Consider the following 57,671-nt stretch of genomic DNA (forward strand, 5'->3'; position numbering starts at 1 on the left):
ATAACTAAGACTGTTGAAGGTTGCGGGTTTTCTACATACGAAACTAATTTTTCAATGGTCCTCGATAAATCTTGTGCTTCTTTAACAATAACAACTTGCTTTTCAGCCATCATTGGAAATCGTTTTGCATTATCAGAAATTTCTTCAACAGCAACATCTCTTCCATACAATACCATTTGATTGAAGCCTTTTTCTTCTTCAGAAAGTACATTTTTTTCAATAAATTCTGAAATTTTATCAATATAGTACGGCTCTTCCCCCATTAAAAAATAAATAGGTTTCACATTTCCGTTTTTAATATCAGAAACTATTTTAGCAACGTCACTCATTTATAAAAAAAAATTAGCATTTTTGTTGTATGCATCCATTGAATTTACCAACATATAAATTCAAAATCAAAAGTAACGAAAATAAGTATGTTATTTTTGATATTGTTCGAAAAAAATACGTGAGCCTTACTCCTGAAGAATGGGTACGCCAACATATAATTCATTTTTTAATAGAAGAAAAAAACTATCCAATTTCGTTAATTGCTGTTGAAAAACAACTAACTATTAACAACTTAACTAAACGTACCGATATTTTAATTTTTAATACCAAAGGATTGCCATATATTATTGTGGAATGTAAAGCAGCTACAATACCAATAACACAAAGTACTTTTGATCAAATTGCTAGATATAATTTAAAATTAAATGCCAATATTTTAATGGTTACCAATGGATTAGAGCATTTTTTATGCAAAATGGATTTTAAAAATGAAGCATATGTCTTTTTAGAAACTATCCCAAAATACAATCCACATTTATGAAAATTTTAATTTTAATTCTATCATATTTAAAGTAAGTTTGCATTTGTGAAAATAGCCATTGTCATATTAAATTGGAACGGAAAAATATTATTAGAAAAATTTATTCCTTCAATTGTAACATATAGTACCCTTCCAAATATTGAAATTGTTGTTGCGGATAATGCTTCTACAGATGATTCTGTACCATTTATTAAACAAAATTATCCCAAAATAACCATTATTAAAAATGATAAAAATGGTGGATATGCAAAAGGATATAACGAAGCATTACAGCATGTAGTTGCTGATGTTTATTGCCTAATTAACTCTGATATAGAAGTAACTGACGGATGGTTAAACCCAATAATTTCAATATTTGAAAAAGAACGTAAAACAAGTATTGTTCAGCCTAAAATATTAGACTACAAAAATAAATCGTTGTTTGAATATGCAGGTGCTGGAGGTGGTTTTATTGATAAATATGGCTATCCTTATTGCAGAGGAAGAATTTTTAATACTATTGAAACAAATTTAGATCAATTTAATGATGTTTCTGAAATTTTTTGGGCATCTGGTGCTTGTTTTTTTATTAGGTCTTCTGTTTTTCATGAATTAAATGGTTTTGATGAAGATTATTTTGCACATCAAGAAGAAATAGATTTATGTTGGAGAGCAAAAAATAACAATAATACAATTAAATATGTTGGTACTTCAACAGTTTATCATATTGGTGGTGCAACATTAAAAGAAAAAAACCCTAAAAAAACTTTTCTAAATTTTAGAAATAGTCTGTTTTCTTTAACTAAAAATTTACCTAAACATAAATTATTAACTATACTATTTATTCGATTAGTTTTAGATGGTATTGCAGGTGTAAAGTTCTTATTTGAACTAAAACCAATTCATACTTTGGCTATTATAAAAGCTCATTTTAATTTTTATTTTTATGTACCAAAAATGCTAAAAAAGAGAAAAGTAAATCAGCAAAAAAATAATTATTTTACTGTTAAAAGTATAGTTTGGAAATATTTTATTTCAGGGAAAAAGACTTTTAATAAACTATAAAAAATCTACACTTCCCTTTCCTTCTCGAATAATTAATATTTCATCATCAGATAGATCAACAATTGTTGATGGAATATTTCCTCCAAAACCTCCATTAATAACAATATCAACTTTATTTTCCCATTTTTCGAAAATCAGTTCTGGATCTGTAGTATATTCAATCAAATCATCTTCATCATAAATTGAAGTTGAAACAATTGGGTTACCTAGTTGTTTTACTAATTCTCTAATTATATTATTATCCGGTATTCTAATGCCAACTGTTTTTTTATTTTTAAATGCCTTAGGTAATTTATTATTACCTGGTAAAACAAAAGTATATGGTCCTGGTAACGCTTTTTTTAATATTTTGTAAGTTGGTGTATTAATTTGTTTTACATAATCTGATAAATTACTCAAATCATAACAAATAAATGAAAAATTAGCTTTGTCTAATTTTACACCTTTAATTTTTGCGATTTTTTCCATTGCTTTCGTATTAGTAATATCGCAACCAATGCCGTAAACTGTGTCTGTAGGGTAAATAATAAGTCCTCCCTTTTTTAAAATTGATACTACTTTCTCAATTTCAATTTCATTTGGGTTTTCCTCATATATTCTAACTGACTTTGCCATTACATTAGTTTTTATCAAAAGTAGTTTATTTACAAATTAAAAAACCTGCTTAAAGCAGGTTTTTTATAAGTTCTTATTTTTCTAAAAGCCTAAACCCTTCTCCATGAATGTTTAAAATCTCTACATTTTCATCCAATTTCAAATATTTACGAAGTTTTGCAATATATACGTCCATACTACGTGAGGTAAAATAATTATCATCGCGCCAAATTTTTGTTAAAGCTAACTCTCTAGGCATTAGGTCATTTTTATAAACTGCTAACATTTTTAACAACTTACTTTCTTTTGGAGATAGTTTTTGAGATTCACCTCCTTCAAAAGATAAGTGACGAAGTTTAGAATTAAAATCAAATTTTCCAATTTTAAATTCAAATAGCTCTTCTTCAACATTTTGATCACCGGCTTTACGTTGTATAATAGCTTTAATTTTGTACAATAAAACTTCTGAATCAAACGGTTTATTCAAATAATCATCTGCGCCAGCTTGGTATCCTTTTAAAACATCTTCTTTCATTGTTTTAGCGGTTAAAAATATAATTGGCACCTCAGAATTTGTACCTCTTATATCTTTCGCCAAAGAAAAACCATCTTTTCTAGGCATCATTACATCTAAGATACAAAGATCAAAATCATCATTTTTAAACATAATTAGGCCTTCTAAACCATCTTTTGCTAGAGTAACATTGTAATCGTTTATTGCCAAATAATCTTTTAAAACTGTTCCAAAATTTGGATCATCTTCAACTAATAAAATTTTTTTATTTTCCATATTTTATTTATTTATATCAAGGGCAATTCAATTGTAAAAGTACTTCCTTTACCTTTTTCACTTTCTACATAAATCTCTCCTTGATGAATTTCAATTATTTTTTTAACGTATGAAAGTCCTAATCCATGTCCTTTCACATTATGAATATTTCCACTTTCTTCTCTATAAAACTTTTTGAAGATATTTTTTTGAACACTTTTACTCATTCCAATACCTTTATCCTTTACTCTTATAATAATATTTTTACTCGTACTCTCAGTTGAAATATCAATTTTAGGACCACCTTCCGAATATTTAATTGCGTTGTCTAACATATTAACAATTACACTATTTAAATGAAATTGATTTCCTAAAATTTCGGTTAAACCAGCTTTTAAATTTACGTTAATATAGCCACCTCTATCTTTCACTAACAATTCAACATGTGTAATTGCCTCTTCTATTATGTCGTGAACATCGGCTTTTTCCTTACTAACATCAAGCTGATTTTTTTCTAATTTAGAAATTCTTAATACATTTTCAACTTGGGCATGCATTCTTTTATTTTCATCACGAATCATTTTAACATACTTCAATACTTTCTCTTTATCATCAATTATTTTTGGGTTTTTAATAGCATCTAATGCTAAGTTTATAGTTGCTATTGGCGTTTTAAACTCGTGCGTCATATTATTTATAAAATCTGTCTTAATTTCAGATATTTGTTTCTGCCTAACTAATTGATACAACGCACTTACAAATGCTAAAATTATAATAAACACAAAAAAAGCTGACAATACTAATATTTTAGATATTGAGGCTAAAATAAAATTTTTCTTCTCAGGAAACGTAACATACAATTGAAAATTACTATTTCCTTCTGCATCCACAAACATTGGTACTTTATAACTTTTACCGGCTTCTTTTCTAAAATAACCTGATTTTACTTGAGTTGCTAAACCATTACTATAAATTCCATATTTAAAACCTGTAGCAATACCTCTAACTGCTAATTCATTATTTAATCTAAACGTAATTTCTTCATTACTTACTCTTTTATGAATTGGTAATTTAGATGTTATTGCATCAAAGACTGGCTCAAATTTGGCTTTTTGAGCCTTATCAAACCTACCAACTTTTATATATCTTTCTTTTGGAGCATCAATTAAGCCTCCTTTTGAATCTAAAATTTTACCTTTTTCAATTATAATTTCTTCTTTACTAAAAATTTCTTTAAAGTTTATAGAATCATTTTCAAAGAACTCCGTTGGCACTTTATAATTGGCTTCAATAATACTTTGAGAATAAGTAAACTTTTCATTATTAGTAGTGTCTATTTTTTCGTAAATAAATTTACTAATATCTGAATAACTTAATCTATTTCCTGCGCTTACTTTTTCAGAAATATCATCATAAAAATCTCTAAATTCCCTTTCTTTAATATCTTCTGAAACTTTTGCTAATGCAAATCTCACATTGGAAGTAAATTGTTCCTCAGTGATTTGTACCGTGTTTTTAATCCAAAATACTTGAACCGAAATAATACCTATCAAGGCAATACTCATTAAAATAATGATGAGCACAAATATCCTTTTTCTCATTATTCAAAACTAAACTTTTAATAGTAATTATGTTAATTTTTAACGTAAGTTAACAAAAAATATAATAATTTAACAATATATTAAGATATATAATAATATTTTAACTCCTACTAATTAAATCATAAATAGTTAAAACTTGCAACTTTGTATCATTAATTGTACAATTATTAATTACAAAATTTGAATTAATAATTTTTATATCATCTGGAAGTTGGTTTTTTATTCTATTAAAAATTTGTTGTTTCGTTACGCCATCTCGCTTCATTACTCGCTTCAATTTATCTTCAAAATTTGCTGTTACTGTTATTATAAAATCACACCTTTTATTATTATCACTTTCAAATAAAATAGCTGACTCATAAATTACAATTTTGGCAGTAGTTTTTTTAAGAAATTTATTAAAATGGTCACGTACCTTTGGGTGAACTAATTCATTTAATTCGGCCAATTTTTGTTGATCATTAAAAACAATTGAAGCAATATATTTTTTGTTTAATTCATTATATAAGTATGCTTTTTTTCCAAACAGTTGAGAAATTTTATCTATTAATTCCTCATTTGTATTCATTAGTTTTTTAGCCTCAATATCAGCAATATAAGTTACTGCTCCAAGCTTTTGGAACATACTTAAAACGGTACTTTTACCGCTCCCAATACCACCTGTTAAACCAATTACTTTCATCTTTGAATTAAAAATTCTATTTGAGCTGGGTGTATTTTTAATGAAGATATAAATTCACTTTTTTGTTGAATTACAGGAGTTAAATACTTTATTAAAGTATCGTTTTTATATTCTTCATAATCATAAACAATTAAAAAACTATTTGTTGTAATTTTATTGAAATTTGAAAGCCCAGCTTGATAAATAACTTCAATTTCTCTTGGGAATGTATTCATAACAACCTTTTCCGGTTTATTTATTATAGTAACAGGTATTTTAAACTTTCCTTCTGTAAACTTTTCTACTTCACCAACTATTTTCACTTTAGTTGTTGAAACTAGTAAATTATACTTTTCATCGGGTAGTTTTAAATCTAAATCAACATTAATATTTTTATAAACATCGTGCAGTTTAATAACTGAAGTAGATATTTCCTGTATTGAATCTATAAATTTTTCAGAACCAGAAACCAACACTGAATCTGGTATAATTTTGATAGTATCAGTTAAATTGTAGCCTAACTTAAATTTAATATCAAGTGAAGGATTTACAGGTACTTTTTTAATCTTATTAATTCCTAATTCTAAAAAAACGGTATCTATTAAAACACTTATAACCTCTGTTTCTCCTGAGAATTGTTGATTTAAATATGCTAATTGTTGATTAGGTAGCAAGTAATAATTATAACCACTTTTAACACTGTTTTTTAAATTAAACACAATTTTTTGCCTATTCAACTTATATTCTAAAAGCGAAAATCCTGGTGCTTTTAATGCTATTTCAATTTTAGAAATTGGAGCTCTTTGCAATAATTTATTTACCGGAATATTAGTATACTCAACATTAAATTCAGCAGTACTTGTTGAAATTTTTGAAAGTTCTATTAACAGCCAAATTATTGAAGTTAACACCAAAATAAATAAAAAAACTTTAGCTTTTCTTTTCGTAGTTATGGATAAGTTTGTTTGTTTTTCGACAACATTCATTTTAAAAAAATTATACTCTAAATATACAAAAAAAGTGAGCTTAATAGCTCACTTTTTATATATCTAAATACAATAAGGTTATTTAGTAGCTTTAGGCACCTGTAATTTTTTACTTAGCTCCATTGAAATTGAAGAACGTTCAAATTTAATTTTTCCAGCACCTGTTTCAATAATTACAGTATTATCACTATCAACAATATCTAAAATTTTTCCGTGAATACCACTAGTTGTAATTACTTTATTTCCTTTAGCTATAGATGCTTGAAATAGTTTTTCATTTTTTTGACGCTTCATTTGTGGTCGTATCATAAATAAATAGATAACCAAAAACATTAATAAAAAAGGTAACATACCTTGTAAAGAACTCATATCCATTTCCAAAAAAATTGTTGTATACATTTATATTATTTTAAATTTAATTATTCTTTCATTTCTTTAGCACCTTTTCTAAGTGTTTTTGAAATTTTATTTTTAGCAATAACGGTTCCTTTAACTCTTAAAACTTCAGTACCTTTTTCAGTATTAGTTTTAAGCGTAATAGATTTATTATTTTTACCTCTTTTACCTCTTGAATTAAATGTAAATTTAACTTCTGATGTTTCTCCAGGTTTAATAGCTTCTTTAGGCCAAACAGGAACAGTACAACCGCATGATGCTCTTGCACTAAATATTAATAAATCTGCTTTTCCAACATTTGTAATTTTAAATACTCCATTAATAATTTCACCTTCTTTAATAGTCCCAAACTCAAACTCAGTCTTATCAAATTCAGCAATTGGTGAACCCAAGTTGATTTTTGCATCTCTTTTTTTTGCAGTCTCTAAATTTGTTGCTTTAATTTTAGCAGTTGCATTGTCTTTACAAGATACAATGGTTAAACTTAATATAGCAATAAAAATAATCGTGATTTTTTTCATTTTTAAAAGTTTTTTTTTGTAAAAATATAAAATTATAATAACCCTCTTCCTATTTTATTAATTTTTTTTGTAGCTGTAAAATCTTTTAAAATTTTATCTAAAACTCCATTAATAAAAAAACTACTTTTTTCAGTAGAATAATCTTTAGATATTTCAATATATTCATTTATTGTAACACGTGTTGGTACTGATGGAAATTTTAAAAATTCACAAATTGCCATTTTAATTAAAATCATATCAATATCTGCAATACGGTCCGAATCCCAGTTAGGTGTTTTATCCTTCACATCCTTTTCAAACTCTGTATGATTTAAGATAACTTTTCTAAATAAGTCTACAACAAATTTTTTGTCATCAATATCTTTATATAAATTCCCCAAATGAAATGCTTGAGAAGGGTTCATTTTATTTAATGTTTTAACTATCCATGTGTTTACAAAAGGAATATCATCAACCCAACTAATACTTTTATCCTCAAAGTATTCAGCTAATTTTTCGTTTGGTGCAATAATTTCTTTAAATAAGGCAACGATAAACTCTTTCTCTTCTTGAAATGAAGATTTTGTAGTTTTCATAAATGAAATATATAAATCGCTCTTTTTGGTCAATTTTAATACTTCATGAATATATTCATTATCTAAACTCCAATAGTTTAAATTATTATTTTCTAGATGTGTATTTAATGAAACACTTTCGGCTAAAAGTTTAAATATTTCTAGGTCGATAAATTTATTATTTGGCTTTAATTCTTCAGCAGTAGCTAAATATTTTTTTTGTGAAATTTCAATATGCCTTTTCTCTAAATTTCTAACTTCAACTAATAATCGAAGTACTAATGCATATAAATCATACATTTTATCTATGCTTGCATATAGAAATTTTTCTTCTTTATTAAGGTTATCACTTTTAGACTGTAGCAATGCGTATACTGATTGCATTACTTTAACTCTAATATGTCTTCTATTTATCATTTAAAGAACTTTGAAATTTTTTGTTTTTTTAACAGCGCAAAAATACTACTATTTTTGAAAATAAATACTTTTTTTCTTTATTTAAAACAAAGTTAATTCTATCCTAAAATATTACGATTAAATTTTTAATGATGTATATTCGTGTTTTTAAAATCTGCCTTTTAGTTTCTTTATGAAAGCATTACAATATTTAAATAAATACTTTATAAAATACAAATATCGCCTCATTATTGGTGTTATTATTACAATTTTTTCTAAATCTTTAGCGTTACAAGTCCCTCACCTAATTAAAGAGTCTGTAGATATTGCTCAAGATTATAAGAATGGTTTAGTAACTGATTTATCATTTGTAAAGTCTGAATTATTAAATAACATTCTTCTAATAATTGGCGTAGCGCTACTTTCTGGCTTTTTTACATTTCTAATGCGACAAACTATTATTGTAATGTCTCGATTAATTGAATTTGATTTAAAAAATGAAATTTATCACCAATATCAACTTTTATCACTTAATTTTTATAAAAAAAATAAAACAGGTGATTTAATGAATCGTATAAGTGAAGATGTTAGCAAAGTACGTATGTATTTTGGGCCTGCAATTATGTATACTATTAATATGTTAGTATTGTTTGTGGTTGCAATTATTAAAATGTACCATATAGATCCCGTATTAACAAATTATACTTTATTACCACTACCCTTTTTATCAGCTTCTATTTACTTTTTAAGTAAAATAATTAATAAACGAAGTACAACAGTTCAACAATATTTATCAAAATTAACTGCAAGTGCACAAGAAACTTTTTCGGGAATTAGTATTTTAAAATCTTATGGAATTGAATATAAAACAACTACTGAATTTAAAAACTTAGCAGAAACATCTAAAGAAAAAAATATTAACTTATTCAAAGCTCAGGCTCTTTTCTTTCCTTTAATGATTTTATTAATTGGCTTAAGTAATATTTTGGTAATTTATGTAGGAGGTTTACGATATATTGAAGGTTCAATTTCTTTAGGTGTTGTTGCTGAATTTATTATGTACGTAAACATGTTAACTTGGCCAGTTGCAGTAGTTGGTTGGGTTACATCAATGGTACAACAAGCTGAAGCATCTCAAAAACGTATAAACGAGTTTTTAAAACATATACCAGAAATAAAAAATAATAACCTTACTCCTTCAACTATTGAAGGAGAAATTGAGTTTAAAAATGTTTCATTTACTTATGACGATACAAATATAACCGCTCTAAAAAATGTAAATTTCAAGCTTAAAAAAGGTAAAACATTAGCAATTTTAGGAAATACCGGTTCAGGAAAATCAACTATTATTAATTTAATTGCTCGTTTATATGATGTTGATTCTGGTAAAATTTTAATTGATAATAATATAATTGAACAACTTAATCTAGATTCATTACGCCAAAGTATTGGTTTTGTACCTCAAGAAGCTTTTTTGTTTTCTGACACTATAAAAAACAACATAAAATTTGGAGATGAAACTGCTACTGATAGCAAAATTGAACAAGCAGCAAAAGATGCATACATTCATCTTAATATTATAGATTTTAATGAAGGTTACAACACTTATGTTGGTGAAAGGGGGGTAACACTATCCGGTGGCCAAAAGCAACGAATATCTATTGCTAGAGCCATCATAAAAGAACCTAAGATTTTAATTTTTGACGATTGTTTATCTGCAGTTGATACAGAAACTGAAGAAATAATTTTGAATAATTTACATCATATTAGTAAAAACAAAACTACAATTATTGTTAGCCATAGAATTTCATCAATAAAAAATGCGGATACCATTATTGTGCTAGAAAAAGGTAAAATAATACAACAAGGTTCACACAACGAGCTAGTTAATATAAACGGATATTATAAAGAGCTTTATGAACAACAACTTTTGGAAAAAGAAATTTAAAAAAAGTGAAATAAGTCAAATAATTTTATAGATTTGTGTAGAAATCTAATTATAAGATTAATTAAAAATAGAGAGTTAATTATGGAAAAAGAACATTTAGAACAAGAGGAAATATTTTCACAAGTTCTGAGAGCAGGAAGAAGAACTTACTTTTTTGATGTAAGAGCTACAAAAGCTGAAGATTATTATTTAACAGTTACGGAAAGTAAAAAATTCACACATGATGATGGGTCTTTCCACTACAAAAAACACAAAATTTACTTATACAAAGAAGATTTTTCAGAATTTAATGAAATGCTAAAAGCAGCAACTGATTATATTTTAAATGAAAAAGGAGAAGAAGTAATTTCTGAACGTCATCAAAAAGATTTTAAAAGACCTTCTGAATTAACTACTGAAACTGAAGAACCTAAAAGTGCTGAGAGTTTTACAGATGTAAATTTTGAAGATATTTAATACATATCTTTTATCTGAATAATTAAAAATACTTCAATTGAAGTATTTTTTTCACAAAAAAACCGACTTAAAGTCGGTTTTTTTATTTTATAAAATTAGGTTTATCCTAAAACTTCTGCTACTTTATCTGCAGCTTCTTGGAATTCTGTAACTGAAATTACATCCAAACCACTAGCTTCAATAAGTTGTTTTGCCTCTAAAGCATTTGTTCCTTGTAAGCGAACAATAATTGGCACGTTAATATCATCTCCCATATTAACAAAAGCATCTATAATACCTTGTGCTACTCTATCGCAACGTACAATACCACCAAATATATTTACTAAAATGGCTTTCACGTTAGGATCCTTTAAAATAATTCTAAAAGCAACCTCAACACGTTTTGCATCAGCTGTACCACCTACATCTAAAAAGTTTGCTGGCTCACCACCAGATTGTTTAATTAAATCCATAGTACTCATTGCTAATCCAGCACCGTTTACCATACATCCAACATTACCATCTAAATCAACATAATTTAAACCTGCAGCATTTGCTTCAACTTCTATTTCATTTTCCTCACGTAAATCACGCAATTCAGCTAAATCTTTATGACGATATAATGCATTATCATCTATAGTTACTTTAGAATCTACTGCCAATATTTTATCATCTGAAGTTTTTAATACTGGGTTAATTTCAAATAATGAAGCATCTGATTTTACAAAAGCAGTATATAAAGAAGTAACAAATTTTATCATTTCTTTAAGTGCTAAACCTGATAATCCTAAATTAAAAGCAACTTTACGTGCTTGAAATGGCTGTAAACCAATTAAAGGATCAATTTCTTCAGTAAAAATTAAATGTGGTGTTTTTTCAGCCACTCCTTCAATATCCATACCTCCTTCTGTAGAATACATAATCATATTTTTACCAGTTGCTCTGTTTAACAACACAGACATATAGTACTCATCTGGTTCATTTTCACCAGGATAATATACATCTTCTGCAACTAAAACTTGGTTTACTTTTTTACCTTGAGCTGATGTTTGCGGCGTTTTAAGCATCATTCCAATAATACTTTCAGAAATAGACTCAACTTCTGCTAAACTTTTTGCCAGTTTAACTCCTCCTCCTTTTCCACGTCCACCTGCGTGAATTTGAGCTTTTATAACCCACCAACCTGTACCGGTTTCAGTAGCTAATTGTTTTGCAGCTTCAACTGCTTTTTTATGATTGTCTGCAACAATTCCACGTTGAATTCTAACGCCAAAACTGTTTAACAATTCTTTTCCTTGATATTCGTGTAAATTCATTAGAAATAACGGTTTTATTAAATATTCACAAATGTAATAATCCTTCGTTAAATATGTATTTGATTTTACAAAAAGTTTTGCACTATGTAACATTCTTTTTAGTTAATTACATTTATTAACATTTATTTAAGAGGGTTTATTTTTTATGTTAAATATTTTAGCATAAAATTTTAAATAAGACCTCTAATTATACAATGAGAAAGTATTTTTTTATATTTTGTATCTTCATATTCACTTTTTCCCAAGCTCAAATAGGTAAAAAATCTTTAAATGCATTACGCATCTCAACCCCTCCAAATATTAATGGTGTGTTAGATGATGAATCCTGGGAAAATGCAGAAGTAGCAAAAGACTTTACAATGTTTAAACCAGGAACTAAAAATAAAGAACCTGAAAATCAAAAAACTGAAGTCAAAGTAATTTATGATGATGAAGCTATTTATTTTGGCGTATTTCTTTATGATAATAATGTTAATAATATTCCTAAAGAAGCTGCTACACGCGATAATTTTGCACAAGCAGATTGGTTTGGAGTTATGTTAAACCCATTTAATGATAGCCAAAACGACACAGAGTTTTTTGTTCAAATAACTGGCAATCAGGCTGATGCTAAACTAACTTCAAATGGTGAAGATTTCAGTTGGAATGCCGTATGGGAAAGTGACGTTAAAGTTGTTGAGAATGGATGGATCGTTGAAATTAAAATTCCGTATGCTGCTTTAAGGTTTTCTAATGAAAAAATTCAAACTTGGGGAATTAACTTTCATAGAGGCCTTCAGGACAAAAAAGAACAATATACTTGGAATTTTATTGATAAAACTAATGGTAACATCAGCCAATACTCTGGCTTATTAACAGGCTTAGAAAATATTAAACCTCCTACTCGATTAAGTTTTTACCCTTATGCTTCTTCATCTTATACAAGTTTTGATGGAGACAATCAATTTAATAGCAATTATGGAGTTGATGTAAAATACGGTATTAATGAAAGCTTTACGTTAGATGCCACTCTAATTCCAGATTTTGGGCAAACTGCTTTTGATGATGTTACCTTAAATTTAGGACCATTTGAACAACATTTTTCTGAAAAAAGATCTTTTTTTACTGAAGGAACTGAATTATTTAGTAAAGGAGATTTATTTTATTCAAGAAGAATTGGAGATTCACCATCTACTTATTATGATGAAAGTAATTTAGCTGAAAATGAAGAAATTATAGACAACCCTTCTGATGTGAATATGTTAAATGCCATAAAAATATCTGGGAGAACAAAAAACGGACTTGGAATTGGTATTTTTAATGCAATTACAGAAAAAACTGAAGCTATAATTAAAAATATTGATACTGATGAAATTAGAAAAGTTGTAACAGAACCATTCACTAATTACAGTGTAGTAGTTTTAGATCAACAATTTAATGATAATTCTTCTGTTAGCTTTGTGAACACAAATGTATTAAGAAATGGCTCTTTTAGAGATGCCAACGTATCTGCGTTATTATTTAATTTAACCAATAAAACAAACAAGTATAACGTTAATGGTGGTATTGGAATGAGTAACATTAACGAATTTGGAGAAAAAACAAATGGTTTTATTTCAAACCTTAACTTTGGAAAAATTAGTGGAAATTGGCAATATGAATTTGAACACAACTTACAAGATGATACTTTTGATAAAAATGATTTAGGATTTCAAAGACGAAACAACTTTAGTAATTTTGAAGGGAAAATATCGTATCGGATTTTTGAACCAACTAAAAAATTTAATGAATATAGAATTACACTTTCATCTGAATTAGAATACCTCTATAAACCTAATACTTATACAGGAAACTCCATCCGTTTAAACTACTTTTTTATGACAAAGAAGTCACAAACTGCATTTGGTGGAAATGTACAAGGTAGTTTTGGTAATCAATATGATTATTATGAACCTAGAGTTAACGGAAGGTATTTCAAACAGAATTCTAGAATAGCTACGTACCAATTTATTTCTACAGATTATAGTAATAAATTTGCAATAGATACACGTATCTACTATTCAAAAAGAATAAATGATGATAATCATTTTATACTAGTTAATTTTTCTCCAAGGTACAGAGTTAATGACAATTTATCATTCATTTATAGTTTAAGATATACCAAAGACAGCAACGAAAAAGGGTACGTTACAATACTTAATGATAGTGGTTTAGTTGATGAAGATAATGGAAACAATATTATTTTTGGGAATAGAGATGCAAAATCAATCACAAATTCCATTTCTGGTAAATACAATTTTAGCACTAAAGCCGCACTTGCACTAACTTTTAGGCAATACTGGTCTCCTGTAAAATATGATGAGCAATATTATGCATTAAATAATGACGGAACTCTATCTGAAAATAGTTATTCAGCAAATCATGATATCAATTTCAACACTTGGAATTTTGATCTTAACTTTACTTGGGAATTTGCTCCAGGAAGTCAATTAATTGCATTGTATAGGAATTCTCTTTTTAATGCAGATGAATTTTCAGATTTAAACTTTAAAGATAATTTAAACAACTTATTTAAAGAACCAATGCTACACAATTTATCGGTACGAATGGTTTATTATATTGACTACAATAATGCTAAAAATTGGTTCAAAAAAAATAGTTAAAACAATTTTTAGACTATTCCAACCTTTTACTTTTTAATTTACTTATTTTTGGAGTTATGATTGAAGCTAAAAATATTCACAAATTTTATGGTGATTTAGAAGTTCTAAAAGGGGTTGACTTAACTATTAATAAAGGTGAAATAGTTGCTATTGTTGGTCCATCTGGCGCAGGTAAAACAACATTATTACAAATTCTTGGTACGCTAGATAAACCATCTATTACAGAAAAAACTAAACTTTTAATTAACAATATAGATTTACCAAAACTAAAAGATAAAACTTTATCCAAATTTAGAAATAAACATATTGGTTTTATTTTTCAGTTTCATCAATTACTTCCAGAGTTTACTGCGCTTGAAAATGTTTGTATTCCTGCATTTATTGGAAATACTTCAAAAAAAGAAGCTGAGAAAAAGGCAAAAGAATTATTAGAATTTTTAGGACTTTCTGATAGAATAAATCATAAACCAAATGAACTTTCAGGTGGAGAACAACAACGAGTTGCAGTTGCAAGAGCTTTAATTAATAATCCTGATGTTATTTTTGCCGATGAACCAAGTGGAAATTTGGATACTGCTTCAGCTAAAAATTTACACGAATTATTTTTTACATTGAGAGATAAATTTAAACAAACATTTGTAATTGTAACTCACAACCAAGAGTTAGCTAACATGGCTGATAGAAAACTGGAAATGAAAGATGGTGAAATTATCAACTAAATTATAAATAATGATAGGAATTATTAGTGCAATGCAAGAAGAAATTCAAGCCTTATTGCACCAACTCCAAAATATTACAACAACCGAGAAAGGAATGCGCACCTATTACGCAGGTACTTTATACCATAAAAAAGTAATCTTAGTATTTTCGCGTTGGGGAAAAGTAGCATCTGCAGTAACAACTACACAATTAATTAACGATTTTAATGTAAGTGAAATTATTTTTACTGGTGTTGCTGGAGGGATTAAAAATGAATTAAATATTGGTGATATTGTTATTGGAAGAAATTTATACCAACACGATTTAAATGCAAGTCCGTTTTATGAAAAATTAGAAATTCCAATTCTAAAAAAAAAATATTTAGAAACAAGTAACGCTTCAAAACTTATGGAAGCCACTAAACTATTTATACGTAATTACAATCAATTTATCTCGAAATCTGATGCTCAGTTTTTTAATATTACCTACCCAAATGTTTGGTTTGGAGATATTGCAAGTGGTGATCAGTTTATTTCAAGTCTTAAAAAAATAAAAAAATTAAATAAATTAATTCCAACAGCTACTTGTGTAGAAATGGAAGGTGCTTCAGTTGCACAAGTTTGTTATGAATATAACATCCCGTTTTCAATTATTAGAATTATTTCAGACAAAGCAAATGATAACGCACATATTGATTTTCCGAAATTTGCTAATTCAATAGCCAGTAATTATGCACTAGGTATTTTAAAAAATTATTTTGCATAAGTAAATTTGATTTTAATATCTTTGAAAAATCCTTTTTGAACTATGCAATTTAAGCATCCTGAAATTTTATATGCTCTTCTGCTACTTATCATTCCGATACTTGTTCATTTATTTCAATTACAGCGTTTTATAAAAGTACCATTTACCAATGTTAAAATTTTAAAAACTATTGAAAAGCAAACACGTAAAAGCGCACGTTTAAAAAAGTGGCTTATTTTAATTACCCGATTGTTAATTTTCACTTGTATTATTTTTGCATTTGCACAACCCTATTTATCTCATTATTCAACACAACATAATTTTAACACTACCATTTATGTAGATAATTCTTTTAGTATGCAGGTGAAAGGTGAAAAAGGTGAATTACTGCAAAATGCAGTACAAGATATTATAGAAAACAACTCAAATTCTACTAGCAATATATCGCTGATAACTAATAACCAACGTTTAAAAAATTTAGATGCTAAAAGTTTAAAAAATAAACTAATTACACTTAAATATCACCCCATAAAACTTAATTTAAATACCGCTTTATTAAAAGCAAAAAATATAGCAATTGAAAGTCGTAATACCACAAACAAAATTATATTAATATCTGATTTTCAAAATATTAACTACAAGAATGATGTTGATTTTTCAACCCTAAGTACTGAAATAAGTTTTGTGAAGCTAACACCTAAAAAGTTAGTTAACTTTTATGTTGATAGTGTTTATATTAGTAAGGAAAATTCAACAGTAACTACAATTGAAGTATTAGTAAAAAGTTCACAAAATAGTACTACTTCTATTCCAGTTTCATTATTTAATTCATCAAAATTAATAGGTAAATCAACTTCTAAATTTAATAACTCTACAACCTCAACTATTCATTTTACAATACCTAATTCAGCAAATTTTAATGGTAAAGTTTCTATAAGAGATGATACTTTAGAATTTGACAATGATTTCTATTTTTCAATTTCAAAACCTAAAAAAATTAATGTATTATCTATTGGTAAGACATCCAATTTTTTAGCTAAAATTTATACAAAAAATGAATTTAATTACACATCTACCCCACTTCAAAATTTAAATTATAATAATATTCAAAAGCAACACTTAATTCTATTAAATGAACTTGAAAATATTCCAAAAGAATTAACAAATAGTATGCTTGAATTTTCAAAATTAGGTGGTAGTTTGGTACTTATTCCTGCTAAAAATAGTAATCTAAATTCTTATAATTCCTTTTTAAGTAAGCTTAATATTGGAATTATAACTTCAAAAATTGAAGATAAACACAAAATAACAACTATTAATTACGGGCATCCTTTACTAGCAGATGTTTTTGAGAAAAAAGTTAAAAATTTTCAATACCCAATAACTAAATTACATTATAAATCTAATTTAAAAAATAGCTCTGCTATTATTAAGTTAGATAACTATGAACCTTATATTTCATCAACCCAAAACAATAATAGTACTTTTTATTGGGTTTCTGCACCGCTAAATAAAGAAATTTCTAATTTTATACAATCGCCTTTAGTTGTCCCTGTTTTTTATAATTTTGCTAAAAGCAGTTTAAAAATATCACAACTGTATTATACAATTTCGCCAGAAATTAAAATTGATGTGTTAACTACAATAGGAAAAGATAATGTACTTAAAATCTCTAATGAAGTTACTGAATTTATACCTTTGCAAAGTATAGCTCAAAATAAAGTAACGCTTAAATTGCAAGAAAACATCCTAAAAAGTGGGTTTTATACTATTTTAAACGGTAAAAACCCTATTAAAACCATTGCTTTTAATTATAACCGGGAAGAAAGTGATTTAAATTATCTTAATTTAAAAACACTAATTGGTAATCATACTAATATAACTATTTCATCATCTATTGGTGAAGTTTTAAATAAAATTAACAATGAACAGAAAATCAATTGGCTTTTTAAATGGTTTTTAGCATTTTCTATCCTATTTTTGCTAATTGAAATGCTGATACTTAAATATTTCAATAAATGATACTACTTCTAAAATCTGCAACAATTATTGACAAATCAAGTCCTTATCATCTTCAAAAAAAGGATATTTTAATTAAAAATGGAATCATTTCAAAAATTGAAAATTCAATACAAAATGAAGGCGCTATTAAAGAAATTAACTTGAAAAATCTTTATGTTTCTCAGGGTTGGTTTGATTCTAGTGTTTGTTTTGGAGAACCAGGTTTTGAAGAACGTGAAACTATCGAAAACGGTTTAAAAACAGCGGCAAAAAGCGGTTTTACTACTGTTGCTGTAAATCCAAATACTAATCCGGTTGCTGATAATAAATCTACTATTGAATTTATTAAAAATAAAGCAACTAATTTTGCCACAACCTTGTATCCAATAGGAAATTTTACAAAAGGAGCTGAAAGTAACGATTTAGCTGAATTGTATGATATGCAAAACTCTGGAGCAATTGCATTTGGAGATTATAACAAACCGGTAACGAATGCCAATTTACTTAAAATAGGCTTACAATATGCTCAAAATTTTGACGCACTTATTTTAAGTTTTCCTCAAGATAATTCTATTGCTGGAAAAGGATTAGTAAACGAAAATATAAATAGTACCAAATTAGGATTGAGAGGAAACCCTACTTTAGCTGAAGAATTACAAATTGCTAGAGATTTATTTATTTTAGAATACACTGGTGGCAAATTACATATTCCAACTATTTCTACGGCTAAATCTGTAAAACTAATTAAAGACGCAAAAAAGAGAGGTTTAAATATAACGTGTAGTGTTGCTGTACATCATTTAGTTTTAACCGATGATGAGTTAACTAAATTTGATTCAAACACCAAAGTTTCACCTCCTTTGCGTACTTCTAAAGATAGAAAAGCTTTATTAAAAGGGTTAAAACTTGGAATTATTGATATGATTACTAGTGATCATAACCCTATTGATATTGAACATAAAAAAGTTGAATATGATAATGCTAAATATGGAACTATTGGTTTAGAAAGCTTATTTGGCGCTTTAAATAAAACAGTAGAAACCGAAGTTTTAATTGACTGTTTAACCACAAAACCTAGAAAAAGATTTCGTATACAAGAGAGTCCGATTAATGAAGGTGAAAAAGCTAATCTTACACTTTTTAACCCTGATTTTGAATTTGAGTTTACAGAAAATAATATATTTTCTACATCTAAAAATTCAATATTTCTAAACAAAAAATTAAATGGAAAAGTATATGGAATTATAGCTAACAATAAAATGGTATTATAATTTCATATATTTATACAAAAATAAATTTTAAACAATTAATAAAATGGTAAATCAAAATGTACACCAAGGTAAATCAATAGCAATAATAAGCTATATAACTTGGATAGGAACCTTAATTGCTTTTATAATGAATAATGATAAACGGAATTCATTTGCAGCTTTTCATATACGACAAATGATAGGTTTATCTATATTTTCAATAGCAAATACATTTATTATTGCTAGATATGGTGGTGTTTGGGCAAGTGGAATTATTGGTACTGGTCTTTTTGTACTTTGGATTATTGGTTTAATTGGTGCAACACAAGGTGAAGAAAAGAAAGTGCCTTTAGTAGGTGATTTATTTCAAGAATGGTTTCGAAATATTGCTTAACAACATTTTAAATAATACTTTTGAAGTCGCGCCTAAAAGCGCGACTTTTAATTTATACCTATGAAAGAATTATCGCTTAAATACATAGTTAGAGAGCCAAATATACAAACTAAAAATACTTCATTATTAATTCTATTACACGGCTATGGAAGCAATGAAGAAGATTTATTCTCATTTGCTACAGAACTACCCGATGATTTATTAATTATTAGCACAAGAGCTCCTCAAAATTTAAGTTTTGGAAGTTATTCGTGGTACACCATAAACTTTACAGCAAACGAAGGTAAATTTTCAGACATTCCTGAAGCTATAACTGCCAGAGATACCATTGCTACTTTTATTGATGAAATTCAACAGAGATACCATATTTCACCTAACAAAACTTTTTTATTAGGCTTTAGTCAAGGAACTATTTTAAGCTATGCTGTAGCTTTAAATTATCCTAATAAAGTACAAAAAATAATAGCTTTAAGTGGTTATATAAACCCTGAATTATTACCTTCAGAAGTTGAAAAAATTGATTATTCTAAATTAGACTTCTTCATTTCACACGGTAGCGTAGATCAGGTTATACCAGCTGATTGGGCACAAAAAGCCCCTCAATTTTTGAATACACTTAAAATTAAAAATTCGTATAAAGAATATCCTGTTGGTCATGGTGTTGCACCACAAAACTTCTTCGATTTTAAAAAATGGATTGAAAAAAGAACACATATTTAGGCTTTAATTATTTATACGTTTTTTTAATAGTACACATTAAACAAAATTTATATAAAATTTTAAAATATATGATATAAATCATTAACTTTCAGTAATTCAAGTTTTATCTTTAACCTACAAATTACACAATCTTAGTTCTAGTTATCCTAAGGCATTAGGACTAAAATTAATAACGTAATTTTAGCCACCCCAAAATTGGGGTGGTTTTTTTATGCCTTAAAATAACGATAATAAACTATAAATTATTCTTACTTTAGCTTCTTATAAAAATTCATTGTAAAAAATAGTGTTTATTTTGCACATTTTATAAAACCCTTAAATCTAAAAATCTAATTCAAATTAGATTCATAACAAAACAATTTAAACATTAAAAAGTGAAATTCTATGGAAATATTAGGGATTGATATTGGTGGAACTGGCATAAAAGGTGCCTTAGTTGATATAAAAACTGGTAAGTTAACAACTAATAAACATAGAATACCAACACCAAACCCTGCAACTCCTGAATCCGTTGCGTCTACCATTCAAGAACTTGTAAACCATTTTAATTGGAAAGGTTTAGTTGGTTGTGGTTTTCCAACACCACTACAACATGGGAAATGTTTAACAGGAGGGAATTTACATGAAGATTGGAAAAATACTCAAGTAGATACTCTTTTTAAAGCAAAAACCGGAAATGATTTTTCGGTTGTTAATGATGCAGATGCTGCTGGATTAGCTGAAATTAATTTTGGTGCTGGAAAAGACGTGAAAGGAACTGTAATTATGATAACTCTTGGAACTGGGATTGGATCTGGACTATTTTTAGATGGTAAATTAATACCAAATACAGAATTTGGACATGTGTTGTATAAAAATGGTGAGATATTTGAAAAATACGCATCAGATTCAGCTCGTAAAAGAGATGGTTTAACTAGAAAAGAATGGGGGAAAAGATTAAATAAATATTTTAATCATATTAATTTATTAGTTTCTCCAGATTTAATTATTGTTGGTGGAGGAGCAAGTAAAAAGTTTGAAAAATTTGAAACTAAAATTAATGTAGGTGTTAAAATTGTACCTGCTAAAGCTGAAAATGAAGCTGGTATAATTGGAGCTGCAATGGCAGCAAAATATCAAATTAAATAAATCCTTTTGCTTTAAATTCTAAATATTTATTGATAACATTAACTGTTAGGTTTTGTGGTTTTGTTAATATTCCATAAATCCCTTTACTTTCTAATTCCTTTACAATAAGCCTTTTTTCATAAGCAAATTTCTCAGCAATTGTTTTATGGTAAATTGTTTGTAAATCTTCAGCATTTTCATTTATCAAATTATCTAATTCAGTATTTTCAAAAAATACCACAACTAGCAAATGATTTTTTGCAATTGCTTTTAAAAATGGAAGTTGTCTTTTTAATGAAGATATATGTTCAAAATTTGTGTATAAAATTAACAGGCTTCTTTGTGTGATTTTACGTTTTATAAGCGCATATAAGTATCCGAAATCCGAGTCGGTAAATTGAGTTGTAACATTGTACAAAGCTTCATTAATAGTATTTAAATGTGTCTTTTTATTACTTGCTGCAACAATTGTATTAACTTTTTTAGCAAAAGTTAACAAACCTGCTTTATCGTTTTTTCTAAGTGCAATATTTGAAAAAGCTAATGTTGAATTGATAGCATAATCAATTAATTTTAACTCCTCAAACGGCATTTTCATAGCTCTTCCAATATCAATAATAGAATAAATTGGTTGTGACTTTTCATCTTGGTATTGGTTTACCATTAGTTGAGAACGTTTTGCTGTTGCTTTCCAATTTATTGTTCTAACATCATCTCCAGCAATATAATTTTTAATTTGTTCAAATTCTAAAGTGTGTCCTATTCGTCTAATTTTTTTTAGTCCAAATTCTGTTAAACGATCACTCATTGCCAAAAATTCGTACTTCTTCATTTGTATAAATGAAGGATATACCACAACCACTTCATTTTCTTGAAACTTGTATCTCCTTGAAATAATTTTAAGAAAAGAAGACACATACACATTCAGTTTTCCAAAAGAATACTCACCCCGTTCAACGGGTCTTACTTTATACTCAAATTCCCAAACATTGTTTGGATTTATAAATGAAATTTGCTCAAAATCTCTTTTTTGAAACTGATCAGGCAATTCGTCAATTAATTTTACTTCTACTTTAAAATTATAATTATTTTTAACTGTTATTGGGATTGGGTTATCATCTGAATTAGAAAATTTTTCAGTTAAAATTCTTCTTGCAACTACACCATTTTTTTTATTAAAAAGTAGATATAAATCACCAAAAAAAAGTACTGCTAAAATAGTTACCACAAACCAAGCTATGCTATACAATAATGGAATCCAAAAGGATACTAAAAATAATGCAGCAATAGTGCTTATGTATATAAAAAAGCGTTGATGAATATATGTATTTTTAATTATATTCATTATTTAACGAGGAACTTCAATAGATTGCACAATCATATCAATCACTTTATCAGTAGTCATTCCTTCCATTTCTCTTTCTGGTGTTACAATTAATCTATGTCGTAAAACTGGTAAAATTACTTTTTTAATATCTTCAGGAATAACAAAATCACGACCATTAATTGCCGCATAAGCTTTTGAAGCATTTAACATCGCTATACTTGCCCTTGGTGAAGCTCCTAAATATAAATGTGGATGATTTCTGGTTTTTGTAACCAACTTCGCTATGTACTTCATTATCTTTTCCTCAACTAATACTTCAAATATTTTGTTTTTATATTCTAATAAATCTACTTCATTTAACAATACTGAAATTAAGGTTTGTGGTACTATTCCCTTTCTATCTTGATGGGTTTTTATAATTAAAAATTCCTCATCTAAATTTGGATAACCAACATCTATTTTAAATAAAAATCGGTCTAATTGTGCTTCTGGCAAAGCGTAAGTTCCTTCTTGGTCAATAGGGTTTTGTGTTGCTAACACCATAAAAGGCGGTTTCATTTTATAGGTATTTCCATCAATCGAAATTTGACGTTCCTCCATCACTTCAAACAATGCAGCTTGTGTTTTTGCCGGCGCTCTATTTATTTCATCAATTAACACTAAATTAGAAAAAATAGGGCCTTTTTTAAATTCAAATTCCGAGGTTTTCATGTTTAAAATTGAAGTTCCTAAAACATCGCTTGGCATTAAATCTGGAGTAAATTGAAGACGGCTAAAACCTGTATCAATTGTTTTTGAAAGTAATTTAGCGGTAATTGTTTTTGCAACTCCGGGCACACCTTCAATTAGTACGTGGCCATCAGCTAATAATGCAACAATTAACAACTCTACAAAATTTTCCTGCCCAACAATAATTTTACCTAATTCGGCTTTTATTTGTGTAACGGCATTTTTTAATTTTTCTAAGTCTACTCTATTCTCAAAATTCAAATCGTTATTTTCCATATTGAATTGTTTTTTTAAATTTTTCTATCATTTTATTTAATGTGATAAGCTCTTCATCTGTAATTTGGTTTTTCAAATGAATTTGTTCACAATATTGAAATAGTTTTTCAACATTTTCATAAGAACTTCCACTACGCGATGCAACATATTTATAAAAAGTAGCGTCAATTGATATTGTTGGAATGTGTAAATTTGTTCTAACAAACTCTAATAAATAACTAATCTTATGTTCAGCAATATTTTTATGTTTCTGTTGTTCAAAATACATATTTGCAATGGTGCGCGTAAAATCAATCGTTTGATTTTTTAAAGGTGTAATTATTGGAATACTACGTTGTTTACGTTTTCCTTCAAAAATCACAAAAAACAACACTCCAATTAAAACCATATAATACGCCCATTTTAAATATTTTGAGTTTAATAAATAATAAATAGGTGAGGAAATTTTGCTTTTACCTGTTTTGTAATATGAATCCCATAAAATGGGTAAATCGTCTCTTAAATAAGATAAAATATTAGCTGTATGTTGCTGATTTGGTGACTTTAAAATTGCATAATTTGTAAAAACTTCAGGAAACGTATGAAAATAAAAGTTACCTTTTCCATAAGAAAATTTAACGAAATTAATTCCTTCTTCAGTTCTTTCATTCGCTGCATTCACATAACCTGTGATTCCTAAAACTGTTGTGTTTAACGTGTCTATTTTAGTAAATACCTGATTAATAAAAGGCCTATCAAATGAATATTCTTTACCTTTAAAAACCTTATTTTTGAATTTAAAAAACACTTTTTCATCAAGATTTTTACTTACCAATCGCTCAGTTTCAAAATTTAAGGTATCAATATTCATTCCATGAGTAGAAATGAAAACTTCGTTTCCTCTTTCAACAAATTTCATTAAATGTAAAAACTCAGCATTTCCAAAATTTATAGCTTCATCAACAAAAAAATAAGTACCAATATGTGTAGTGTCTTCTAAATAACTATAAGGTGGAATTTTAATATTTTCTATTTCTACAGAAGAAAATAATTTATTTATTTCCTCTTTTAAAACAAAGGTTCCATAAGGTATTTTATGTGTTGAAACATAACTTGGAAACCAATTAATAGGTTTTTTTTTAGTGGCTTCAAGGAAAATAAGTCCAAGCACTAGCATAAAAAATACTCCAATATATATTTTACCTTTTTTATCCAATTACTTTTTCTGAATTAGAGTATTAATTTTTATAAAATCACCTTCTACACCACCAAATTCATGCTCACTAATTGAGAAATTTCCGTACCAAATAAAATCGTATAATCTTGTCAAATTACTAAACGAATTTTGAATGTTTTGTACAGAAATTTCTTTAATATAATCTTCATTTGTTTTTTGCTGTTCCCAAATAATAAGCTCTTTACTTTCAAGCTGTTTTAGAATATTTAGATAATAGTAACGAACTGCTAAACGGTAATTCTTTTGTTGGATTGCTCGCTCAATTAGTTTTAATATGTCTTTATTTTTCACAAGTTCTTCTTCTTCAGTAATTGAAACAATTGCTTTATTTTTTAAAGTTAAAACTATTGAATTTAAGTTTACTTTTAAAAAGAATTTAAGTAGAAATACTAATACTACACCTGCAATTATATAAGGTAATGCTGATAAAATTGTTCCAAAAACACCTTTGGCATATTTAACACCAAAAATCAATTCTAACACACGTAAAAGCTGACGACCAAACCAATTAAAAACACGTTCAAAAAATGAAGGTTCTTTAGTTACACCTTCATCGTATATAAAATTTTTATCTGTTTTATACTTCTCAAAAGTATTGGATTCAAACTTTTTTTGAACAATACTCTTTTTATCATTTTTAACAGTAAGTGAGTCGGTTTGAGCAAATGCACTAACCGACATCATTATCAAAAGAAAAAGTACTATTCTGTTCATTAACATTAATTAATTTATCTTCCTAAATTATCAATTTTTTCAAAAGTTCCTGTTAAGTTTTTTTGCTCATTTAAATCAAAATAAATAAATGCTGAAGATACTAGTGTGACAGAATAAAATAGAAATTTACCAAAATAAGCTATCAAATTAAGAACTAAATAAATTGGGTCTTCTAAAATTCCTAAAATTGCTGTAGGATCTTCATTTGTTATAGAAACTCCCATAGATATAAATTGATAAATTAATGAAGGTATAGAAAATATAAAGCCTAACATTGAAACTAATATTCCAATAACTAATACAACTCCAAATGTATTCCACCATTCACCTTTAATTAAGTTAAAACTATGTAAAAATGAATCTCCAATAGTTTTATCTTGAAATATTATTATTGAAAAAGATAACGACAACACAATTCCTAAATATATTCCGGGTAAGTAGCATAAGAAAAAACCTAAAATAATAACAATTAAATTCAATAATCCTAGTCCTACAAACCTCCAAATATTAGCAAATGTATTATCTTTAACTTCCTGAAAATTAGCAACACCATTATTTTCTATATACGACTTTATATAGTACAAAGAAACTTCAGATAATAGTGTATAAACTATTCCAAAAACTACAAACATCATAAACAGCCAACCTAGCATTCCAAAAATAGAACTAAAAGTATCTGAAGGATCTGGTGCAGTTTGGTTTAGAGTTAAAATTCCTTTAATTGCTCCTGAATAAGATACCATAGCAAATACTAAAACTGCTGCACCTATTAATAATACAGGACCAATTATTTTAAAAACTGTTAAAAAATAATCTCTCCAATTTTCACGAATAAATGTAAAAGTATCTGTTATTATTGCTCCTAAGTCTCGTTCTTTTTTAAATTCAATACTATTGTTCATTTTTATTTTGTTGTTTGGTTAATTTTATGGGATACAATACGTAGTAATATACAATTGTTATAAATGATATTATTATGATTAATAATGCCAACCAGTCTGGCATTTCAGTATGTCGTGTTACAAAACCTTCTAAAAAACCAGCAATAATAAAAAATGGTATTGTACTTACCATTATTTTTAAACCAGCTTTAAAGCTTCTTTTAAAAGATTCTAATCTTGTATATGTTTTGGGGAAAAGTAAACCATTTCCTAATACTAAACCTGCACAACCTGCAATTATAATTACTGAAATTTCAATGGTTCCGTGAATCCAAATGGTACGAGATGATTCCCAAAGTAACCCCTTTTCATAAAAAAAGTATAAAAATGAGCCTAACATAATTCCATTACGCATCATTATAAATAAAGTTCCTACAGAAAAAAGTATTCCAAATACAAAAGCAGTCATTGCAACTTTAATATTATTTAAAGTAATTAGAATAAACATATTTCCTTCATCCATTTTTTTATAAACAGCCATAGGATCCCCTTTTTCAATATTTTCTAGCGTAGTATTTACATACGAATCACCCAAAATTAATCGAACAAAATCTCCATCACTAGCTGCAGAATATGCCCCAATAATCGCAAAAAATAGAAATGTTAAAAATGCTATCAATAATTGTTTATGATATTTAGCAAATTCAAGAGGAAATTCAATTTTAAAAAAAGTAACTAATTTGTTTTTACTTTCCTTCTTTGTTTTATATATTTTTTGATGAGCTTTTGAAGCTACTGAATTTAAATAATACGCTGTATTACTCTGTGGGTAAAATGTTTTAGCATAACTTAAGTCGTCTGTAATATCAATATATAAATCAGATAACTTATCTGGAGAAACTTGATCTTTTTTGTCAAGAACATTTTCAAACAAAAGCCATTTTTTTTTATTTCTTTTTACAAATGATGCTTCACGCATTTTTTTTACTTTTGTTTTTTACTTCGTTCTCCCTTTTTTCACCCTTAAGAGCAAACGAATGTAAAAAATCAAATTGTATCAGCCAAAATATTAAACATAAAATGGATAATTTTCATATAGAAACTGCACAAAATGTAACAATTAAACAAAATGTTGCTCCACTAAGCACTCGTATTGGTGCTTTTATAATAGATATGCTAATAATTGCTGGTTATTACCTTCTAATTTTATTAATAATAAATGCACTTGGCTTTAGTTTAGATGAATCATTATACGTCTATTACGCTTTATTAAGCTTACCTGTATTTTTTTATAGTTTACTTTTTGAATCATTAATGAATGGACAAACGCCTGGAAAATACATAACTAAAATTAGAGTTACTAAAATTGATGGTTCAAAACCAACATTTGGAAGTTATTTAATTAGATGGGTTTTACGATTAATTGATATAAGCTTAGCATCAGGATCAGTTGCTCTATTAACAATTTTATTAAATGGGAAAGGACAGCGACTAGGTGATTTAGCAGCAGGAACAACTGTAATTTCAGAAAAGAAAAACATAACTATTAAAGACACTTTAATAGTTGATATTCCTGAAGAATATACACCAACATTCCCTCAAGTAACGCTGTTAAATGATAAGGACATACAAACTATTAAAGAGCTATATTTAAAAGCTAAAAAAACTGGAAATCATAAAACAATATTAAAATTGCATATAAAAATAATGAATATTACTGGCATAAAAACTGAAATGAAGCCAATAAACTTTATAGATTTAATAATTAAAGACTACAACTATTTTACCCAACAAATGTGATGGACTTCAAACATTTTAAAAATAATATTCCGATAATTAAAAGTACATCTGTTGGTGGATTAGAAGCTCAATTTAATCTAGCTCCAAAATTAAGGCTAAAATATTCTCAAGAAAAAATTAAGGCTCTTAATCCTAAAAAAGCGGCAATATTAGCCCTGTTTTATCCAAATAAAAGAGGTGAAACTTGTTTTTTACTTACTTTACGGGCTAGTTATAATGGTGCACATTCATCACAAATTAGTTTTCCTGGTGGAAAATTTGATATCAATGATGTTTCTCTTAAAAATACAGCATTACGAGAAACTCATGAAGAAGTTGGAATTTTAATAAATGAAAATAAAATTTTTAAACAAATGACTGATGTTTTTATTCCTCCAAGTAATTTTTTGGTTACACCATTTTTAGGATACTTAAATAAAACTCCTTCATTTATAAAAAACCATGAAGTAGAAGAAATCATCTCAATTTCACTAAAAGATTTATTAAGTGATTCTTCAATTTCAACAACAACTTTATCTACTTCTTATGCTAAAAATATTAAAGTACCTTGCTTTCTTTTAAACAGTTATGTTGTTTGGGGTGCAACTGCAATGATGCTTCATGAAATCAAAGAATTATTAAAAAATTTATAAACTTTTTTTTGCTTAAATTTGTATTTCATTCAAAACCAAACCAACCTAAATGCCCATTTTTAAAAGAAATCCGTTTGGACATATATTATTTTTAAAAAGATGGCTTGTACGTCTTTTTGGAGTAGTATCACACGGACGTTATAGACGTTTTAACCGACTTCAAATTGAAGGATCAGAAATTATTAGAGAATTACCTGAAACTAATGTTTTATTTGTCTCTAATCACCAAACATATTTTGCTGACGTTGCCGCGATGTTTCATGTATTTAACGCTTCCTTAAAAGGAAGAGTAGATTCTTTAAAAAATATTGGCTACATCTGGAATCCAAAATTGAATATTTATTATGTAGCCGCATCAGAAACAATGAAATCGGGTTTATTACCTAAAATATTTGCCTATGTTGGATCTGTTTCTATAGAAAGAACTTGGAGAAGTGCAGGTAAAAATATAAATCGCCAAGTAAAACAATCAGATATTAGCAATATTGGAAAAGCATTAAATGATGGCTGGGTAATTACGTTTCCACAAGGAACTACAAAACCTTTTAAACCTATTAGAAGAGGTACTGCACACATTATTAAAACCTACAAACCAATAGTAGTTCCAATTGTAATTGATGGCTTTAGAAGATCATTTGATAAAAAAGGTTTACTCATTAAAAAACGAAATGTTTTACAATCTATGGTAATTAAAAAACCCATGAAAATTGATTATGAAAATGATACTATTGATGCTATTGTAAAAAGAATAGAAATGGAGATTGAACAACATCCATCATTTTTAAAAGTAACACCCCCTGAAGAATATAAAAAATCTGAAGAAGCTCTTAACAAGCAAAGATCTTTTTGGGATGTATATTAAAAAAAGCCGTTTTAGAATTCTAAAACGGCTTTTTTTAATATACTACTTGTGTTTAATTTAACCACGCATTTAACATCCAAATTGTTTTCTCTTGTTCCGCAATAAAATCGCTCATCATTGAATTGGTTCCTTCATCACTAGCATCATCTGATTCATTTAAAATAATTCTCTCTATTTTTAATAATTCAGATAAAGAATTAACAACTAATTCAACTGCTTCAACATCATTACTTACATTTTTTCCAACAGTTACTTTTGATAATTCTGAATATTCTGCAAAAGTATGAATTGGAGTTCCTTGTAAAGTTAAAATACGTTCTGCAACCATATCTATTTTCTCTTGAGAATCTGTATAAAACTCCTCAAATTTTACATGTAATTCAAAAAATGACTTTCCCTTAATATTCCAATGTAAACCTCTTAAATTTTGATAATATACTTGGAAATTAGCTAATAAGCTATTTAGACTAACCACTAAATTTTCTGTTTTATTCTTATCTAATCCTAAAATTGTTGTACTCATATTTTTATAATTTTAACTGTTATTATTTCTAATACAAATTTATTTAAAAATAAACTAAAAAATGTATAATCATTATTGATAGTTTTAATATCTTTATCGTAAATATTTATAATAATGACTATAACCCAACTTAAATATGTATTAGCAGTAGCTGAGCATCAAAATTTCACTGTTGCATCTGAGCATTGTTTTGTTACACAGCCAACATTGAGTATGCAAATTCAAAAACTAGAAGAAGAATTAGACACTCAAATTTTTAATAGAAAGAAAAAACCTATTCAACTTACCGAAATAGGAAAGAAAATTATAGAACAAGCAAAAATTATTGTTGATGAAAGTAACCGTATCACTGATATTGTAGATCAACAAAAAGGATTTATTGGTGGAGACTTTAGGCTAGGAATAATTCCAACTATTATGCCTACATTATTACCATTATTTTTAAAAACTTTTATAAAAAAATATCCAAAAGTAAATTTAAAAATTGAAGAACTTACTACTGAAGATATTATAAAAAAATTAGCTGATGGTCATATAGATGTCGGTATTGCAGCTACACCTTTAGAAAATGAAATGATTAAAGAACGTGTACTCTACTATGAGCCTTTTATTGGATTTATACCAACTGAACACCGTCTTTTCTCAAAGAATACAATTGATATTGATAATTTAAATATTGATGATATTTTATTGCTTGAAGATGGACACTGTTTCAAGGAGAGTATTATTAATTTATGTAGTACATTTGGTACTGAAAATCAGCAATTTATACTACATAGTGGAAGTTTTAACACACTAATTAAACTTTCAAAAGAAGGTTTAGGAATGACTTTATTACCCTATTTACAAACTTTAGATTTAAATGAGGATGATAAAATATATTTACGAGAATTTAATGACCCTGTGCCGGCAAGAGAAGTAAGCATCATTTATCATAAATCACAATTAAAAATTCAACTAATTGAAGCTCTAAAAACGGTAATTGATGGTATTGTTAGAGGTGTAATTGCCTTTAATGATGTTAAAATAATAAGTCCTATACACCAAAAAAAAGGAGCTTAAAAGCTCCTTTTTTTAATTTTTTACTAATACCAAACAGCTATGAAGATCTGGTTTATTAACCGTAAACTCTATTAACCAAAAGTATAATTCTTTAATTTCATAGGGTAATAATCTATTAACTGCTTTTTCTAATTCTTTTTTAAACAATTCTTTATTGAAACTGACTTTTTCAAGTATTGCTTTAGTATACTCAAACATTGCTCTTGCCATATTTTAAAAGATTTTTAGTTGGTGAATAAATTAAGAACGTTATATAAACTTAATTAGTGTACTAAAGTTACAAAAGAAACTTTAAATAAAAAAAATTGTCACCATTTATTAAATATTACTTCAATTTATTTACTTTATTTAGTAAAGCATTAGCAATTTCTTCTAATTCTAAATTTATATTTTTGAAGTGAGCTTTTTTATTTTCAACATCTTTAATATTAATTTTATCAATTAAAGCATCAAATGCAATAATTGCTTCGTCTATAATTGCTTCTGTTCCTTTTGAATCAGCTTTTGGATTTAATAATTCCCAAGAATAACACTCTTCAATAATATCACCTAAAACGTAATTAATATCCTTTTTTAAATTTTTAATACTTGACATACTATTTATTTATTATTTTAATACAAATTTACAAGAAATTGATTAATTAATTCATTTAAAAAACAAAAAAAAACTATTTATTAACATAAAATTCTACCATTATTAAACTTAATATACATTTTATAAACCTCTTAACTTTTTAAGTGCATTTTCTATATGTTTTTCAGCTCCAAACTGACTGTTAAAAATATATTGAATAGTACCACTTTTATCAATTACATAAGTTACACGACCAGGCAAAAAAACCATACTTTTGGGTACTCCAAATAATTTTCTAACCTTATTATCTATATCGGCTAACAAAATAAAAGGCAAATTATACTTATCTTTAAATTTTTTATGAGACTCAACACTATCTCCACTTATACCAATAACTAAGGCTCCAAGTTGTAAAAAGTCTTCAAATTCATCTCTAAACTTACAAGCTTCTTTTACACAACCAGGAGTATCATCCTTTGGATAAAAATAAATTACCATCGGTTTTCCAATTGAATTATCAACTGTAAATAAATCTCCGTCTTGATTTTTTAATGTAAATGATGGTATTTTATCACCAACTTCAATTCTTTTATAAGACATTTTACTTCTTTTAAAATTTAGAAATAGCATAGCAGTAACTACTACAATTAAAATAATTATTTTTTTCATACATAAGTTTTCAACAAATATCAATTAAAATAATTAAATCGTTAATTTTACAATATGAAAACATTTATTGAAAATTTACCGAAAGCAGAATTACATTTACATATTGAAGGTTCTTTTGAGCCAAAACTAATGTTTGAAATTGCAAAAAGAAATAATATTAAAATTCCCTTTAATTCAGTTGAAGAAATTGAAGAAGCTTATAAATTTGATTGCTTACAAGACTTTTTAGATATCTATTACCAAGGTGCTAGTGTATTAATTAAAGAACAAGACTTTTACGATTTAACTTATAGTTATTTACAAAAATGTGCAAATCAAAATGTACGTCATACTGAAATTATGTTTGACCCTCAAACACATACTGAAAGAGGTGTTTTATTTAAAACTGTGATTAACGGGATTTCAAAAGCTTGTGATGATGCTAAAGAAAAGTTAGGAGTTTCTTCATTGCTGATTATGAGTTATTTACGCCATTTAAGTGAAGAAGATGCTTTTAAAACATTGAAAGAATCACTTCCTTATAAAGATAAAATTACTGCTGTAGGTTTAGATTCTTCTGAAAAAGGAAATCCACCTTCAAAATTTAAAAATGTGTATGAAGCCTCCGTTAAAGAAGGCTATATTCCAGTTGCACATGCCGGTGAAGAAGGAACCGCTGATTATATTTGGGAAGCAATAGATATTTTAGGTATTAAGCGTATTGATCACGGAAATAATTCGTTACAAGATGAAAAATTAGTGAATGAAATTATTAAACGTGATATGGCATTAACTGTTTGTCCATTATCAAATACTGCTTTGCAAGTAGTTGATGATTTAAAAAATCATCCTTTAAAGAAAATGATGAATTTAGGCTTAAAAGTGACTATAAATTCTGATGATCCTGCATATTTTGGTGGTCAAGTAAACAAAAATTATATTGAAATTCAGCATGCCTTAAATTTAACAAAAAAAGAAGTGTATGAGTTAGCAAAAAATTCATTCCAATATTCTTTTTTAGACAAAAAATCTAAGGAATTACATATTGAAGAACTAGATAATTATTTTGACAAACAACAATCATGAAAACTGAACAAGTTGTTCTAAATATCTTAGGGAAAATAAAAACTCCTTGGCTCACTTTAGAAAACATGCCTATTCAACCAACTGGTGCAAAAGGAGTTAAAGGAGTTATTGAATTATATCCTGAATATTATTCTGGCATCAAAGAAATTGAAAAGTTCTCACATATTATCTTAATTTATGAGCTACATTTAGTTACAGATCCTCAATTAGAAGTAATCCCATTTATGGATACAGTTACTAAAGGTATTTTTGCAACTCGATCTCCAAAAAGGCCAAATAAAATTGGTATTTCTATTGTTGAAATTGAAAAAGTTGAAGAGAATAAAATTCATATTTTAGATGTTGATATGATCAATAACTCTCCTATTCTTGATATTAAACCGTTTTTTGAAGATTTTGACAATAGATTTAACACCAAAAAAGGTTGGCTAACAGATAAAAATAATATTGATAAACATCACTTTAAATCTGATAGTAGATTTAAATAATAGTACCTTTAAAATTGCAATAAGTTTTAACTGATTTCGTTTATAAATCTAACTAACCTATAACTATGAGAAAAAAAATAAATTTAATAATTGCAGTACTTTTAGTTACTACAACTACTTTTAGCCAAATAACAAAAAAGTTTATTGACACAGGATCTGTTAAAAATCAATTTGATTATTTAATTAAGAAATCGAATAGATACCAACAATATAAAGTTGTGGAAATTAATTGGTTATCTAAATTAAAATCAAACGTTTCGGATTCATTAACTACTTCAAAAAATGAGATTTTAGCTAATTACAAAACTATAAATACGCAACAAAAAGCAATAGATAGTTTAAAAACTGTGTTAAATAATTTCCAAGGAGAAATTGATACACTTACTTCAGAAAAACAAAGTATTTCTATCTTTGGTATTCAAATTGGAAAAACAACTTTTAAAACAATTGTATTTTCAATAATTGCAATTTTAATTTTACTTTTAGTAGTTTTTATCACAAAATTTAAACAAAGTTACGGAATCATTAAACAAACTAAGTTAAATTTAAAAGAAACAGAAGACGAGTTTGAATCTCATAGAAAAAAAGCATTAGAACGTGAACAAAAAGTAAGAAGGCAACTTCAAGACGAATTAAATAAACATAAAAAAGATTAATTATTGTTATTAATTTAAATGAGCCAAAACGAACTAATTAAAACTAAACTTTCATTTTTAGGAACTGCTTTATTAAATAATATTGTTGAATCTTCATCTGTTTTAAGTTTTGAAAAAGACACGGAATTACTACGTGAAGGCCAATTTGTTAAAGTAATTCCTATTGTACTTGAAGGTTTAATAAAAGTATTTTCAAGATTTGAAGACAAAGAGTTATTATTATATTATATAAAACCTGCTGAAAGTTGTGTAATGTCATTTTCTGCAAGTTTAAAGAATACTCCTAGTCAAGTATTTGCTGTTACAGAAGAAAAAACTACCGTTATTTTATTACCAGTTTCAAAAGTTAGTACTTGGGTAAAGCAATTTCCTACTTTTAATCAGTTATTTTTTGAACAATATAATATTAGATATAGTGAATTATTAAAAACAATAAATCATCTTTTATTTGATAAATTAGATGTTAGATTGTATCATTATTTGGTTGAGAAAAAAGAATTTACCAAAAAAAATCCAATTAAAATTTCACACAGGCAAATTGCAAATGAATTAGGTACTGCACGCGAAGTTATCAGTCGATTGATTAAAAAATTAGAAGGTGAGCATAAAGTAAAACAACACTCTAACCAAATTGAAATTTTGTAAGTGGTGACTATAGTCACTGCAAAATGCATATCTTTAAAGTAATTTCGAACCAAATTTAAACTAAAACTTATTTATTATGAAAAAAAACATGGGATCTATCGACAAAATTATTAGAGTGTTAATTGCAGTTGTAATTGCCGTTTTATATTGGCAAGGAATTATTAGTGGTGGTACACTAGCTATTGTTTTATTAGTTTTTGCTGGTATTTTTGTATTAACTAGTTTAGTAGGTTTTTGTCCATTATACCCAATTTTCGGATTGAACACCTGTAAGAAAAAATAATATTTTTAATTAAGAAGTTATCTAAAAAATAAACCGCCATTCTGAATAATGTCACACTGAGTTTGTTGAAGTGTTATTTCAGAATCTCATCTAATTAATCACTATTAATTATAAGAACCTGAATCAAGTTCAGGTTGACGAATTTTTATTTTTTTAGATAGCTTTTTTTATTCACCAGAATAGGTTACAAAATTTCTTGGCGTTTCATAAAGTGTGATAGAAAGTTCTAAACTTATATCAATTTTTGAACGCAATTTATTCCAAATTACAACTGCAATATTTTCAGCTGTAGGATTAAGTTTTTTAAAAGCCTCTACTTCTTCATTTAAATTTTTGTGATCAAATTTATCTTCAATTTCTACTTCTATTAATTTTTTTAGAATTTTCATATCCATAACAAAACCTGTTTCCTGATGAATTTCACCTTTCACTGAAACAATTAGCTCATAATTATGCCCATGATAATTTGGATTTGCACATTTTCCGAAAACTACAGCGTTGCGCGCATCAGTCCATTCAGTATTGTACAATCTATGTGCTGCATTAAAATGTGCTTTTCTATTTACAGTAACTTTCATACAATTATTTTTTAGTGATAAAACTATAATATTTTTTAAAAATTATTTTAAACCATTCGGTATAAATTTTCGGTTTATTTGTGATATCATTTTTAACAGCTTTAACTGTCATCCATTTAAAACTTTCAACCTCTTCCCTGTTTATAATAGGATTTTTATTATAATAACCAATCATTATATGATCTAATTCGTGTTCCGTTAAACCATTATCAAAAGGAGCTTTATATATAAATGAAGTAACTTCTTTCAACTCACAAACAAACCCCATTTCTTCTTGTAAACGACGTTTTCCGGCTTCTAAATTACTTTCACCATCTCTTTGATGACTGCAACAAGAATTTGTCCATAACAAAGGAGAATGATATTTATCTGCGGCTCTTTGTTGCAACATTAATTCGTTTTTATCATTAAAAATAAATACCGAAAATGCTCTGTGTAACAAGGCTTTTTCATGAGCTTCCATTTTTGGCATTAAACCAATTTGCTCATCTTTTTCGTTTACTAAAATTACCTGTTCTTCTCTCATATTATTTTCAATTGCAACAAATTTACAAAATGTAATGATACTTATTAAATTTCATACTTTCAAACTTTTCAACTTTCGAACTATAAAGCATATATTTGCACCTCAAAATTTAATTCATGAGTTTTTTAGAAGAAATACAACGCAGACGTACTTTTGGAATTATTTCACATCCTGATGCTGGTAAAACAACCTTAACTGAAAAGTTACTTCTTTTTGGAGGTGCAATTCAGGAAGCGGGTGCGGTAAAAAATAATAAAATAAAAAAAGGTGCAACTTCCGATTTTATGGAAATTGAGCGTCAACGTGGTATTTCTGTAGCAACTTCTGTACTAGCTTTTATTTATAAAGATAAAAAAATAAATATTTTAGATACTCCTGGTCACAAAGATTTCGCCGAAGATACTTTTAGAACTTTAACAGCTGTAGATAGTGTGATTGTTGTTATTGATGTTGCTAAAGGTGTAGAGGAACAAACTGAAAAATTAGTTAAAGTTTGTAGAATGCGTAAAATACCAATGATTGTTTTTATTAATAAATTAGACCGAGAAGGTAAAGATGCTTTTGATTTATTAGATGAAGTTGAACAAAAACTTGGACTACGAGTTACTCCTTTAAGTTTCCCAATTGGAATGGGTTACGATTTTAAAGGAATCTATAATATCTACGAAAAAAAAATTAACCTCTTTTCTGGAGACAATAAGCAACTAGTTTCCGAAGGTGTTGAATTTACAGATATTTCTACTCCAGAATTAGATGAAATTATTGGCGAAACTTCTGCTGAAACACTAAGAGAAGAAATAGAATTAGTAACTGAAGTGTATCCTAATTTCAATAAAGATGAATACTTAAACGGTGATTTGCAACCTGTGTTTTTTGGTTCAGCCTTAAATAATTTTGGAGTAAAAGAGTTATTAGAGTGTTTTATTGAAATTGCTCCTTCTCCACAACCAAAAATGTCTGAAGAGCGATTGGTAGATTCAAAAGAAGAAAAAATGACTGGTTTTGTTTTTAAAATTCATGCAAATATGGATCCTAATCATAGAAACAGATTGGCATTTATAAAAATTGTTTCTGGTACTTTTAGAAGAAATGCACCTTATCTACATGTTCGTAATAATAAAAAAATGAAATTCTCTAGTCCAAATGCTTTTTTTGCCGAGAAAAAAGAAATTGTTGATGAATCTTTCCCTGGTGATATTGTTGGACTTCAAGATACTGGAAATTTTAAAATTGGTGATACTTTAACTGAAGGAGAAGTACTAAACTTTAAAGGGGTTCCTAGTTTTTCTCCAGAGCATTTTCGTTATGTTAACAATGCGGATCCTCTAAAATCTAAGCAATTATATAAAGGATTAGATCAATTAATGGATGAAGGTGTGGCACAATTATTTACATTAGATTTAAATGGAAGAAAAATTATTGGTACTGTTGGCGCTTTACAATATGAAGTAATTCAGTATCGTTTAGAACATGAATACGGTGCAAAATGTAGTTACGAAAATTTACCTGTTCATAAAGCGTGTTGGGTTGAACCTGAGGATATTAAAAATGAAGAATTTAAAGAATTTAAACGTATAAAACAACGTTTTTTAGCTAAAGACAAACAAGGTCAATTAGTTTTTCTGGCCGATTCTGAATTTACTATTCAAATGACACAGCGTAAATATCCAACGGTAAAATTACATTTTACAAGCGAATTTAATATTCAATAATACTAAATTCTAATTGTAAAGGCTGAATAGCTTTCACCAACATTGGTATAAAATCATCACCTAATTTTAGGTACATTTCTGAAAAATTACGTGTACGTTCTTCTAAACTTTGATTTGGAAATAACTCGTTTTGTAAAATTCTAATTCTTTCAACAACATCAGAAAGTTTACGCTTTTGAGCTCTTAACAACCTTTTCTCTAAATTATTAAGTCCGTTGAGTTGCTTTTTCTCTTGTGCATTTACAGCACCTAAAAAAGAAATGTTAGTCAGTTTTGCCAATTCTTTTAAATGAATAAACTGCTGTTTTAAATGTTCTTTTTGCTTAGAAAAATCGATATCAATTTTTGAAAGTTCTTTAATTTTTTTCGAAATTAATTGTTGCTGATTTATAAATAATTCTTGTAAAGAAATATTTAATTTAGTACTCTTTAACACTTGTTTTTCGGAAGCTAACAAAACAGAATTTCGTAATAATAAAATTGGAAATGGTGTATTTTCAGCTTCAAAATAATGCTTCAATTGAAACCAGTAAGCTAGCTCTCCACCTCCGCCAATATAACCTAAATTAGGTAACACCATTTCTTGAAACAATGGTCGCATAATTACATTTGGGCTAAAACGATTAGGGAAATTTGATAATTCGTTTAAAATTTCTTCTTCAGAAAAAGAAATAATTGTGTTATTAATTATGTATTGGTTATTTTTAAAAATAATACGTTCACGTAAATTATCTTTTAAGTAAAAAAGGTTTATTTCTCTTGGATTTACTTGAATATTATAATCTTTACTTAGTAGTTTATTTGTTTTTGAAACTTTGTTAAATGATGTATTATTTAATAATTCATCTTCTATAATTGGTACAAATTGTTGTTTTAATTGTGTATCATCTCCATCAATAATTACCAATCCATAATCCCTAAAAAGCACGTTTACCAAATAGCGAGTTGCATCTGTTAAATTTGAATGATTTAAATAAGCATTTTTAAATAATTCCTTTAAAAAAGTTGCATTTTTTGTTGTGCCAACTAATGCTGAAAATTCATCAAAAGCTTGATCAATATCTTTTGTTTCTAGTCTTCCAACAGCACCACTACTTTGCTTATTCCAAGTTATTTTATGTTTTTTAAAATTAAAATAATTAATTTCTTCAAAATCGTGATCTTCCGTAGCCATCCAATATACAGGTACAAAATTATAGCTAGGAAACTCCTTTTTTAAAACTTTGGTTAAATTTATAGCGGTTATAATTTTATACAAGAAGTACAGCGGCCCTGTAAATATATTTAGTTGATGACCTGTTGTAATTGTGTAAGAAGTTGTTTTTGCTAATGATTGAATATTTTTTAATGTTAACTCACTTACATTTGTTGAGTTATATTGTTTATTAAGTACTTCAACTAAAAATTTTCTTTTGTTAATTTCGAATTTTGATCTTAAAAGTAGTTGCTTTTTAAATCCTTCTAAATCTGGAAAATTTTCATAAAATTGAGAGAGTTCAGTTTTTTTATCTAAATAATCGCAAATTATTTTCGAAAAATATCCTGTATCTTGAAAAGGAATATGATGTACTTTCATCTGTTACTTTTTATCATTTTTAATTTGACAAATGATTTTTTTCTGTAAACAACAACGGTTATTTATGAAACTTTGCATTTTATTAAAATTAAGCTATTTTTTGAAATAATGTGTACACATATTCTCTTGTATTTCCTGAAGGTTGTATGTAAGTGTAGTTAAATGATTTTAGCAATTTAAAATCTTCACCTAATCTTTCTTGAAGCATTTCTTCATTGTAATTAAACACATCTAAGCCACTACATTTTTTAGCACCTTCTAAATTAAATTCGGCTAAAATCACATATCCTTTTAAACGTATAACTTTTTGAATCAAATTAAAATATGCTTGCTGTTGTTGCTTGGTTGTAAAAAAATGTAATACCGCTCTATCATGCCATAAATCAACATTTTTCAGCTTTAGCAACTCGGTAGGTTTTGTTAAATCATCAACAATAAATTCAACTTCAGCTTGTTTATAAGCAGTTAAATTATTTTTCAATTCAGTTAATGCTGAAGCAGCAATATCATTTACAACAATATTTAAATATCCTTTATTTAATAATAATTCAATTAAAGTTGCCGCACCAACTCCGGCATTAAAAAGTAAGGCATCTTTTGGTAAATTACACTCTAAAATTAACTCCATTGAAGGAATTGGATCTTCTTCATACCACCCTAAATTATCAGCAGGTACTTTTTGATATGCATTATTCCAATGCTCTTCAAAATCAAAATCATTTGTTTGATGATTACTCATTTTGGTGAAATATTAATTTTTGCTAAAAGTAAACAATTTAAACAAGCTGTAGAAATGACAAAAAAGTTGTAACAATTATTTAACTAATTTTTTATTAAAATTCAATATATTTGATTTCAAAATTTAAATCTAATGATTCGAAAACTATTTTCCTTAGCAGTTTTATTTTTAATAAGTATTATTACGTTAAATTCTCAAACATTAAAATCGCCTTCTGATTTTTTAGGCTATGAACTTGGTTCTCGATTTACAAGACATCATTTAGTTATTGATTATTTTAAAGAAATTGCAAGTAAATCTTCTAATGTAAAATTAATAAAATATGGTGAAACAAATGAATTTAGGCCTTTGTATGTTTCTTTTATTTCTTCAGAAGAAAATATTAAAAACTTAGAAACTATTAGAAAAGATAATCTAAAAAGAACTGGAATTATTGAAGGAGATTCTAGCTCTGAAATAGCTATAGTTTGGCTTAGTTATAATGTTCATGGTAATGAAGCCTCTGGTACTGAAGCAGCAATGCTTACACTTTATAAATTAATTACAGAAAAAAAAGAATGGCTTAAAAATACAGTTGTAATTATAGATCCGTGTATAAATCCTGATGGTCGTGAACGATATGTTAACTGGTACAATGAAACTAAAAACACCCCATATAATTCGAATCCTGAAGTAACTGAAAACAATGAGCCTTGGCCAAATGGAAGAGCAAATCATTATTTATTTGATTTAAATAGAGATTGGGTTTGGGGTTCGCAAATTGAAACTCAACAACGTTTAAAAATGTACAATAAATGGATGCCACAAGTTCATGTTGATTTTCATGAACAAGGCTATAACAGTCCTTACTATTTCGCTCCAGCTGCAGAACCATTTCATGAAATTATTACAGATTGGCAGCATAATTTTCAAGCCCAAATTGGAAAAAACCATGCCAAATATTTTGATAAAAATGGGTGGCGTTATTTTACTAAAGAAATTTTTGATTTATTATACCCAAGCTACGGAGACACCTATCCAACATTTATGGGTGCTATTGGAATGACTTTTGAACAAGGAGGTCAAGTAGGATTAGGAATTGACTTAGAAAATGGCAAATTACTAACTTTAAAAGATCGATTAATCCATCATACAACAACCGGTTTATCTACAGTTGAAATCTCATCGAAAAATGCTTCAAAACTGGTAATTGAATTTACTAAATACTTCAATAACAACAACTTAAAATATAAAAACTATATTTTAAGAGGAGACAAAGAAAAAATCAAAAAATTAATTGCACTTTTAAAATTGCATGAAATTCAATATTTTTATATCAATACAACAACTGTTAAAGGATATGATTACTTTTCAAATTCAACTAAAACTATTAGACTTTCAAAAAATGATTTGGTAATTACAACAAACCAACCAAAAGGAAAAATGGTTAAAGTTTTGTTTGAACAAAATGCTAAACTTACATCGCCATTAACTTATGATATTACAGCTTGGAGCCTACCTTACGCATATGGTTTACAATGTTTTGCAACTCAAAATACAATTACATCACCTACCATAAATACAGCTGAACCTAAAATTATTAATAAAATAGATAAAAATTCATACGCATATATTGCTAAATGGAATGAAGTTTCTGATGCTAAATTATTAGGTAATTTATTAGAAGAAGGTTTTAATGTAAGATACAGTCAAAAAGCATTTTCTGTTGAAGGAACTAATTATCAAAGAGGATCGTTAGTTGTTTTAAGAGGAGAAAATGACTATATCAACTCTTTTAGTGAAACTATTGTTGAAATTGCAAATAGAATTAAGAAACAAGTAACCCCTGTTAGCACTGGTTTTGTTAATAGCGGTTCAGATTTTGGTTCATCAAATTATAAACTTATAAAACCCAAAAAAGTTGCGGTATTAGCTGGTGAAGGAACTTCATCACTAAATTTTGGGGAGATTTGGCATTTCTTTGAAACACAACTAAATTATCCTATTCATGTGTTAAACACTAGAAATTTTAAAAGAATCAACTTTAATAATTATGATATTTTAATTTTACCTAATGGATTTCGTGCTGATGAAACTGAATTAAAAATAGTATCATCATTTGTCAAAAATGGAGGAACTATTATTGCAATTGGTAGTTCATTAAAAAGTTTTTCCGATAAAGACGGTTTTTCTTTAAAATCTAAAAAGGATGATAAAGATGACACTGATGAAAACCCTGAAAATTTAATTCCTTTCAATCAAAGAAGAAATGAAAACATAAAAAATGCCATTACGGGTAGTATTTTTAAAAGTACTATTGATGCTTCACATCCGCTTGCTTTTGGATATCCAAATAAATATTATAGTTTAAAAATAAGTGCAAACTCTTATCAGTTATTGGATACAGGTTTTAATGTAGGTTATTTCCAAAAAAATGCAATAAATATTTCTGGTTTTGCAGGTGAAAATGCTCTAGAAAAAGTTCCTAACTCATTACTTTTTGGTATTGAGAGAAAAGGTAAAGGGCAGCTAATTTATATGGTAGATAATCCTTTATTTAGATCGTTTTGGGAAAATGGTAAATTATTTTTTGCAAATGCTGTTTTCTTTAATTAAAACATCTCAATTTTAGATAAAAAAAGCGTGCGTTTGCTCGCTTTTTTTATATCGACACTATTTTACTGGTTCACCATACAAATCAAATTCAGAAGCAGAAGTAATTTTTATTGTTGCAAATTTTCCTACTTGTACATAGTATTTAGTTGCATCAATTAGCACTTCATTATCAACATCAGGAGAATCAAATTCTGTACGACCAATAAAATAATTCCCATCCTTTCTATCAATCAAAACTTTAAATGTTTTTTCTACTTTTTCTTGATTTAATTCAAATGAAATTTGGCTTTGAATATCCATAATATCATTCACACGCTGCTGTTTTATATCTTCAGGAACATCATCTTCTAAATTAGCTGCAGTCGTATTTTCTTCGTGAGAATAAGCAAAAGCTCCTAAGCGTTCAAAACGCATTTCTTGAACCCAATCTTTTAACTCTTGGAAAGATGCTTCTGTTTCACCTGGATAACCAACAATTAATGTCGTTCTAATTGCCATATTAGGAACTGATTTTCTAAATTTAGCAATTAAATTAGTGGTTTTTTCATGAGAAGTTCCTCTTTTCATCGATTTTAAAATATCGTTATTTATATGTTGTAAAGGAATATCTAAATAATTACACACTTTTGGTTCATTATGAATCACTTTTAAAACATCTAGCGGAAACCCTGTTGGAAATGCATAATGTAAACGAATCCATTCAATGCCATCAATTTTAGCCAATTCTTTTAACAAATCAGCAAGCGCTCTTCTTTTATAAATATCTAAACCGTAGTATGTTAAATCTTGAGCAATAAGGATTAATTCTTTTATGCCTTTTTTAGCAAGTTTAGTTGCTTCAATTATCAAATTCTCGATTGGAGTAGAAACATGTTTCCCTCGCATTAAAGGAATAGCGCAAAATGAACAAGGTCTGTCACAACCTTCAGCAATCTTTAAATAAGCATAATGAGTTGGTGTAGTTGTTAAACGTTCTCCAATTAATTCATGCTTATAATCTGCATCTAAAACTTTTAACAAATTTGGTAAATCATGAGTTCCAAAAAACTCATCAACATTTGGAATTTCCTTCTCCAAATCTGGTTTATAACGTTCACTTAAACATCCTGAAACATAAACCTTATCAACTTCTCCTTTTTCCTTTTTATTTACATAATGTAAAATAGTATTTATAGATTCTTCTTTAGCATCGCCAATAAAACCACACGTATTAATAACAACAATATTTCCATCCTCATTTTTATCTTCGTGAACAACTTTTTTATTATTTGCTTTTAGTTGTCCCATTAACACTTCACTATCATACACATTTTTTGAGCATCCTAAAGTAACAACGTTAATTTTATTTTCTTTTCTTGATTTAGTTCTCATATTCTAAAAGATAAAATATCACACTTCGACAAGTCAAGTGTGATATTTTTAAATTATTATTTTTGTTTTTATTTAAAAAAAGAATCTACAAATTCAATTTTATTAAACACTTGCAAATCGTCAATTCCTTCACCAACACCAATATATTTAACTGGTATTTGAAACTGATCAGAAATTCCAATTACCACACCACCTTTAGCCGTACCATCTAATTTTGTAACCGCCAACGAAGTAACTTCGGTTGCCAATGTAAATTGTTTTGCTTGTTCAAAAGCATTTTGCCCTGTTGAACCATCTAAAACTAATAATACTTCGTGTGGAGCATCCTCAACTACTTTTTGCATTACACGTTTAATTTTAGTCAACTCATTCATCAAGTTAACTTTATTATGTAATCTTCCAGCTGTATCAATAATTACAATATCTGCATTTTGTGAAACAGCAGATTTTAAGGTGTCAAAAGCAACTGAAGCAGGATCACTTCCCATTTTTTGACTAACTAATGGGACTCCAACTCTATCAGCCCAAACTTGTAATTGATCAATTGCAGCTGCTCTAAAAGTATCAGCCGCACCAAGCACAACTTTTTTACCATTTTTAGTAAACTGAGATGCCAATTTTCCAATTGTGGTTGTTTTTCCTACACCATTTACACCTACAACCATAATAACATAAGGCTTTTTAGTTGAAGGTATTATAAAATCGGTTTCATTACCAACATTTGTTTTGGCTAACAAACCAGCTATTTCTTCTCTAAGAATTAAATTTAATTCATCAGTACCTAGATACTTATCTTTAGCTACACGTTGCTCAATTCTCTCAATAATTTTTAAGGTTGTCTCTACACCAACATCCGATGAAACTAAGACTTCCTCTAAATTATCTAAAACATCATCGTCCACTTTTGTTTTCCCTGCAACAGCTTTAGATAATTTAGAAAAAAATGAAGTTTTACTTTTCTCTAAACCTTTATCTAAAGTTTCTTTTTTTTCTTTTGAAAATATTTTTTTAAATAAACTCATTTTCTTCAAATTAATGGTATAAATATATAAAGAAAAAAAGCTACTCTCAATATTGAAAGTAGCTTTAGTATTATATTTATGAACAAAAATTATTTTTTGCTCAAAAAGTCTTTTACTTTTGAAGGATCCATAATAGATTCAACAAATGTGTAAGCTCCTGTTTTTGGAGATTTTACCATTTTAATTGCTTTTGATAATCTTTTTGATCCTGTTTGTAACGATGCTACTGATTTCTTTGCCATAGTCCTATATTATTTGATTTCTTTATGAACAGTCATTTTCTTCAAGATAGGATTGAATTTTTTAACTTCCAATCTATCTGGAGTATTCTTTTTATTTTTCGTTGTAATATATCTAGAAGTACCTGGTTTACCAGTAGCTTTATGCTCAGTACATTCTAAAATTACTTGGATTCTATTTCCTTTAGTCTTTGCCATTTCCTACAATAATTATTTTTTTAAAAATCCTTTTTCTCTTGCTTCTTTAACAACAGCTGAGATTCCTAATTTATTAATATTCTTTAAAGCAGATGCTGCTATTTTTAACGTAATCCATTTATCTTCTTCAGGAATATAAAAACGTTTTTTTAATAAATTAACGTCAAATTTTCTTTTAGTTCTATTTAATGCATGAGAAACATTGTTCCCAACCATTGCTTTTTTTCCAGTAAGTTCACAAACTCTTGACATATCTCTGTACCTTTTTAGTGTATTCTCAAAACGAGATGCAAAATTAAAATTTTAAAACTTAATACACAAACTTATTTTACTAGTTTTTTAATATTTCTTTTTTAAGTAATTCTATTGCTTCGTAGGATGTTCTATATATTACCTTTTCTCTAGGCTGTCCGAAATAATATTCTTTTGAAAAAATTGTAGTTGGTGTAGCAATTGCTATAAATACTGTTCCTACTGATGTATCAGTATTATCTGTTGTAGGACCTGCATTACCAGTAGTTGCAATAGCATAGGTGGTATTAAATTTTTGTTGAATTCCTTTTGCCATTGCTTCAGCTACTTCAGCACTTACAACTGAGTGTTTTTCTATCAAACTTTTATCAACACCTAGTATATTTATTTTTATTTTAGAATGATAAGCTACTACTGAACCTACAAAATAATTTGAAGAACCAGGTATAGCTGTTATCATTTTAGCAATATTTCCACCTGTACAACTTTCAGCGGTGGCTAATGTCTGCTTTTTTTTAGTTAACATTTCCCCAATAACAACTTCAATAGTTTCACTATCATCAAAACCAACAATAATATCAGGAATTAATTTTGTGAGTTCCTCAACCTCTTTTGCAATACCTTCAATTAATTGTTGCTTATTTTTTCCTTTAGCACTTAATCTTAAACGAACTTTACCATATGATGGCAGATACGCCAATTTAATAAATTTTGGTAAGTTATTTTCCCAATCTTCAATTCTAGCTGCAACCATACTCTCACCCATTCCATAAGTAAGTATGGTTTTGTGCAAAATATAAGGCAATTGAAATGTTTCTTTTATTTTTGGTAAAACACTATTTTCTATTAAACCTTTCATCTCGTTTGGAACTCCTGGCAATGAAACAACTATTTTATCATTTTTTTGAAACCACATTCCAGGTGCTGTGCCAAAATAATTTTTAAGTGGTGTACAAGTTGAAGGTACTAATGCTTGTTGCCTATTTACTTCTGTAAACGGGTAGTTCATTTTTGCAAATAGATTTTTAATATGTTCAACCACTTCCTCATTTAAAATTAAGGTGTCATTAAAATATTCAGCTAATGTTAATTTTGTAATATCATCTTTTGTTGGTCCCAAACCTCCCGTTATAATAACGATATTGGCATTTGATTGAGCTTCTTTTACTGCTTTTAAAATATGTTGCTTCTCATCTTGAATTGAAGTTATTTGATATACTGAAACTCCAATTTTATTTAATTCTTCAGCTATCCATTTAGAATTTGAGTCAAGTATTTGACCTATTAAAATTTCATCTCCAATAGTTATTATTTCTGCTTGCATATTTCAAAAAAGTTGAATAGTAAAAGTAAAAAGTTTTTTCCAGATAACACTTACTATAAAGAAGGAATATAACTTAAAAAAAATTGGTATTTTTGATAGTTAAAAACTTTTTCTTATGTCTATAAATAAAGTTAAAATACTTATCATAATTAGTTTTATTATATTTATTTCTTCTTGTAAATTATCAAAAAAAATAGAAGAACAGTTATTACGTATCCCATACATAAGTTCAATCGACAGCACCTCACGTGATTATTTTGTCTATTTACCAAAAGGTTATCATGAAAATAGTACTAAAAAATGGCCTGTATTGTTATTTTTACACGGAAATGGAGAACGAGGAAATGGTAAGGATGAATTAGATTATGTTTTAATACATGGCCCTTTATATGAAGCTTGGATCCAAAAACGTGACTTACCTTTTATTATAATAGTTCCTCAATTACAGATGTTTAACCAAGATAAACTTGGGTTAAATTATATTGATAATCGTACAAAAGATTGGATTCCAAAACGGCTAAAAAATGGTGTTCCAAAAAGAACAAAAATTGCTAATTCCTCACTAATAATGCAAGGAACAACTGCTATAGATTCAATTCCTAATCTATCACATACTAAATATGGATGGAATAAAGCTGAAAATGATTTAATGAAAATGATAGATAACACATTAATAAACTTCAATGCAGACGAAAATCGCGTGTATTTAAGTGGAATTAGTTATGGCGGATTTGGGACTTGGTATATTGCTAGTAAACACCCAAAACGTTTTGCCGCTATTAACCCAATAGTTGGTTGGGGACATCCCATTTTAATGGATTCTATTGCCAAATACAAAATACCCGTTTGGCAATTTGCTGGTGGACGTGACCAAGTAATCCCTGTTAAATATTTTTATGAAGGACTAAATAAACTAGAAAAATTGGGACACAAAAACATTCGTTTTACCATCCATGAAGATTTGTCACATGATACTTGGAAACGAATTTATGAAGGAAATGATATTTACAATTGGTTATTGGATCAAAAAAGAAAGTAATTTACTGAATTAAAGAAACTTACCACTACATAAATTAATTTAAAAAATTCGTAAAACCTTTAATTTCAACGCAACCATTTATGAAATTTTACATCTAATTTATATGAAAGAAGCCCCTATAATATCTATCGCTATGAACACATATAAAAATTTAGATGAAAACGATTTAGTCAATCAAATTGAGAACTGCACTTTAAGTCCAGCGTTATTTACTCATGAAGCACAATTAAAATTATCATGGATTTTAATAAACAAATACGGATTAGAAGTTGCAACACTTAAAAACTGTAAAATTAAAGAGCAATATTATAAAAATGCTTTAAATAGTTCTAAATTTAATTTACCATTAACAAAAGCTTATACAGAAATTTTGCATTTTTTTATGCAAAAATCTGGAACTAAAGATTTCGATAAATTACTTAGAGAATTCCCACGTTTAAAATATGACTTTAAAGAGTTAGTAAAAAACCATTATGGTTATAATATTTTAAAAGAACACCGTAAAGAAGAAACTATAAAACCTCTAGGAACTATTTTGTTTACCTTTTAGTAATTATTTTATTTTTATTGAAAATAATTCTTGATTTTTTATAGCTCCAACAAGTTTATCATTCTCAGAAACTTTACCTACTCCAGCAGGTGTTCCTGTAAATAAAACATCTCCTTTTTTAAGGGTAAAATACTGTGAAATATACGCTATTAATTCATCTATTTTCCAAAGCATTGCATTTGTATTTCCATCTTGAACTAGTTTATTATTTTTATGAAGCGTAAATGCCAAATTATTTAAATCACCTAATTGTCCTTTTAAAATAAATTTTCCAATAACTGCGCTTCCATCAAAAGCTTTTGCTTTTTCCCAAGGCAACCCTTTTTCTTTACATTTAGTTTGAATATCACGAGCGGTAAAGTCAATTCCTAAACCTATTTCATCATAATATTTATGAGCAAACTTTTCATCAATATATTTTCCAACTTTATTTATTTTAACTAACACCTCTACTTCATAATGAATATCATTTGAAAAAGGAGGAATAAAAAAAGGTTGATTTTTTAGTAAAATAGCTGAATCCGGTTTTAAAAATATCACAGGATTTTCCGGTTTTTCATTTGCCAGTTCTTCAATATGTTTAGCGTAATTTCTACCTATACAAATAATTTTCATTTTATCAATTTAAAGATTAAATAATTAAAATAGATTCCTGCTCTCGCAGGAATGACAAACAATGAGACTTTTAATACTTATTGATTTATTATAAACTAAGGAATCCATTTTTTAACAAAATTAGGTTTTCGTTTTTCTAAAAAAGCATTTCTTCCTTCTTTAGCTTCATCAGTCATATATGCTAAACGGGTAGCTTCACCTGCAAAAACTTGTTGACCAACCATACCATCATCTGTTAAATTCATAGCAAATTTCAACATTTTTATTGAAGTAGGTGATTTTTCCATAATTTCCTGTGCCCATTCATAAGCCGTATTTTCTAACTCTTCATGTGGTATAACTGCATTTACCATTCCCATTTCATAAGCTTCCTGAGCTGAATAATTTCTTCCTAAGAAAAATATTTCACGAGCCTTTTTTTGCCCAACCATTTTTGCTAAATAAGCCGATCCGTAACCACCATCAAAACTAGTAACATCAGCATCCGTTTGTTTAAAAATTGCATGTTCCTTGCTTGCTAACGTTAAATCACAAACCACGTGTAAGCTATGTCCTCCGCCAACTGCCCAACCAGGAACTACCGCTATTACAGCTTTTGGCATAAAACGAATTTGCCGCTGCACTTCCAAAATATTTAAACGATGATAACCATCTTCCCCTACATAACCTTGATGACCTCGTGCTTTTTGATCTCCACCACTACAAAATGAATAAATCCCATCTTTAGTTGAAGGTCCTTCTGCAGAAAGTAACACAACTCCAATTGAAGTATCTTCTTGTGCATCATAAAAAGCATCATACAATTCTTTAGTAGTTTTAGGCCTAAACGCATTTCTAACATTAGGTCTATTAAATGCTATCCTTGCAACACCATTACATTTTTTATAGGTTATATCTTCAAACTCTTTTACAGTTTTCCAGTTTATTGTTTTCATGTAATTATATTTTTGGTAAAAATAAATTATTTTAATGGTTTAAAAAACATAATGAAATAAAAGAAATATGTGTGACAAAACTAAACCACTAAAATTAGTTGTAAACTAAAATAGTAATTTTGTAAAGCTTAGAACAATAAATTTTTAAGAATTAAAATATAATTAGAATAATTTCCTCTAACTATAAAACTATTAATAAATTTGAATTAAAAATAGTTAACCAAAATGTAGCTGAGTAAAAGCGGAATTGAATATTTACTTTTTTTTACAAGTCCAACTTCTTACAGTACTTTTTTTTGGTTAATTGAAGCATAAATGATAAATTTAACCTTTTCAATTTTTAATTTAAAATATGACATTTATGTTAGATTTTAGCAAAAAATAATAGTTTATGAAAAACCTGTGTTTATTAGTACTTACATTTCTAGTTTCTTTTAGTACATTATCTCAAAACATTCAGTTAAAAAAATTTAATTCAGTAGAATTAAATAATGACAGATATTTAAAAGTGTATATACCTCCAAGCTATGAAACAGATTCAACAAAACTATACCCTTTAACAATTATTTTAGACGCTGAATACTTATTTGATGTTTATGTTGGAAATGCCATCCTTTTTGCAAAAAAAGAAAAAGCACCCGAACAAATTATTGTAGGAATTAATCAAAATTATTACAATGAAAGATATGAAGATTGTTCCTATCTAAAAGAAAATAGTTTACCAACACAACAAGGCGAAGCTTTTTATAGATTTATACGAAGTGAACTATTAGAATATTTAGATGAAAACTATAGAATTTCACCATTTAAAACAATTGTAGGAAATACACTTACAGCAAATTTTATAAATTATTTTTTAGTTGAAGAATACCCTGGTTTTAATGCTTTTATAAATATTAATCCATATTATGCTATGGATATGCCTGCTATGTTACAAAATAAAATTCAACAAAATAGTAGCGAAAATATATACTATTATTTATGTAATGGAAAATACAATGTAGAAAAATGGGAAAACACCATAAACACTACAAATGGCTTACTGGAAAATTCAAAAAATTCAAGTTTCAATTACAAATTTGACGTATTTAATAATAGTACCAAAACTGCGTCAATTGGGCAATCTATTCCAAGTGCTTTAGCTTTTATTTTCGATTTATATTCTGCAATTTCAAAGGAAGAGTTTGAAAAAAAAATAAAACACCTCTCACCACCTGATGCAATTGCTTATTTAGAAAATAAATACGTTGAAATAGATTACTTATTTGGAAGTAATTTAAAAATTAGAGAACGAGATATCTTTGCAATAGAACCAATTATTATAGATAAAGAAAATGGTGATTATTTAAAAAACTTTGGTGAAATGATTAATAACTTATATAAAGAATCTCCCATTGGAGACTATTATATTGGACGCTATTATGAAACTGGAAATAAGTTAAAACTGGCTTTAAGATATTATAAAAGCGGTTATATGAAATTACATGAAGACGATCCAAATTCAGATGGATACTATGAAAATATTGAAAGGGTTTTAAAGAAAAGAAATGGAACCTATATTGATTCAACAATAAAAAATTAATACTTAAACAATGAAAAAAACACTACTTACAATTGTATTATTAACATTTACAACCCTATTTTACGCTCAAAAAGACAGTTTTGTAAAAGTTAAAATCCCAAATGATCAAACATATAGTTTTACACCAATAATTGATATTGAAGCATCAGCTGTTAAAAGTCAAGGGAATACTGGTACTTGCTGGAGTTTTTCAACAACTTCATTTATCGAATCTGAAATATTTAAAACTACCGGTAAACTTATTGATATTTCTGAAATGTACAACGTTAGAAATACCTATAATGACAAAGCTTGGGATTATGTTATGAGACAAGGAAGAACTCAGTTTGGAGAAGGTGGATTGGCGCATGATGTAATTAATTCAATTCAAAAAAAGGGCCTAGTTCCTCAAAGTGCTTATACCGGATTAATTGGAGATGCAACCCAATACAATCATTCAAAAATAGTTCCTAAGCTTCAAAAAATATTAGATGCTTATATTAAAAATGATAAAAATTCTGCTCATCCAAATTGGAAAGTTCAAGTTGATTCTATTTTAGATGCTGAGTTAGGTAAAATGCCAACTAATTTTATGTATGATGGTGCTTATTACACACCCAAAACATTTGCGAAAAAAATGAAATTTGATTCAAAAAATTATGTAACACTAACTTCCTTTACACATCAACCATACAATTCTAAATTTATTTTAAATATTCCTGATAATTTTTCAAATGGTTATTTTTATAATCTAAAACTTGAAGAATTAGTTATAGCAGTTGACAATGCGCTAAAAAAAGGCTATACAATTGCATTAGATTGTGATGTTTCTGAAAAAACTTTTTCACAAAAATTTGGTGTAGCAGTTATCCCAAAAAACTTTGAAAATAATGAAAAATCTTTAACTTATATTGTAACCGAAAAAGAAATTACACCAGAATTCAGACAACAAGAATTTGAAAATTATAATACTACAGATGACCATTTAATGCATATTGTTGGAATGGTAAAAGACCAAAAAGGCAATGAATATTACAAAGTGAAAAATTCTTGGGGAACAACAGGAAGTAGAATTGGAAACGGTGGTTATATTTATATGAGCAAAGCTTTTTTTAAATTAAAAACTATCTCAATCATGGTAAATAAAAAAGGTTTGAATAAACCTCTAAAAGCTACACTTAGTATTTAATTTTAACTTTTAAATATATTTTCAAAAAGAGTGATTTTGTATAAAATCACTCTTTTTTTTAATCTCATTCAGGTTTAAATAAGCTTATTCCTTCATCTGAAATAGTAATTAATTTTTGCCTAAACAAACCACCAATAGCACTTTTAAAGGATTTTTTACTCATTCCTAACTGATATTTAATTTCATCAGGAGCACTTTTATCTTGCAATCCTAAAAAACCATTATTTGCATTTAATGCTTTTAGAATAATAATTTCATTTTTAACAATAGTATGCTTAAAACCTACTGCTTGTAGGCTAATATCAAATTTTTCATCTTCACGAATTTTCTTAATATAGCCAACTAATTTTTGACCTTCTTCAATTTTTTGATACAATTCATTTTTATAAAGTAACCCTTCAAACTCTTCGTTTACTAATACTGTAAAACCCATCCCTGAATTTCTTACAACTATTAAATCTACTTTATCTCCTACTTTTAAATCCATTTAGTTACTCTTTTAAATTGTTAAAATATGCTTTTAATATTTTGTCGTTTTCTTCTCTCGGTGTAAAAATTTCCAATAATCTTGGATGTTCAGACTTTTCAAAGAATTTGGAAAGTTTCAAATTCAAATCTACCTCATTATCTGCTGTTAAATATTCAAAATTATACATTTTACATAAATGCTCTGAAGTTAAATTATGTGGAGTTTCAAAATAATCCAAAGCATTTGAATCCTTTGGGCCAGGAATAAATCTAAAGATACCTCCTCCGCTATTATTTAAAAGTATAATCCTAAAATTAGTTGGGATATAGTTATTCCATAAAGCATTACTATCATAAAAAAAACTAATATCTCCAGTAATAAACACCGTATTGTTTTGTGCTGCAAAAGAGGCTCCAATTGCAGTGCTTGTACTCCCATCAATACCACTTGTACCTCTGTTACAAAACACTTGTAATGTCTTGTTAATATCAAACAATTGAGAATAACGAATAACAGAGCTATTGCTTAATTGTAATAGTGAATTATCTGGTATTGAAGGCAATAACTTACTAAATACTTTTAAATCTGAAAATTTACAAGTGTTCATAAATTCTTGATGTTTCTTTAATCTAATTGCCTTTTTTTGAAGCCAAAATTGTTGATAATTACTATCGGTATTTTTAGTTAAAAAGAAAAACTGACTAAAAAATAATTGCGGAGATATTTTAAAATGATGCTCTAAACATTGAAAAGTATCAAATGCTCTTTTAGCATCTGCATGCCAATGGTGTTTAGGCTGGTACTTTCTTAAATGTTGTTTTATTTTTTTTGAAACTATTAATCCTCCTAAACTTATTAAAATATCTGGTTGAAATTTTTCCAACTCAAAATCTTCTAAAGGAAAAATTAATTTATCTATACTATTAATAAATTTAGGATGCGATACATTAGCTGTATTTTCAATTAATACTAAAACAGATGGATCTTTTACTAAATGTTCTAATTGTATTTGTAATAATTCATTTGGAAAATGCTCACCTACTAACACCATCTTTTTTGTTGAAGTATTCCAAATATCAGCAAACTTTTGAAGTTCATCAACTTCTAAAGGAGTTTCATCTATCAAACTTTCTTTCACTTCCTTAATTTCTTCAATCTTTTCGAAATCTATTTCTTCAGTTTCATATAAAGGTTCATCAAATGGAACATTAATATGAACTGGCCCTTTTTTATTTATTGCAGTTTCAATAGCCTGCTTTAGTTGTAAATTGCTATTACTAACTTTTAAATTTGCATTAAATAAGCTATGATTTGCAAACACATTTTCCTGCCTAATTGTTTGTCCATCACCAACATCAATTAAATACTTAGGTCTATCGGCTGAAATTACAATTAATGGAATATTGCTATAAAAGGCTTCTGCAATTGCCGGATAGTAATTTAATAATGCCGACCCTGATGAGCACACTAATGCAACTGGTTTCCTTGTTTGTTGGGCTATCCCTAATGCAAAAAAAGCAGCGCAACGTTCATCTACTATAGATAGAGTTTCAATTTCTTTCGCTTCATTAAAACCAATAATTAAAGGTGCATTTCGAGAACCTGGAGAAATTACAACTGTATTAATAGTATAATGTATGCAATTATTTACAACTTGTTTAGCTAAACTATTTTTAGGGAATTTTGGCATTAATTACTTTAGTTAAAGCGGCAAAGTTACGGAAACTTCCCTTAGTAATTATCTATTACAAATAAGTTTTGTTATTGATAAATATCATACAATACTAGACTTTTAAAACTTAAATTTATCAATTATACCTCTCAATTTTAAATTAATAAAAGTGTTTTGATTAAACTAACTGCCTTATTATTAATCTTATTAGTAACTTTATTCAGTTCAATATTTTTATTTGCGTTATCAAATAAAGCTTACAAAAATCGTTATTTTTTAGGGTTTGTTTTTTTGAGTAGCTTTTTAATATTTACAGGTAATTTTTTTTCTTTTTTTGAATTTTGGAATTATTACAAGCATTATGATTTTATTTTTTTAGGCGCTCTTCTAGCTTTCTATCCTTTTTATTATTTGTACTTATATAGTGCCTTTAACATAAAAATTATTTCAACTAAATGGATTTATCATTTTATTCCCTCTATCATTATAATTATTGCTATGCTTTTAGCTTCAAGCCTTGCTAGTTTAGAGGATTATCAGGTATATATGAATCATATTTTACATACTACCAAACTCACAAATCAAACTACTAAAATCCTAACTTATTTATATGATGGAAGTAGATATTTTCATTTAATTCAAATTTTAGCGTACAATATTTTATCTATTCATTTTTTATTGAAAACTAAAAAAAGTATGTCTAATTCATTTTCTAATTTAGATAAATTTCAACTTCGTTATTTTTATATTGTAACCATTTCATTTATTTTATTAATGTCAATTCCTGGTTTTTATATTACTTATATTGGTAGAACTCCTTTTGTTGGAAATGAATTTTCTTTATTATATTTTAGTATAATTTTCACCATTTTATACTTAATCTTAGCAATTGTAGGATTAAAACAAATTCCTGTAGAAAAAAATATAAGTCACCAATTTAAAAACACTAACTCTCCTGAAATTCATCTTGATGAATTAAAAGAAATAGAAATAAGTTTATTAAAATATTTTAAAAAAGAAAAACCTTGGTTAAATCCACATTTAAACATTTGGAATGTTGCAAAAAGTATTGGAACCAATAGGTCTTATGTTTCTAAAATTATCAATGAAAATTTAAACTGCAACTTTAATCAGTTTGTAAATGACTATCGCATAAGTGAAGCAAAAAGATTATTAAAACAACAACCACAACTTTCTATTGCTGAAATAAGCGAACTATCTGGGTTTGGGTCTGTTAATTCGTTTATACGAATTTTTAAAATGAATAACAAATGTACTCCAACTCAATTCAAAAAAAAATAGTCATAAAATTTACGATTTAAACACTGATTTTTACGATATAAAAACTATCCTTTAACTTTACTTTCTATTTTTATTGTTGAAAACAACGAAATGCTAAGTTCTTTGTTTATAGTTGGAAATATTGCTTGAAAACTGTATTATTCACTAATTGTATGTTGCCCACAGATATACAATAATTTATAATAAATTGTCAAATGAAGAGCTTAGAACTTAGTG

At 27.4% G+C, this 57,671-nt stretch carries 63 protein-coding genes (2 of these 63 cut by a window edge); 28 read left to right on the forward strand and 35 right to left on the reverse strand.

What is annotated here, in order from left to right; genetic code table 11:
• Window positions 1-329 carry the 5' portion of a DNA polymerase III subunit delta gene (holA, locus tag QM495_RS02585; RefSeq protein ID WP_408670544.1) on the reverse strand. The gene continues 676 nt to the left of window position 1, outside the view, so only the first 329 of its 1,005 coding nucleotides appear in the window; the start codon lies at window positions 327-329; its stop codon lies beyond the left edge, outside the window.
• A gap of 29 nt (window positions 330-358) precedes the next feature.
• Between holA and QM495_RS02590 the strand changes: the two genes are divergently transcribed.
• Together QM495_RS02590 and QM495_RS02595 are read left to right on the forward strand one after the other, a co-directional pair.
• Window positions 359-811, forward strand: coding sequence for a type I restriction enzyme HsdR N-terminal domain-containing protein (locus QM495_RS02590; protein WP_408670545.1), 453 nt, complete (start codon window positions 359-361; stop codon window positions 809-811).
• Between the two features lie 45 nt (window positions 812-856).
• Complete coding sequence (locus tag QM495_RS02595; RefSeq protein WP_408670546.1) at window positions 857-1,855, forward strand: glycosyltransferase family 2 protein; 999 nt, start codon at window positions 857-859, stop codon at window positions 1,853-1,855.
• Here QM495_RS02595 and QM495_RS02600 read toward each other — a convergent pair.
• From QM495_RS02600 to nusB, 8 genes are all read right to left on the reverse strand, one after another.
• On the reverse strand, window positions 1,850-2,470 hold the full coding sequence (locus tag QM495_RS02600) for an L-threonylcarbamoyladenylate synthase (protein WP_408670547.1): 621 nt from the start codon (window positions 2,468-2,470) through the stop codon (window positions 1,850-1,852). The genes QM495_RS02595 and QM495_RS02600 overlap by 6 nt on opposite strands.
• 73 nt (window positions 2,471-2,543) lie before the next feature.
• Window positions 2,544-3,239: a response regulator transcription factor gene (locus tag QM495_RS02605; protein WP_408670548.1), complete on the reverse strand. Its 696-nt coding sequence runs from the start codon at window positions 3,237-3,239 to the stop codon at window positions 2,544-2,546.
• 11 nt (window positions 3,240-3,250) lie between these two features.
• Window positions 3,251-4,819: a sensor histidine kinase gene (locus tag QM495_RS02610; protein ID WP_408670549.1), complete on the reverse strand. Its 1,569-nt coding sequence runs from the start codon at window positions 4,817-4,819 to the stop codon at window positions 3,251-3,253.
• Between the two features lie 100 nt (window positions 4,820-4,919).
• Entirely contained in the window at window positions 4,920-5,501 is a 582-nt protein-coding gene (gene coaE / locus QM495_RS02615) for a dephospho-CoA kinase (protein WP_408670550.1), read from the reverse strand.
• Complete coding sequence (locus tag QM495_RS02620; RefSeq protein ID WP_408670551.1) at window positions 5,498-6,466, reverse strand: CdaR family protein; 969 nt, start codon at window positions 6,464-6,466, stop codon at window positions 5,498-5,500. Before QM495_RS02620 ends, coaE begins: the two co-directional genes overlap by 4 nt.
• 78 nt (window positions 6,467-6,544) lie before the next feature.
• Window positions 6,545-6,865 (reverse strand): preprotein translocase subunit YajC, encoded by a 321-nt coding sequence (yajC, locus tag QM495_RS02625; protein WP_408670552.1) that lies wholly within the window; start codon window positions 6,863-6,865, stop codon window positions 6,545-6,547.
• Between the two features lie 20 nt (window positions 6,866-6,885).
• On the reverse strand, window positions 6,886-7,383 hold the full coding sequence (locus QM495_RS02630; protein WP_408670553.1) for a DUF1573 domain-containing protein: 498 nt from the start codon (window positions 7,381-7,383) through the stop codon (window positions 6,886-6,888).
• Window positions 7,384-7,415: 32 nt separating this feature from the next.
• Entirely contained in the window at window positions 7,416-8,354 is a 939-nt protein-coding gene (gene nusB / locus QM495_RS02635) for a transcription antitermination factor NusB (RefSeq protein WP_408670554.1), read from the reverse strand.
• Between the two features lie 172 nt (window positions 8,355-8,526).
• Here nusB and QM495_RS02640 point away from each other — a divergent pair, with 172 nt between their 5' ends.
• The gene (locus QM495_RS02640; protein ID WP_408670555.1) at window positions 8,527-10,281 is read left to right on the forward strand and encodes an ABC transporter ATP-binding protein; all 1,755 of its coding nucleotides are present in this window, start codon (window positions 8,527-8,529) and stop codon (window positions 10,279-10,281) included.
• A gap of 81 nt (window positions 10,282-10,362) precedes the next feature.
• Window positions 10,363-10,737: a PUR family DNA/RNA-binding protein gene (locus QM495_RS02645; protein ID WP_408670556.1), complete on the forward strand. Its 375-nt coding sequence runs from the start codon at window positions 10,363-10,365 to the stop codon at window positions 10,735-10,737.
• Window positions 10,738-10,838: 101 nt separating this feature from the next.
• Here the strand turns inward: QM495_RS02645 and sucC are convergent, their stop codons facing one another.
• Window positions 10,839-12,032, reverse strand: coding sequence for an ADP-forming succinate--CoA ligase subunit beta (gene sucC / locus QM495_RS02650; protein ID WP_408670557.1), 1,194 nt, complete (start codon window positions 12,030-12,032; stop codon window positions 10,839-10,841).
• 194 nt (window positions 12,033-12,226) lie between these two features.
• Between sucC and QM495_RS02655 the strand changes: the two genes are divergently transcribed.
• The 8 genes from QM495_RS02655 (at window position 12,227) to ppgK (ending at window position 21,610) form a co-directional block, all read left to right on the forward strand.
• Window positions 12,227-14,674: a DUF5916 domain-containing protein gene (locus QM495_RS02655; RefSeq protein ID WP_408670558.1), complete on the forward strand. Its 2,448-nt coding sequence runs from the start codon at window positions 12,227-12,229 to the stop codon at window positions 14,672-14,674.
• A gap of 56 nt (window positions 14,675-14,730) precedes the next feature.
• Window positions 14,731-15,393: an ABC transporter ATP-binding protein gene (locus QM495_RS02660; RefSeq protein WP_408670559.1), complete on the forward strand. Its 663-nt coding sequence runs from the start codon at window positions 14,731-14,733 to the stop codon at window positions 15,391-15,393.
• Between the two features lie 10 nt (window positions 15,394-15,403).
• Complete coding sequence (locus QM495_RS02665; RefSeq protein ID WP_408670560.1) at window positions 15,404-16,138, forward strand: 5'-methylthioadenosine/adenosylhomocysteine nucleosidase; 735 nt, start codon at window positions 15,404-15,406, stop codon at window positions 16,136-16,138.
• Between the two features lie 42 nt (window positions 16,139-16,180).
• Window positions 16,181-18,139, forward strand: coding sequence for a BatA domain-containing protein (locus QM495_RS02670; protein WP_408670561.1), 1,959 nt, complete (start codon window positions 16,181-16,183; stop codon window positions 18,137-18,139).
• Window positions 18,136-19,389, forward strand: a complete 1,254-nt coding sequence (locus QM495_RS02675; RefSeq protein WP_408670562.1) for a dihydroorotase — start codon at window positions 18,136-18,138, stop codon at window positions 19,387-19,389. The genes QM495_RS02670 and QM495_RS02675 overlap by 4 nt, the downstream gene beginning before the upstream one ends.
• 43 nt (window positions 19,390-19,432) lie before the next feature.
• Complete coding sequence (locus QM495_RS02680) at window positions 19,433-19,762, forward strand: DUF4870 domain-containing protein (RefSeq protein WP_408670563.1); 330 nt, start codon at window positions 19,433-19,435, stop codon at window positions 19,760-19,762.
• Between the two features lie 60 nt (window positions 19,763-19,822).
• Complete coding sequence (locus QM495_RS02685) at window positions 19,823-20,482, forward strand: alpha/beta hydrolase (RefSeq protein WP_408670564.1); 660 nt, start codon at window positions 19,823-19,825, stop codon at window positions 20,480-20,482.
• A 384-nt stretch (window positions 20,483-20,866) separates the two neighbouring features.
• Window positions 20,867-21,610 carry a polyphosphate--glucose phosphotransferase gene (gene ppgK / locus QM495_RS02690; protein ID WP_408670565.1) on the forward strand — a complete coding sequence of 248 codons (744 nt, stop codon included), beginning with the start codon at window positions 20,867-20,869 and terminating at the stop codon, window positions 21,608-21,610.
• Here the strand turns inward: ppgK and QM495_RS02695 are convergent.
• From QM495_RS02695 to QM495_RS02720, 6 genes are read right to left on the reverse strand one after another with little or no spacing between them, the layout of a single operon-like run.
• Window positions 21,603-22,934 carry a DUF58 domain-containing protein gene (locus tag QM495_RS02695; protein ID WP_408670566.1) on the reverse strand — a complete coding sequence of 444 codons (1,332 nt, stop codon included), beginning with the start codon at window positions 22,932-22,934 and terminating at the stop codon, window positions 21,603-21,605. The two genes, ppgK and QM495_RS02695, sit on opposite strands and share 8 nt — an antisense overlap.
• Window positions 22,935-22,937: 3 nt before the next feature.
• Window positions 22,938-23,921, reverse strand: a complete 984-nt coding sequence (locus QM495_RS02700; RefSeq protein ID WP_408670567.1) for an AAA family ATPase — start codon at window positions 23,919-23,921, stop codon at window positions 22,938-22,940.
• Window positions 23,911-25,116 carry a DUF4350 domain-containing protein gene (locus QM495_RS02705; protein WP_408670568.1) on the reverse strand — a complete coding sequence of 402 codons (1,206 nt, stop codon included), beginning with the start codon at window positions 25,114-25,116 and terminating at the stop codon, window positions 23,911-23,913. Before QM495_RS02705 ends, QM495_RS02700 begins: the two co-directional genes overlap by 11 nt.
• Window positions 25,117-25,851 (reverse strand): DUF4129 domain-containing protein, encoded by a 735-nt coding sequence (locus tag QM495_RS02710; RefSeq protein WP_408670569.1) that lies wholly within the window; start codon window positions 25,849-25,851, stop codon window positions 25,117-25,119.
• 14 nt (window positions 25,852-25,865) lie between these two features.
• Window positions 25,866-26,753 carry a hypothetical protein gene (locus QM495_RS02715; protein ID WP_408670570.1) on the reverse strand — a complete coding sequence of 296 codons (888 nt, stop codon included), beginning with the start codon at window positions 26,751-26,753 and terminating at the stop codon, window positions 25,866-25,868.
• Entirely contained in the window at window positions 26,743-27,711 is a 969-nt protein-coding gene (locus tag QM495_RS02720) for a stage II sporulation protein M (RefSeq protein WP_408670571.1), read from the reverse strand. Before QM495_RS02720 ends, QM495_RS02715 begins: the two co-directional genes overlap by 11 nt.
• A 101-nt stretch (window positions 27,712-27,812) precedes the next feature.
• Between QM495_RS02720 and QM495_RS02725 the strand changes: the two genes are divergently transcribed.
• From QM495_RS02725 to QM495_RS02735, 3 genes are read left to right on the forward strand one after another with little or no spacing between them, the layout of a single operon-like run.
• Window positions 27,813-28,532, forward strand: coding sequence for an RDD family protein (locus QM495_RS02725; RefSeq protein ID WP_408670572.1), 720 nt, complete (start codon window positions 27,813-27,815; stop codon window positions 28,530-28,532).
• Window positions 28,532-29,164 carry an NUDIX hydrolase gene (locus QM495_RS02730; protein WP_408670573.1) on the forward strand — a complete coding sequence of 211 codons (633 nt, stop codon included), beginning with the start codon at window positions 28,532-28,534 and terminating at the stop codon, window positions 29,162-29,164. The genes QM495_RS02725 and QM495_RS02730 overlap by 1 nt, the downstream gene beginning before the upstream one ends.
• Window positions 29,165-29,213: 49 nt before the next feature.
• Entirely contained in the window at window positions 29,214-30,026 is an 813-nt protein-coding gene (locus QM495_RS02735; RefSeq protein ID WP_408670574.1) for a lysophospholipid acyltransferase family protein, read from the forward strand.
• A 52-nt stretch (window positions 30,027-30,078) separates the two neighbouring features.
• On the opposite strand, the gene QM495_RS02740 is transcribed toward QM495_RS02735, so the two are convergent.
• On the reverse strand, window positions 30,079-30,549 hold the full coding sequence (locus QM495_RS02740; RefSeq protein ID WP_408670575.1) for a Dps family protein: 471 nt from the start codon (window positions 30,547-30,549) through the stop codon (window positions 30,079-30,081).
• Between the two features lie 114 nt (window positions 30,550-30,663).
• Here QM495_RS02740 and QM495_RS02745 point away from each other — a divergent pair, with 114 nt between their 5' ends.
• On the forward strand, window positions 30,664-31,611 hold the full coding sequence (locus QM495_RS02745) for a LysR substrate-binding domain-containing protein (RefSeq protein ID WP_408670576.1): 948 nt from the start codon (window positions 30,664-30,666) through the stop codon (window positions 31,609-31,611).
• Between the two features lie 12 nt (window positions 31,612-31,623).
• On the opposite strand, the gene QM495_RS02750 is transcribed toward QM495_RS02745, so the two are convergent.
• From QM495_RS02750 to QM495_RS02760, 3 genes are all read right to left on the reverse strand, one after another.
• Window positions 31,624-31,821: a hypothetical protein gene (locus tag QM495_RS02750; RefSeq protein WP_408670577.1), complete on the reverse strand. Its 198-nt coding sequence runs from the start codon at window positions 31,819-31,821 to the stop codon at window positions 31,624-31,626.
• Window positions 31,822-31,936: 115 nt separating this feature from the next.
• On the reverse strand, window positions 31,937-32,206 hold the full coding sequence (locus tag QM495_RS02755; protein ID WP_408670578.1) for a hypothetical protein: 270 nt from the start codon (window positions 32,204-32,206) through the stop codon (window positions 31,937-31,939).
• A 120-nt stretch (window positions 32,207-32,326) separates the two neighbouring features.
• Window positions 32,327-32,785 carry a peroxiredoxin gene (locus QM495_RS02760; protein ID WP_408670614.1) on the reverse strand — a complete coding sequence of 153 codons (459 nt, stop codon included), beginning with the start codon at window positions 32,783-32,785 and terminating at the stop codon, window positions 32,327-32,329.
• Between the two features lie 123 nt (window positions 32,786-32,908).
• Here QM495_RS02760 and QM495_RS02765 point away from each other — a divergent pair, with 123 nt between their 5' ends.
• From QM495_RS02765 to QM495_RS02785, 5 genes are all read left to right on the forward strand, one after another.
• Window positions 32,909-33,919, forward strand: coding sequence for an adenosine deaminase (locus QM495_RS02765; protein ID WP_408670579.1), 1,011 nt, complete (start codon window positions 32,909-32,911; stop codon window positions 33,917-33,919).
• The gene (tsaA, locus tag QM495_RS02770) at window positions 33,916-34,407 is read left to right on the forward strand and encodes a tRNA (N6-threonylcarbamoyladenosine(37)-N6)-methyltransferase TrmO (RefSeq protein ID WP_408670580.1); all 492 of its coding nucleotides are present in this window, start codon (window positions 33,916-33,918) and stop codon (window positions 34,405-34,407) included. Before QM495_RS02765 ends, tsaA begins: the two co-directional genes overlap by 4 nt.
• Before the next feature lie 65 nt (window positions 34,408-34,472).
• A complete protein-coding gene (locus QM495_RS02775) occupies window positions 34,473-35,063 on the forward strand; it encodes a hypothetical protein (RefSeq protein WP_408670581.1) in 591 nt (196 codons plus the stop codon).
• A gap of 18 nt (window positions 35,064-35,081) precedes the next feature.
• Window positions 35,082-35,708, forward strand: a complete 627-nt coding sequence (locus tag QM495_RS02780) for a Crp/Fnr family transcriptional regulator (RefSeq protein ID WP_408670582.1) — start codon at window positions 35,082-35,084, stop codon at window positions 35,706-35,708.
• Window positions 35,709-35,784: 76 nt separating this feature from the next.
• Window positions 35,785-35,991 (forward strand): DUF2892 domain-containing protein, encoded by a 207-nt coding sequence (locus tag QM495_RS02785; RefSeq protein WP_408670583.1) that lies wholly within the window; start codon window positions 35,785-35,787, stop codon window positions 35,989-35,991.
• Window positions 35,992-36,158: 167 nt separating this feature from the next.
• Here the strand turns inward: QM495_RS02785 and QM495_RS02790 are convergent, their stop codons facing one another.
• The gene (locus tag QM495_RS02790; protein ID WP_408670584.1) at window positions 36,159-36,569 is read right to left on the reverse strand and encodes a 6-pyruvoyl trahydropterin synthase family protein; all 411 of its coding nucleotides are present in this window, start codon (window positions 36,567-36,569) and stop codon (window positions 36,159-36,161) included.
• Between the two features lie 4 nt (window positions 36,570-36,573).
• Window positions 36,574-37,095, reverse strand: a complete 522-nt coding sequence (gene idi / locus QM495_RS02795) for an isopentenyl-diphosphate Delta-isomerase (RefSeq protein WP_408670585.1) — start codon at window positions 37,093-37,095, stop codon at window positions 36,574-36,576.
• Between the two features lie 116 nt (window positions 37,096-37,211).
• On the opposite strand from idi, the gene QM495_RS02800 reads away from it, so the two are divergent.
• Entirely contained in the window at window positions 37,212-38,807 is a 1,596-nt protein-coding gene (locus QM495_RS02800) for a peptide chain release factor 3 (RefSeq protein WP_408670586.1), read from the forward strand.
• Here the strand turns inward: QM495_RS02800 and bshC are convergent.
• Window positions 38,794-40,383, reverse strand: coding sequence for a bacillithiol biosynthesis cysteine-adding enzyme BshC (gene bshC, locus QM495_RS02805; protein ID WP_408670587.1), 1,590 nt, complete (start codon window positions 40,381-40,383; stop codon window positions 38,794-38,796). The two genes, QM495_RS02800 and bshC, sit on opposite strands and share 14 nt — an antisense overlap.
• Before the next feature lie 88 nt (window positions 40,384-40,471).
• Window positions 40,472-41,122, reverse strand: a complete 651-nt coding sequence (locus tag QM495_RS02810) for a methyltransferase domain-containing protein (RefSeq protein WP_408670588.1) — start codon at window positions 41,120-41,122, stop codon at window positions 40,472-40,474.
• Between the two features lie 132 nt (window positions 41,123-41,254).
• Here QM495_RS02810 and QM495_RS02815 point away from each other — a divergent pair, with 132 nt between their 5' ends.
• Entirely contained in the window at window positions 41,255-43,717 is a 2,463-nt protein-coding gene (locus QM495_RS02815; protein WP_408670589.1) for a M14 family metallopeptidase, read from the forward strand.
• Between the two features lie 57 nt (window positions 43,718-43,774).
• On the opposite strand, the gene rimO is transcribed toward QM495_RS02815, so the two are convergent.
• From rimO to QM495_RS02845, 6 genes are all read right to left on the reverse strand, one after another.
• The gene (rimO, locus tag QM495_RS02820) at window positions 43,775-45,088 is read right to left on the reverse strand and encodes a 30S ribosomal protein S12 methylthiotransferase RimO (protein WP_408670590.1); all 1,314 of its coding nucleotides are present in this window, start codon (window positions 45,086-45,088) and stop codon (window positions 43,775-43,777) included.
• A gap of 68 nt (window positions 45,089-45,156) precedes the next feature.
• Window positions 45,157-46,110 carry a signal recognition particle-docking protein FtsY gene (gene ftsY, locus QM495_RS02825; RefSeq protein WP_408670591.1) on the reverse strand — a complete coding sequence of 318 codons (954 nt, stop codon included), beginning with the start codon at window positions 46,108-46,110 and terminating at the stop codon, window positions 45,157-45,159.
• 89 nt (window positions 46,111-46,199) lie between these two features.
• Window positions 46,200-46,352 carry a DUF4295 domain-containing protein gene (locus QM495_RS02830; protein WP_408670592.1) on the reverse strand — a complete coding sequence of 51 codons (153 nt, stop codon included), beginning with the start codon at window positions 46,350-46,352 and terminating at the stop codon, window positions 46,200-46,202.
• Window positions 46,353-46,361: 9 nt separating this feature from the next.
• On the reverse strand, window positions 46,362-46,547 hold the full coding sequence (gene rpmG, locus QM495_RS02835; protein WP_408670593.1) for a 50S ribosomal protein L33: 186 nt from the start codon (window positions 46,545-46,547) through the stop codon (window positions 46,362-46,364).
• 12 nt (window positions 46,548-46,559) lie between these two features.
• A complete protein-coding gene (rpmB, locus tag QM495_RS02840) occupies window positions 46,560-46,799 on the reverse strand; it encodes a 50S ribosomal protein L28 (protein ID WP_408670594.1) in 240 nt (79 codons plus the stop codon).
• A gap of 79 nt (window positions 46,800-46,878) precedes the next feature.
• Complete coding sequence (locus QM495_RS02845; RefSeq protein ID WP_408670595.1) at window positions 46,879-48,123, reverse strand: competence/damage-inducible protein A; 1,245 nt, start codon at window positions 48,121-48,123, stop codon at window positions 46,879-46,881.
• Window positions 48,124-48,238: 115 nt separating this feature from the next.
• Between QM495_RS02845 and QM495_RS02850 the strand changes: the two genes are divergently transcribed.
• Both QM495_RS02850 and QM495_RS02855 read left to right on the forward strand, forming a co-directional pair.
• Window positions 48,239-49,162 carry a prolyl oligopeptidase family serine peptidase gene (locus tag QM495_RS02850; RefSeq protein WP_408670596.1) on the forward strand — a complete coding sequence of 308 codons (924 nt, stop codon included), beginning with the start codon at window positions 48,239-48,241 and terminating at the stop codon, window positions 49,160-49,162.
• 103 nt (window positions 49,163-49,265) lie between these two features.
• Window positions 49,266-49,712 carry a hypothetical protein gene (locus tag QM495_RS02855; RefSeq protein ID WP_408670597.1) on the forward strand — a complete coding sequence of 149 codons (447 nt, stop codon included), beginning with the start codon at window positions 49,266-49,268 and terminating at the stop codon, window positions 49,710-49,712.
• 3 nt (window positions 49,713-49,715) lie between these two features.
• Here QM495_RS02855 and QM495_RS02860 read toward each other — a convergent pair whose 3' ends face one another.
• Both QM495_RS02860 and QM495_RS02865 read right to left on the reverse strand, forming a co-directional pair.
• Window positions 49,716-50,327: a fumarylacetoacetate hydrolase family protein gene (locus tag QM495_RS02860; RefSeq protein WP_408670598.1), complete on the reverse strand. Its 612-nt coding sequence runs from the start codon at window positions 50,325-50,327 to the stop codon at window positions 49,716-49,718.
• Between the two features lie 95 nt (window positions 50,328-50,422).
• Window positions 50,423-51,262: a 1,4-dihydroxy-2-naphthoyl-CoA synthase gene (locus QM495_RS02865; RefSeq protein ID WP_408670599.1), complete on the reverse strand. Its 840-nt coding sequence runs from the start codon at window positions 51,260-51,262 to the stop codon at window positions 50,423-50,425.
• Between the two features lie 391 nt (window positions 51,263-51,653).
• On the opposite strand from QM495_RS02865, the gene QM495_RS02870 reads away from it, so the two are divergent.
• Together QM495_RS02870 and QM495_RS02875 are read left to right on the forward strand one after the other, a co-directional pair.
• A complete protein-coding gene (locus tag QM495_RS02870) occupies window positions 51,654-52,844 on the forward strand; it encodes an alpha/beta hydrolase-fold protein (protein ID WP_408670600.1) in 1,191 nt (396 codons plus the stop codon).
• Between the two features lie 10 nt (window positions 52,845-52,854).
• Window positions 52,855-54,012 carry a C1 family peptidase gene (locus tag QM495_RS02875; RefSeq protein WP_408670601.1) on the forward strand — a complete coding sequence of 386 codons (1,158 nt, stop codon included), beginning with the start codon at window positions 52,855-52,857 and terminating at the stop codon, window positions 54,010-54,012.
• Between the two features lie 64 nt (window positions 54,013-54,076).
• On the opposite strand, the gene QM495_RS02880 is transcribed toward QM495_RS02875, so the two are convergent.
• Entirely contained in the window at window positions 54,077-54,499 is a 423-nt protein-coding gene (locus QM495_RS02880) for a DNA-binding protein (RefSeq protein WP_408670602.1), read from the reverse strand.
• Between the two features lie 4 nt (window positions 54,500-54,503).
• Window positions 54,504-56,171, reverse strand: coding sequence for a 2-succinyl-5-enolpyruvyl-6-hydroxy-3-cyclohexene-1-carboxylic-acid synthase (menD, locus tag QM495_RS02885; protein ID WP_408670603.1), 1,668 nt, complete (start codon window positions 56,169-56,171; stop codon window positions 54,504-54,506).
• A gap of 480 nt (window positions 56,172-56,651) precedes the next feature.
• Between menD and QM495_RS02890 the strand changes: the two genes are divergently transcribed.
• A complete protein-coding gene (locus QM495_RS02890; protein ID WP_408670604.1) occupies window positions 56,652-57,455 on the forward strand; it encodes a helix-turn-helix domain-containing protein in 804 nt (267 codons plus the stop codon).
• A 210-nt stretch (window positions 57,456-57,665) separates the two neighbouring features.
• Here QM495_RS02890 and QM495_RS02895 read toward each other — a convergent pair whose 3' ends face one another.
• Window positions 57,666-57,671, reverse strand: partial view of a chorismate-binding protein gene (locus tag QM495_RS02895; RefSeq protein WP_408670605.1) — the 3' portion only. It continues 1,080 nt past the right edge of the window; only the last 6 of its 1,086 coding nucleotides appear in the window; its start codon lies beyond the right edge, outside the window; its stop codon occupies window positions 57,666-57,668.

Origin of the sequence: Lutibacter sp. (assembly GCF_046055765.1) — a bacterium.
GTDB lineage: Bacteria > Bacteroidota > Bacteroidia > Flavobacteriales > Flavobacteriaceae > Lutibacter.

Coding starts and splice junctions, on each gene's coding strand:
- rpmG (WP_408670593.1), bottom strand. CDS start 46,547: ATGGCAAAGACTAAAGGAAATAGAATCCAAGTAATTTTAGAATGTACT.
- QM495_RS02655 (WP_408670558.1), top strand. CDS start 12,227: ATGAGAAAGTATTTTTTTATATTTTGTATCTTCATATTCACTTTTTCC.
- QM495_RS02710 (WP_408670569.1), bottom strand. CDS start 25,851: ATGAACAGAATAGTACTTTTTCTTTTGATAATGATGTCGGTTAGTGCA.
- ftsY (WP_408670591.1), bottom strand. CDS start 46,110: ATGAGTTTATTTAAAAAAATATTTTCAAAAGAAAAAAAAGAAACTTTA.
- QM495_RS02695 (WP_408670566.1), bottom strand. CDS start 22,934: ATGAATATAATTAAAAATACATATATTCATCAACGCTTTTTTATATAC.
- QM495_RS02675 (WP_408670562.1), top strand. CDS start 18,136: ATGATACTACTTCTAAAATCTGCAACAATTATTGACAAATCAAGTCCT.
- QM495_RS02590 (WP_408670545.1), top strand. CDS start 359: ATGCATCCATTGAATTTACCAACATATAAATTCAAAATCAAAAGTAAC.
- QM495_RS02660 (WP_408670559.1), top strand. CDS start 14,731: ATGATTGAAGCTAAAAATATTCACAAATTTTATGGTGATTTAGAAGTT.
- QM495_RS02815 (WP_408670589.1), top strand. CDS start 41,255: ATGATTCGAAAACTATTTTCCTTAGCAGTTTTATTTTTAATAAGTATT.
- QM495_RS02850 (WP_408670596.1), top strand. CDS start 48,239: ATGTCTATAAATAAAGTTAAAATACTTATCATAATTAGTTTTATTATA.
- QM495_RS02880 (WP_408670602.1), bottom strand. CDS start 54,499: ATGGATTTAAAAGTAGGAGATAAAGTAGATTTAATAGTTGTAAGAAAT.
- QM495_RS02790 (WP_408670584.1), bottom strand. CDS start 36,569: ATGAAAGTTACTGTAAATAGAAAAGCACATTTTAATGCAGCACATAGA.
- QM495_RS02630 (WP_408670553.1), bottom strand. CDS start 7,383: ATGAAAAAAATCACGATTATTTTTATTGCTATATTAAGTTTAACCATT.
- QM495_RS02745 (WP_408670576.1), top strand. CDS start 30,664: ATGACTATAACCCAACTTAAATATGTATTAGCAGTAGCTGAGCATCAA.
- QM495_RS02785 (WP_408670583.1), top strand. CDS start 35,785: ATGAAAAAAAACATGGGATCTATCGACAAAATTATTAGAGTGTTAATT.
- QM495_RS02725 (WP_408670572.1), top strand. CDS start 27,813: ATGGATAATTTTCATATAGAAACTGCACAAAATGTAACAATTAAACAA.
- QM495_RS02855 (WP_408670597.1), top strand. CDS start 49,266: ATGAAAGAAGCCCCTATAATATCTATCGCTATGAACACATATAAAAAT.
- QM495_RS02720 (WP_408670571.1), bottom strand. CDS start 27,711: ATGCGTGAAGCATCATTTGTAAAAAGAAATAAAAAAAAATGGCTTTTG.
- QM495_RS02730 (WP_408670573.1), top strand. CDS start 28,532: ATGGACTTCAAACATTTTAAAAATAATATTCCGATAATTAAAAGTACA.
- QM495_RS02765 (WP_408670579.1), top strand. CDS start 32,909: ATGAAAACATTTATTGAAAATTTACCGAAAGCAGAATTACATTTACAT.
- QM495_RS02670 (WP_408670561.1), top strand. CDS start 16,181: ATGCAATTTAAGCATCCTGAAATTTTATATGCTCTTCTGCTACTTATC.
- QM495_RS02715 (WP_408670570.1), bottom strand. CDS start 26,753: ATGAACAATAGTATTGAATTTAAAAAAGAACGAGACTTAGGAGCAATA.
- yajC (WP_408670552.1), bottom strand. CDS start 6,865: ATGTATACAACAATTTTTTTGGAAATGGATATGAGTTCTTTACAAGGT.
- QM495_RS02685 (WP_408670564.1), top strand. CDS start 19,823: ATGAAAGAATTATCGCTTAAATACATAGTTAGAGAGCCAAATATACAA.
- idi (WP_408670585.1), bottom strand. CDS start 37,095: ATGAGAGAAGAACAGGTAATTTTAGTAAACGAAAAAGATGAGCAAATT.
- QM495_RS02645 (WP_408670556.1), top strand. CDS start 10,363: ATGGAAAAAGAACATTTAGAACAAGAGGAAATATTTTCACAAGTTCTG.
- QM495_RS02680 (WP_408670563.1), top strand. CDS start 19,433: ATGGTAAATCAAAATGTACACCAAGGTAAATCAATAGCAATAATAAGC.
- QM495_RS02640 (WP_408670555.1), top strand. CDS start 8,527: ATGAAAGCATTACAATATTTAAATAAATACTTTATAAAATACAAATAT.
- QM495_RS02665 (WP_408670560.1), top strand. CDS start 15,404: ATGATAGGAATTATTAGTGCAATGCAAGAAGAAATTCAAGCCTTATTG.
- QM495_RS02620 (WP_408670551.1), bottom strand. CDS start 6,466: ATGAATGTTGTCGAAAAACAAACAAACTTATCCATAACTACGAAAAGA.
- QM495_RS02845 (WP_408670595.1), bottom strand. CDS start 48,123: ATGCAAGCAGAAATAATAACTATTGGAGATGAAATTTTAATAGGTCAA.
- QM495_RS02735 (WP_408670574.1), top strand. CDS start 29,214: ATGCCCATTTTTAAAAGAAATCCGTTTGGACATATATTATTTTTAAAA.
- QM495_RS02700 (WP_408670567.1), bottom strand. CDS start 23,921: ATGGAAAATAACGATTTGAATTTTGAGAATAGAGTAGACTTAGAAAAA.
- rpmB (WP_408670594.1), bottom strand. CDS start 46,799: ATGTCAAGAGTTTGTGAACTTACTGGAAAAAAAGCAATGGTTGGGAAC.
- QM495_RS02780 (WP_408670582.1), top strand. CDS start 35,082: ATGAGCCAAAACGAACTAATTAAAACTAAACTTTCATTTTTAGGAACT.
- QM495_RS02865 (WP_408670599.1), bottom strand. CDS start 51,262: ATGAAAACAATAAACTGGAAAACTGTAAAAGAGTTTGAAGATATAACC.
- QM495_RS02890 (WP_408670604.1), top strand. CDS start 56,652: ATGCTTTTAGCTTCAAGCCTTGCTAGTTTAGAGGATTATCAGGTATAT.
- ppgK (WP_408670565.1), top strand. CDS start 20,867: ATGGAAATATTAGGGATTGATATTGGTGGAACTGGCATAAAAGGTGCC.
- coaE (WP_408670550.1), bottom strand. CDS start 5,501: ATGAAAGTAATTGGTTTAACAGGTGGTATTGGGAGCGGTAAAAGTACC.
- QM495_RS02775 (WP_408670581.1), top strand. CDS start 34,473: ATGAGAAAAAAAATAAATTTAATAATTGCAGTACTTTTAGTTACTACA.
- sucC (WP_408670557.1), bottom strand. CDS start 12,032: ATGAATTTACACGAATATCAAGGAAAAGAATTGTTAAACAGTTTTGGC.
- QM495_RS02740 (WP_408670575.1), bottom strand. CDS start 30,549: ATGAGTACAACAATTTTAGGATTAGATAAGAATAAAACAGAAAATTTA.
- QM495_RS02830 (WP_408670592.1), bottom strand. CDS start 46,352: ATGGCAAAGAAATCAGTAGCATCGTTACAAACAGGATCAAAAAGATTA.
- QM495_RS02755 (WP_408670578.1), bottom strand. CDS start 32,206: ATGTCAAGTATTAAAAATTTAAAAAAGGATATTAATTACGTTTTAGGT.
- QM495_RS02610 (WP_408670549.1), bottom strand. CDS start 4,819: ATGAGAAAAAGGATATTTGTGCTCATCATTATTTTAATGAGTATTGCC.
- QM495_RS02810 (WP_408670588.1), bottom strand. CDS start 41,122: ATGAGTAATCATCAAACAAATGATTTTGATTTTGAAGAGCATTGGAAT.
- menD (WP_408670603.1), bottom strand. CDS start 56,171: ATGCCAAAATTCCCTAAAAATAGTTTAGCTAAACAAGTTGTAAATAAT.
- QM495_RS02750 (WP_408670577.1), bottom strand. CDS start 31,821: ATGGCAAGAGCAATGTTTGAGTATACTAAAGCAATACTTGAAAAAGTC.
- rimO (WP_408670590.1), bottom strand. CDS start 45,088: ATGAGAACTAAATCAAGAAAAGAAAATAAAATTAACGTTGTTACTTTA.
- QM495_RS02875 (WP_408670601.1), top strand. CDS start 52,855: ATGAAAAAAACACTACTTACAATTGTATTATTAACATTTACAACCCTA.
- QM495_RS02870 (WP_408670600.1), top strand. CDS start 51,654: ATGAAAAACCTGTGTTTATTAGTACTTACATTTCTAGTTTCTTTTAGT.
- QM495_RS02800 (WP_408670586.1), top strand. CDS start 37,212: ATGAGTTTTTTAGAAGAAATACAACGCAGACGTACTTTTGGAATTATT.
- QM495_RS02860 (WP_408670598.1), bottom strand. CDS start 50,327: ATGAAAATTATTTGTATAGGTAGAAATTACGCTAAACATATTGAAGAA.
- tsaA (WP_408670580.1), top strand. CDS start 33,916: ATGAAAACTGAACAAGTTGTTCTAAATATCTTAGGGAAAATAAAAACT.
- QM495_RS02605 (WP_408670548.1), bottom strand. CDS start 3,239: ATGGAAAATAAAAAAATTTTATTAGTTGAAGATGATCCAAATTTTGGA.
- QM495_RS02600 (WP_408670547.1), bottom strand. CDS start 2,470: ATGGCAAAGTCAGTTAGAATATATGAGGAAAACCCAAATGAAATTGAA.
- bshC (WP_408670587.1), bottom strand. CDS start 40,383: ATGAAAGTACATCATATTCCTTTTCAAGATACAGGATATTTTTCGAAA.
- nusB (WP_408670554.1), bottom strand. CDS start 8,354: ATGATAAATAGAAGACATATTAGAGTTAAAGTAATGCAATCAGTATAC.
- QM495_RS02760 (WP_408670614.1), bottom strand. CDS start 32,785: ATGTCTTATAAAAGAATTGAAGTTGGTGATAAAATACCATCATTTACA.